This window comes from Aeromonas sp. Lyrl_2 (genome assembly GCF_051948815.1).
In the GTDB taxonomy this organism is placed as follows: Bacteria; Pseudomonadota; Gammaproteobacteria; order Enterobacterales; family Aeromonadaceae; genus Aeromonas; species Aeromonas veronii.
Genome location: NZ_JAYJLJ010000013.1, coordinates 1 through 57,671, shown reverse-complemented (window position 1 = coordinate 57,671; position 57,671 = coordinate 1). Strand labels below are relative to the sequence as shown.

General features: G+C 59.2%; 49 protein-coding genes. 21 read left to right on the top strand and 28 right to left on the bottom strand.

The features are described from left to right. Positions 1-85 precede the first annotated feature (85 nt). From odhB to sdhC, 6 genes are all read right to left on the bottom strand, one after another. The gene (odhB, locus tag VF684_RS12965; RefSeq protein ID WP_033116131.1) at positions 86-1,273 is read right to left on the bottom strand and encodes a 2-oxoglutarate dehydrogenase complex dihydrolipoyllysine-residue succinyltransferase; all 1,188 of its coding nucleotides are present in this window, start codon (positions 1,271-1,273) and stop codon (positions 86-88) included. Positions 1,274-1,306: 33 nt separating this feature from the next. Continuing rightward, the gene (sucA, locus tag VF684_RS12960; protein ID WP_204381238.1) at positions 1,307-4,117 is read right to left on the bottom strand and encodes a 2-oxoglutarate dehydrogenase E1 component; all 2,811 of its coding nucleotides are present in this window, start codon (positions 4,115-4,117) and stop codon (positions 1,307-1,309) included. A 115-nt stretch (positions 4,118-4,232) separates the two neighbouring features. Further along, positions 4,233-4,949 (bottom strand): succinate dehydrogenase iron-sulfur subunit, encoded by a 717-nt coding sequence (locus VF684_RS12955; RefSeq protein ID WP_005333549.1) that lies wholly within the window; start codon positions 4,947-4,949, stop codon positions 4,233-4,235. Between the two features lie 16 nt (positions 4,950-4,965). After that, the gene (sdhA, locus tag VF684_RS12950; protein WP_026035029.1) at positions 4,966-6,732 is read right to left on the bottom strand and encodes a succinate dehydrogenase flavoprotein subunit; all 1,767 of its coding nucleotides are present in this window, start codon (positions 6,730-6,732) and stop codon (positions 4,966-4,968) included. A gap of 1 nt (position 6,733) precedes the next feature. Then, complete coding sequence (gene sdhD, locus VF684_RS12945; protein ID WP_005333558.1) at positions 6,734-7,078, bottom strand: succinate dehydrogenase, hydrophobic membrane anchor protein; 345 nt, start codon at positions 7,076-7,078, stop codon at positions 6,734-6,736. Next, positions 7,072-7,449 carry a succinate dehydrogenase cytochrome b556 subunit gene (gene sdhC, locus VF684_RS12940; protein ID WP_021231296.1) on the bottom strand — a complete coding sequence of 126 codons (378 nt, stop codon included), beginning with the start codon at positions 7,447-7,449 and terminating at the stop codon, positions 7,072-7,074. The genes sdhD and sdhC overlap by 7 nt, the downstream gene beginning before the upstream one ends. A 64-nt stretch (positions 7,450-7,513) precedes the next feature. Between sdhC and VF684_RS12935 the strand changes: the two genes are divergently transcribed. The 3 genes from VF684_RS12935 (at position 7,514) to VF684_RS12925 (ending at position 9,591) form a co-directional block, all read left to right on the top strand. After that, positions 7,514-7,714: a hypothetical protein gene (locus tag VF684_RS12935; protein WP_124929313.1), complete on the top strand. Its 201-nt coding sequence runs from the start codon at positions 7,514-7,516 to the stop codon at positions 7,712-7,714. 177 nt (positions 7,715-7,891) lie between these two features. Beyond that, the gene (locus tag VF684_RS12930) at positions 7,892-9,178 is read left to right on the top strand and encodes a citrate synthase (protein WP_005333572.1); all 1,287 of its coding nucleotides are present in this window, start codon (positions 7,892-7,894) and stop codon (positions 9,176-9,178) included. Positions 9,179-9,270: 92 nt separating this feature from the next. After that, positions 9,271-9,591 carry a DUF4377 domain-containing protein gene (locus VF684_RS12925; protein ID WP_139440592.1) on the top strand — a complete coding sequence of 107 codons (321 nt, stop codon included), beginning with the start codon at positions 9,271-9,273 and terminating at the stop codon, positions 9,589-9,591. 77 nt (positions 9,592-9,668) lie between these two features. On the opposite strand, the gene VF684_RS12920 is transcribed toward VF684_RS12925, so the two are convergent. Together VF684_RS12920 and VF684_RS12915 are read right to left on the bottom strand one after the other, a co-directional pair. Then, entirely contained in the window at positions 9,669-10,109 is a 441-nt protein-coding gene (locus VF684_RS12920) for an acetyltransferase (RefSeq protein ID WP_139440591.1), read from the bottom strand. A 58-nt stretch (positions 10,110-10,167) separates the two neighbouring features. Next, a complete protein-coding gene (locus VF684_RS12915; protein ID WP_076492000.1) occupies positions 10,168-11,013 on the bottom strand; it encodes a DUF5718 family protein in 846 nt (281 codons plus the stop codon). 338 nt (positions 11,014-11,351) lie between these two features. Between VF684_RS12915 and VF684_RS12910 the strand changes: the two genes are divergently transcribed. The 3 genes from VF684_RS12910 (at position 11,352) to VF684_RS12900 (ending at position 13,752) form a co-directional block, all read left to right on the top strand. Beyond that, positions 11,352-11,744 carry an NUDIX hydrolase gene (locus VF684_RS12910; RefSeq protein WP_075115100.1) on the top strand — a complete coding sequence of 131 codons (393 nt, stop codon included), beginning with the start codon at positions 11,352-11,354 and terminating at the stop codon, positions 11,742-11,744. An 85-nt stretch (positions 11,745-11,829) separates the two neighbouring features. After that, a complete protein-coding gene (locus VF684_RS12905; RefSeq protein WP_139440590.1) occupies positions 11,830-12,336 on the top strand; it encodes a GNAT family N-acetyltransferase in 507 nt (168 codons plus the stop codon). Between the two features lie 297 nt (positions 12,337-12,633). Further along, on the top strand, positions 12,634-13,752 hold the full coding sequence (locus tag VF684_RS12900; RefSeq protein ID WP_088868802.1) for a glycerol dehydrogenase: 1,119 nt from the start codon (positions 12,634-12,636) through the stop codon (positions 13,750-13,752). 107 nt (positions 13,753-13,859) lie between these two features. Here VF684_RS12900 and pdxY read toward each other — a convergent pair whose 3' ends face one another. The 3 genes from pdxY to VF684_RS12885 all read right to left on the bottom strand — a co-directional run bounded on the left by pdxY (position 13,860) and on the right by VF684_RS12885 (position 16,320). After that, positions 13,860-14,723, bottom strand: coding sequence for a pyridoxal kinase PdxY (gene pdxY / locus VF684_RS12895; RefSeq protein ID WP_019446110.1), 864 nt, complete (start codon positions 14,721-14,723; stop codon positions 13,860-13,862). 173 nt (positions 14,724-14,896) lie between these two features. Beyond that, positions 14,897-15,673 carry a DUF429 domain-containing protein gene (locus VF684_RS12890; RefSeq protein WP_204381243.1) on the bottom strand — a complete coding sequence of 259 codons (777 nt, stop codon included), beginning with the start codon at positions 15,671-15,673 and terminating at the stop codon, positions 14,897-14,899. An 83-nt stretch (positions 15,674-15,756) separates the two neighbouring features. Beyond that, on the bottom strand, positions 15,757-16,320 hold the full coding sequence (locus VF684_RS12885; protein WP_204381244.1) for a VC2662 family protein: 564 nt from the start codon (positions 16,318-16,320) through the stop codon (positions 15,757-15,759). Positions 16,321-16,580: 260 nt separating this feature from the next. Here VF684_RS12885 and ybcJ point away from each other — a divergent pair, with 260 nt between their 5' ends. Beyond that, entirely contained in the window at positions 16,581-16,814 is a 234-nt protein-coding gene (gene ybcJ, locus VF684_RS12880; protein WP_005361116.1) for a ribosome-associated protein YbcJ, read from the top strand. A 33-nt stretch (positions 16,815-16,847) separates the two neighbouring features. Here the strand turns inward: ybcJ and VF684_RS12875 are convergent, their stop codons facing one another. The 4 genes from VF684_RS12875 to VF684_RS12860 form a co-directional block, all read right to left on the bottom strand. Then, complete coding sequence (locus tag VF684_RS12875) at positions 16,848-17,321, bottom strand: DUF4442 domain-containing protein (protein ID WP_019446113.1); 474 nt, start codon at positions 17,319-17,321, stop codon at positions 16,848-16,850. A 167-nt stretch (positions 17,322-17,488) separates the two neighbouring features. Continuing rightward, the gene (locus tag VF684_RS12870) at positions 17,489-19,240 is read right to left on the bottom strand and encodes an ABC transporter transmembrane domain-containing protein (RefSeq protein WP_204381245.1); all 1,752 of its coding nucleotides are present in this window, start codon (positions 19,238-19,240) and stop codon (positions 17,489-17,491) included. Next, positions 19,237-20,973, bottom strand: coding sequence for an ABC transporter transmembrane domain-containing protein (locus VF684_RS12865; protein WP_204381246.1), 1,737 nt, complete (start codon positions 20,971-20,973; stop codon positions 19,237-19,239). The genes VF684_RS12870 and VF684_RS12865 overlap by 4 nt, the downstream gene beginning before the upstream one ends. Before the next feature lie 166 nt (positions 20,974-21,139). Continuing rightward, entirely contained in the window at positions 21,140-23,944 is a 2,805-nt protein-coding gene (locus tag VF684_RS12860; RefSeq protein ID WP_279459098.1) for a hybrid sensor histidine kinase/response regulator, read from the bottom strand. 187 nt (positions 23,945-24,131) lie between these two features. Here VF684_RS12860 and trxC point away from each other — a divergent pair, with 187 nt between their 5' ends. Together trxC and VF684_RS12850 are read left to right on the top strand one after the other, a co-directional pair. Next, positions 24,132-24,566 carry a thioredoxin TrxC gene (trxC, locus tag VF684_RS12855; RefSeq protein ID WP_201913712.1) on the top strand — a complete coding sequence of 145 codons (435 nt, stop codon included), beginning with the start codon at positions 24,132-24,134 and terminating at the stop codon, positions 24,564-24,566. Positions 24,567-24,727: 161 nt separating this feature from the next. After that, positions 24,728-26,110, top strand: a complete 1,383-nt coding sequence (locus VF684_RS12850; protein WP_005333606.1) for an SLC13 family permease — start codon at positions 24,728-24,730, stop codon at positions 26,108-26,110. 60 nt (positions 26,111-26,170) lie between these two features. On the opposite strand, the gene VF684_RS12845 is transcribed toward VF684_RS12850, so the two are convergent. After that, on the bottom strand, positions 26,171-28,645 hold the full coding sequence (locus tag VF684_RS12845; RefSeq protein ID WP_005361122.1) for a glycogen/starch/alpha-glucan phosphorylase: 2,475 nt from the start codon (positions 28,643-28,645) through the stop codon (positions 26,171-26,173). Positions 28,646-29,020: 375 nt separating this feature from the next. After that, on the bottom strand, positions 29,021-29,218 hold the full coding sequence (locus VF684_RS12840) for a DUF4250 domain-containing protein (RefSeq protein ID WP_005333612.1): 198 nt from the start codon (positions 29,216-29,218) through the stop codon (positions 29,021-29,023). A gap of 230 nt (positions 29,219-29,448) precedes the next feature. Here VF684_RS12840 and VF684_RS12835 point away from each other — a divergent pair, with 230 nt between their 5' ends. Then, positions 29,449-29,934 (top strand): cell division inhibitor, encoded by a 486-nt coding sequence (locus VF684_RS12835; RefSeq protein ID WP_139440581.1) that lies wholly within the window; start codon positions 29,449-29,451, stop codon positions 29,932-29,934. Between the two features lie 412 nt (positions 29,935-30,346). After that, positions 30,347-30,781, top strand: a complete 435-nt coding sequence (locus tag VF684_RS12830) for a YcgN family cysteine cluster protein (RefSeq protein WP_005333616.1) — start codon at positions 30,347-30,349, stop codon at positions 30,779-30,781. A 580-nt stretch (positions 30,782-31,361) separates the two neighbouring features. On the opposite strand, the gene pflB is transcribed toward VF684_RS12830, so the two are convergent. The 4 genes from pflB to VF684_RS12810 all read right to left on the bottom strand — a co-directional run bounded on the left by pflB (position 31,362) and on the right by VF684_RS12810 (position 38,309). Continuing rightward, a complete protein-coding gene (pflB, locus tag VF684_RS12825; RefSeq protein WP_139440580.1) occupies positions 31,362-33,644 on the bottom strand; it encodes a formate C-acetyltransferase in 2,283 nt (760 codons plus the stop codon). A gap of 46 nt (positions 33,645-33,690) precedes the next feature. Next, on the bottom strand, positions 33,691-34,539 hold the full coding sequence (focA, locus tag VF684_RS12820) for a formate transporter FocA (protein WP_005333620.1): 849 nt from the start codon (positions 34,537-34,539) through the stop codon (positions 33,691-33,693). A 381-nt stretch (positions 34,540-34,920) separates the two neighbouring features. Then, positions 34,921-36,681 carry a 30S ribosomal protein S12 methylthiotransferase accessory factor YcaO gene (gene ycaO, locus VF684_RS12815; protein WP_005352574.1) on the bottom strand — a complete coding sequence of 587 codons (1,761 nt, stop codon included), beginning with the start codon at positions 36,679-36,681 and terminating at the stop codon, positions 34,921-34,923. A gap of 194 nt (positions 36,682-36,875) precedes the next feature. Further along, positions 36,876-38,309, bottom strand: a complete 1,434-nt coding sequence (locus tag VF684_RS12810; RefSeq protein WP_120414110.1) for a glycoside hydrolase family 1 protein — start codon at positions 38,307-38,309, stop codon at positions 36,876-36,878. A gap of 166 nt (positions 38,310-38,475) precedes the next feature. Here VF684_RS12810 and VF684_RS12805 point away from each other — a divergent pair, with 166 nt between their 5' ends. Continuing rightward, positions 38,476-39,339, top strand: a complete 864-nt coding sequence (locus tag VF684_RS12805) for a LysR family transcriptional regulator (protein WP_120414109.1) — start codon at positions 38,476-38,478, stop codon at positions 39,337-39,339. A gap of 36 nt (positions 39,340-39,375) precedes the next feature. Here the strand turns inward: VF684_RS12805 and VF684_RS12800 are convergent, their stop codons facing one another. Beyond that, positions 39,376-40,125, bottom strand: a complete 750-nt coding sequence (locus tag VF684_RS12800) for a substrate-binding periplasmic protein (protein ID WP_120414108.1) — start codon at positions 40,123-40,125, stop codon at positions 39,376-39,378. A 175-nt stretch (positions 40,126-40,300) separates the two neighbouring features. Beyond that, a complete protein-coding gene (metE, locus tag VF684_RS12795) occupies positions 40,301-42,565 on the bottom strand; it encodes a 5-methyltetrahydropteroyltriglutamate--homocysteine S-methyltransferase (protein ID WP_204381249.1) in 2,265 nt (754 codons plus the stop codon). A 277-nt stretch (positions 42,566-42,842) separates the two neighbouring features. On the opposite strand from metE, the gene VF684_RS12790 reads away from it, so the two are divergent. Further along, the gene (locus tag VF684_RS12790; protein WP_139731004.1) at positions 42,843-43,751 is read left to right on the top strand and encodes a LysR substrate-binding domain-containing protein; all 909 of its coding nucleotides are present in this window, start codon (positions 42,843-42,845) and stop codon (positions 43,749-43,751) included. A gap of 6 nt (positions 43,752-43,757) precedes the next feature. Here VF684_RS12790 and VF684_RS12785 read toward each other — a convergent pair whose 3' ends face one another. Further along, entirely contained in the window at positions 43,758-44,693 is a 936-nt protein-coding gene (locus tag VF684_RS12785; RefSeq protein WP_279459105.1) for a LysR substrate-binding domain-containing protein, read from the bottom strand. Positions 44,694-44,885: 192 nt separating this feature from the next. Between VF684_RS12785 and VF684_RS12780 the strand changes: the two genes are divergently transcribed. The 4 genes from VF684_RS12780 (at position 44,886) to VF684_RS12765 (ending at position 48,840) form a co-directional block, all read left to right on the top strand. Next, the gene (locus tag VF684_RS12780; RefSeq protein ID WP_017409602.1) at positions 44,886-45,623 is read left to right on the top strand and encodes an isochorismatase family protein; all 738 of its coding nucleotides are present in this window, start codon (positions 44,886-44,888) and stop codon (positions 45,621-45,623) included. A 58-nt stretch (positions 45,624-45,681) separates the two neighbouring features. Beyond that, positions 45,682-46,581, top strand: a complete 900-nt coding sequence (locus tag VF684_RS12775) for a pirin family protein (protein ID WP_279459107.1) — start codon at positions 45,682-45,684, stop codon at positions 46,579-46,581. Continuing rightward, positions 46,578-47,837 (top strand): MFS transporter, encoded by a 1,260-nt coding sequence (locus tag VF684_RS12770; RefSeq protein WP_279459108.1) that lies wholly within the window; start codon positions 46,578-46,580, stop codon positions 47,835-47,837. The genes VF684_RS12775 and VF684_RS12770 overlap by 4 nt, the downstream gene beginning before the upstream one ends. A gap of 100 nt (positions 47,838-47,937) precedes the next feature. Further along, on the top strand, positions 47,938-48,840 hold the full coding sequence (locus VF684_RS12765) for a LysR family transcriptional regulator (protein ID WP_005352600.1): 903 nt from the start codon (positions 47,938-47,940) through the stop codon (positions 48,838-48,840). 124 nt (positions 48,841-48,964) lie between these two features. Here VF684_RS12765 and VF684_RS12760 read toward each other — a convergent pair whose 3' ends face one another. Further along, the gene (locus tag VF684_RS12760) at positions 48,965-49,855 is read right to left on the bottom strand and encodes a LysR family transcriptional regulator (protein WP_139399351.1); all 891 of its coding nucleotides are present in this window, start codon (positions 49,853-49,855) and stop codon (positions 48,965-48,967) included. A 101-nt stretch (positions 49,856-49,956) separates the two neighbouring features. Here VF684_RS12760 and VF684_RS12755 point away from each other — a divergent pair, with 101 nt between their 5' ends. The 3 genes from VF684_RS12755 (at position 49,957) to VF684_RS12745 (ending at position 53,375) form a co-directional block, all read left to right on the top strand. Then, complete coding sequence (locus tag VF684_RS12755) at positions 49,957-50,595, top strand: NAD(P)-dependent oxidoreductase (RefSeq protein WP_139440568.1); 639 nt, start codon at positions 49,957-49,959, stop codon at positions 50,593-50,595. 445 nt (positions 50,596-51,040) lie between these two features. Continuing rightward, a complete protein-coding gene (locus tag VF684_RS12750; protein WP_376900198.1) occupies positions 51,041-52,078 on the top strand; it encodes an isopenicillin N synthase family dioxygenase in 1,038 nt (345 codons plus the stop codon). A 133-nt stretch (positions 52,079-52,211) separates the two neighbouring features. Then, positions 52,212-53,375: a trans-sulfuration enzyme family protein gene (locus tag VF684_RS12745; protein ID WP_440174307.1), complete on the top strand. Its 1,164-nt coding sequence runs from the start codon at positions 52,212-52,214 to the stop codon at positions 53,373-53,375. Between the two features lie 109 nt (positions 53,376-53,484). Here VF684_RS12745 and VF684_RS12740 read toward each other — a convergent pair whose 3' ends face one another. The 3 genes from VF684_RS12740 to VF684_RS12730 all read right to left on the bottom strand — a co-directional run bounded on the left by VF684_RS12740 (position 53,485) and on the right by VF684_RS12730 (position 56,741). After that, a complete protein-coding gene (locus tag VF684_RS12740) occupies positions 53,485-55,149 on the bottom strand; it encodes an AMP-binding protein (protein ID WP_005333638.1) in 1,665 nt (554 codons plus the stop codon). 98 nt (positions 55,150-55,247) lie between these two features. Further along, entirely contained in the window at positions 55,248-55,526 is a 279-nt protein-coding gene (locus VF684_RS12735; RefSeq protein ID WP_005333639.1) for a YfcL family protein, read from the bottom strand. Between the two features lie 99 nt (positions 55,527-55,625). Further along, a complete protein-coding gene (locus VF684_RS12730) occupies positions 55,626-56,741 on the bottom strand; it encodes an ATP-NAD kinase family protein (RefSeq protein ID WP_139440565.1) in 1,116 nt (371 codons plus the stop codon). A 121-nt stretch (positions 56,742-56,862) separates the two neighbouring features. Here VF684_RS12730 and VF684_RS12725 point away from each other — a divergent pair, with 121 nt between their 5' ends. Continuing rightward, positions 56,863-57,600 (top strand): TerC family protein, encoded by a 738-nt coding sequence (locus tag VF684_RS12725; protein ID WP_042083356.1) that lies wholly within the window; start codon positions 56,863-56,865, stop codon positions 57,598-57,600. Positions 57,601-57,671 lie beyond the last annotated feature (71 nt).

The window sequence follows — 57,671 nt, the reverse complement described above, 5'->3', positions numbered from 1 at the left end:
TAGGTATTTCCGTCCGGGGCTCGTGTTTCTCAATCCCCTGTGAGTGGGGGCCTCGGGGGCCCCTCGTTATCTTTCAGTTGGTTGCTCAGACGTCCAGCAGCAGGCGGGTCGGATCTTCCAGCAGCTCCTTGACGGAGACCAGGAAGCCTACCGATTCGCGCCCGTCGATGAGACGGTGATCGTAGGAGAGGGCCAGGTACATCATCGGCAAGATCTCGACCTTGCCATCAACGGCCATCGGGCGATCCTGGATCTTGTGCATGCCCAGAATGGCGCTCTGGGGCGGGTTGATGATCGGGGTGGACATCAGGGAACCGAACACACCACCGTTGGTGATGGTGAAGTTGCCGCCAGTCAGCTCATCCACGGTCAGTTTGCCGTCGCGGCCCTTGCCGGCCAGATCCTTGATGGCCTTCTCGATGTCGGCCAGGCTCATGTTGTCGCAATCGCGCAGTACCGGGGTCACCAGACCACGGGGGGTGGAGACGGCGATGCTGACGTCGAAGTAGTTGTGGTAGACGATGTCGTCACCATCCAGCCCGGCGTTCACTTCCGGATAGCGCTTGAGGGACTCCACTACCGCCTTCACGTAGAAGGACATGAAGCCGAGCTTGATGCCGTGCTTCTTCTCGAAGATCTCGCCGTACTGCTTGCGCAGATCCATGATGGGCTTCATGTTGACCTCGTTGAAGGTGGTCAGCATGGCAGTGGTGTTTTTCGCTTCCAGCAGACGCTCGGCGATGCGCTTGCGCAGACGGGTCATCGGCACCCGCTTCTCGCTGCGACCGGCCAGCGCGGCAACCGGCGCGACCGGGGCAGCAGCCACCGGAGCGGCTGCGGCAGGCTTGCTCAGCGCCTTGATGTAGGCTTCCACATCATCCTTGGTGATGCGACCGCCCTTGCCGGTGCCGGTCAGCTTGGCCACGTCGATGTCGTGCTCGCCAATGAGACGACGCACGGAGGGGCTCAGGCCATCGGCGCCATCATCGGCAACCGCTTCAGCCGGCTTCTCCTTGGTCTCTTCACCGGCCACGGCAGCCGCCTTGATGGTGGCGATCAGCTGGCGGGAGAGGACAGTCGCCCCCTCTGCCTGCAGGATGTCGCCCAGCACGCCAGCTTGCGGTGCCGGCACTTCCAGCACCACCTTGTCGGTTTCGATGTCGACCAGCACTTCATCACGGGCAACCAGATCACCCGGCTTCTTGTGCCAGGTGGCAATGGTGGCATCAGCCACTGATTCCGGCAGGTCCGGTACCTTGATCTCGATAGTCATCTAATCAGTTCCTTGTTACTTCTTGTTCAGGGCTTAGGCCAGAGTAAGGGCATCTTCCACCAAGGCTTTCTGCTGCTTGGCGTGGACGGACATGTAACCAACCGCCGGTGAGGCGGACGCCGGACGACCGGCATAACGCAGGGTGGCTCCGGTCGGCAGCACCTCATCGTAGTTGTGACGGGTGCAGTACCAGGCGCCCTGGTTTTGCGGCTCTTCCTGACACCAGACAAAATCGGTTACGTGGCTGTAATCGGCCAGAATGGCGCGCACTTCCTCTTCCGGGAAGGGGTAGAGCTGTTCGATCCGCACGATCGCCACATCCTTCTGTTCCGCCTTGCGACGAGCTTCGAGCAGGTCGTAATAGACCTTGCCGGAGCAGAAGACCACCCGCTTGACCGCTTTCGGATCCAGCGCGTCAATTTCGCCAATGGCGTTCTGGAACGTGCCTTCCGCCAGATCTTCGAGCTTGCTGACCGCCAGCGGGTGGCGCAGCAGGGATTTGGGCGTCATCACGATGAGCGGACGGCGCATCGGGCGCACTACCTGACGGCGCAGCATGTGGAATACCTGAGCCGGGGTTGAGGGGACGCACACCTGCATGTTGTGCTGGGCGCACATCTGCAGATAACGCTCGAGACGGGCGGAGGAGTGCTCCGGCCCCTGCCCCTCGTAACCGTGCGGCAGCAGCATGGTCAGGCCGCACATCCGGCCCCACTTCTGCTCGCCGGAGGAGAGGAACTGGTCGACCACCACCTGAGCGCAGTTGGCGAAGTCACCGAACTGTGCTTCCCAGATGGTGAGGCCGGCCGGCTCGGCGCTGGCGTAGCCATATTCAAAGGCCAGTACCGCGTTCTCGGTCAGTACCGAGTCGTAAATCTCGAACGGCCCCTGCTCGTCGTGCAGGTTGCACAGCGGGGTGTAGGTGCTGGCATCGGTCTGGTTGTGCAGCACGGCGTGGCGGTGGAAGAAGGTGCCACGACCGGAATCTTCACCGGTAAAGCGGATCCGGGACCCCTTGTCCACCAGAGTGGCGTAGGCCAGGGTTTCGGCAAAGCCCCAATCCACCAGCTTCTCACCGGCAGCCATCAGACGGCGGTCTTCGTAAATTTTCTCGACCTGACGCTGCAGCACGTGGGTCGCCGGATACTGGCTCACCCGCTCGCCGAGGCTCTTGAGGTGATCCATCGGCACGGCACTCTCATAGGCCATGTTCCAGTCGTGGCCCAGATAAGGGGTCCAGTCGACGGAGTGCAGTTCCATCGGCCGCCACTCTTTGCTTACGCGCTCGCCGCGATCCAGCGCTTCACGATACTCGTTGACCAGTTCGGTAGCCCGCTCCTGAGCGAGGCTCCCCTCGGCCACCAGCTGATCGGCGTAGATCTTGCGCGGGGTCGGGTGCTGCTTGATCTTCTGGTACATAAGCGGCTGGGTTGCGCTCGGCTCGTCCGCTTCGTTGTGACCGTGACGACGGTAGCAGACCAGCTCGATCACCACGTCGCGTTTGAAGGTGTTGCGGTAATCCAGTGCAATCTGGGTCACCAGCACCACGGCTTCCGGATCATCCCCGTTGACGTGCAGCACCGGCGCCTGCACCGCCTTGGCGATGTCGGTGCAATATTCGGTAGAACGCAGGTCACGAATATAGGAGGTGGTGAAACCAACCTGGTTGTTGATGACGATGCGCACCGTCCCGCCGACACCATAGGCGCGGGTCTGGGACATGTTGAAGGTCTCGGCCACCACGCCCTGACCGGCCATGGCCGAGTCACCGTGAATGGTGATGGGCAGCACGCTGGAGCCATCCTTGTCACCGCGACGATCCATACGGGCACGGACCGAGCCGATGACCACAGGGTTGACGATCTCGAGGTGGGAGGGGTTGAAGGCGAGCGCCAGATGGACGTTGCCACCCGGGGTGGCGAAGTCGGAGGAGAAGCCCATGTGGTACTTCACATCACCGGTACCCCAGGATTCGCCATGCTTGCCGGCAAACTCGTCGAACAGATCCTGAGCGCGCTTGCCCAGTACGTTGATCAGCACGTTGAGACGACCGCGGTGGGCCATACCGATAACGGCCTCTTTGCAGCCCTGCTCACCGGCGCGACGGATCAGCTCCTTGAGCATGGGGATCATGGCGTCGCCACCTTCCAGCGAGAAGCGCTTGGCTCCCGGGAACTTGGCGCCCAGATATTTCTCCAGCCCTTCGGCGGCGGTCAGGCTCTCGAGGAAACGGGTCTTCTCTTCGAGGGTGTAGCTCCCCTTCCCTTCAATGGATTCGAGACGCTGTTGCAGCCAGCGCTTCTCTTCCGTGGAGGTGAGGTGCATGTAGTCGGCGCCGATGGAGCCGCAGTAGGTCTTCTTCAGCGAGGCGTAGAGGTCGGAGAGCACCATGGTCTCGCGACCGATGGCGTAGGAGCCCACATTGAAGGTGGCCTCCATATCTGCGCCCTGCAGGTTGTGGAACGCAGGATCCAGTTCGGCAACGGTTTCACGCTGCCACAGGCCCAGCGGGTCCAGATTGGCATTCTGGTGACCACGGAAACGGAAGGCGTTGATCAGCTGCAATACCCGCACCTGCTTGGCATCCACTTGCGGATCGGAGACGGGAGCACTGTAGCGAGAGGGATCCTTGGCCAGACGACGGAAATAATCGCGGACCTGGGAGTGGGGTTGTTCAACCGCATGGCCATTGACCTGGGGCAGCTCGCTAAACAGGCTGCGCCACTCGTCGGACACGGAGTCAGGATTTTCCAGGAAGGATTCGTACAAATCCTCTATATAGCTTGCATTCGCACCAGCCAGGTGAGATGACTCCAACCAGGCCTTCATCACGCCGTTATGCATTTCTATCCCTTGTACTTCTTGTTACTGCTGCGCAGCTTGTAGGGGTCAAATAGCCATCCTGCCACGGGTGGGATGGCTATCCAGAGGTCGGGCCAGCACCTGGCCGGCCCTGATACTAAACAGCCCGATTGAGCAACATCGACTTGATCTGGCCAATCGCCTTGGTCGGGTTCAAGCCTTTCGGACAGACGTTCACGCAGTTCATGATGCCATGGCAGCGGAACACGCTGAAGGCGTCGTCCAGATTCCCCAGTCGTTCGGTGGTCGCGGTGTCGCGGCTGTCAGCCAGCCAGCGGTAGGCGGCGAGCAGCCCGGCCGGACCGATGAACTTGTCGGGATTCCACCAGAAGGAGGGGCACGAAGTGGAGCAGCAGGCACAGAGAATGCACTCGTACAGGCCGTCAAGCTTGGCGCGCTCTTCGGGGGATTGCAGGTGCTCACGCACCGGCGGCAACTTGTCATCATTGATGAGGAAGGGTTTGACCTTCTCCCACTGGGTGTAGAACTGGGTCATGTCGATCACCAGATCGCGGATCACCGGCAGGCCAGGCAAGGGGCGGATAACAACGTTATTGCCCTTCTTCAGCAGGTCGGAGAGCGGGGTGATACAGGCAAGACCGTTCTTGCCATTCATGTTGAGACCGTCTGATCCACAGACCCCTTCGCGGCAAGAGCGGCGGAAGGCGAGCGTGGGATCCAGCTCTTTCAACTGGATCAGTGCGTCGAGCACCATCATGTCGGAACCTTCAGGAATATCAAGACGATATTCCTTCATATGGGGGACGTTATCAACATCCGGATTGTATCTGTAGACAGAGAATGTGACGTTCATTGGGCTGGCTCCGCAATCAGTAAGTCCGGACCTTGGGCGGGAACGCCTCACGGGTCTTGGGTGACATGTTGACAGCGCGACGGGTCATGGACTCGGTGTCCGGATGATAGAGGCTGTGGCACAGCCAGTTCTCATCGTCGCGATCCGGGAAGTCGAAGCGGCAGTGAGCACCGCGACTCTCGGTACGGAAGTTGGCGGCAACCGCCGTGGCAAACGCCGTCTCCATCAGGTTGTCCAGCTCCAGGCACTCGATACGCTGGGTGTTGAACTCTTTGGAGGTGTCATCCAGACGGGCTGACTTGAGGCGCTCGCGGATAACTTTGAGCTCGGCCAACCCTTCTGCCATCGCCGCACCTTCGCGGAATACGGAGAAGTTGTTCTGCATGCAGCGCTGCAGGTCTTTGCGGATCTGCACCGGGTCTTCCCCGTCACGGCAATTTTCCCAGCGGTTGAAGCGGGACAATGCGGCATCCAGATCCGACTCGGAAGCATCACGGCCGTGATCCATCTCGCCCAGGGTGTTGACCAGATGCATGCCGGCAGCGCGGCCGAACACCACCAGATCCAGCAGGGAGTTGCCACCCAGACGGTTGGCACCGTGTACGGAGACGCAGGCAATCTCGCCCACCGCAAACAGACCGACTACCGGCACATCGTTGCCGTTCTTGTCCTGAGTCAGACACTGGCCATTCACGTTGGTCGGCACGCCGCCCATCATGTAGTGGCAGGTCGGGATGATCGGGATCGGCTCTTTGACCGGATCCACGTGGGCGAAGGTGCGAGAGAGCTCGCAGATCCCCGGCAGACGGGATTCCAGCACCTCTTTGCCGAGGTGATCCAGCTTGAGCTTGATGTGCGGACCCCAGGGACCATCGCAGCCACGGCCTTCACGGATCTCGATCATGATGGAGCGGGCCACCACGTCGCGACCGGCCAAGTCCTTGGCGTTCGGCGCGTAACGCTCCATGAAGCGCTCGCCATCTTTATTTAGCAGATAGCCGCCTTCACCACGGCAGCCTTCGGTTACCAGCACCCCTGCACCGGCGATGCCGGTCGGGTGGAACTGCCACATCTCCATGTCCTGCACGCCGACGCCGGCACGCAGCGCCATGCCGACACCGTCACCGGTGTTGATGTGGGCATTGGTGGTGGACTGGTAGATACGACCGGCACCGCCAGTCGCCAGCACGGTAGCCTTGGCCTTGAAGTAGACCACTTCACCGCTCTCCATATCGATGGCGGTACAACCCACCACATGGCCATCCTGGTTTTTCACCAGATCCAGCGCATACCACTCGGAGAAGACGGTGGTCTTGTTCTTGACGTTCTGCTGATAGAGGGTGTGCAGCAGGGCGTGACCGGTACGGTCGGCGGCCGCTGCGGTACGGGCAGCCTGCTCGCCACCGAAATTCTTGGACTGACCACCAAACGGACGCTGGTAGACAGACCCGTTGTCGAAACGGGAGAAGGGCAGCCCCATGTTCTCCAGCTCATAGATAGCCTCAGGACCGGTTTTGCACATGTACTCGATGGCTTCCTGATCACCGATGTAATCGGAACCTTTTACCGTGTCATACATATGCCACTGCCAGTTGTCATCGTGGGCATTGCCCAGCGCAACCGTGATCCCGCCCTGGGCGGAAACAGTGTGAGAACGGGTTGGAAAAACCTTGGACAACAGAGCGCAGCTCTTGCCGGACTGGGCAATCTGCAGCGCGGCGCGCATACCGGCCCCACCGGCACCAATCACCACCGCATCAAATTCACGAGTTGGAATAGTCACCTTACACACCCCACAGCACGACGAAACCCGTCATCAGATAGACAAACAGCACCACGACCAGGGCAAATTGCAGCGCCCCGCGCAGCCCTACCGGCTTGATATAGTCAGTCAGCACCTGCCACAGACCAATCCAGGCATGGATCAGTACGCAGAGCAGGGTCAACAGGGTGAATACCTTGGTGAATGTTTTGGCGAAGAAGCCTGCCCACACCTCGTAGGTGATGTCGTTGAACGCGACAAAGCCCACCAGATAGAGGACATAACAGGTCATGATGAGGGCGGTGGCGCGGATCAGGATGTAATCGTGAACGCCGCTGCGCCCGAAGGTTGCAGAATTGGTTACCATACAAGCACTCCCGCCAATACAGCCAGGATCGCGGTGATCACGAAGGCCACGCGGGCGCTCTGATTGCCGGATTCCAGCTCTTCCCAATAGCCCATATCCATGACCAGATGACGCAAGCCGCCCACAATGTGGTATGCCAGCGCAGTCAGGATCCCCCACAGCACGAGTTTGACCAGGAAGTTGTCCATGATGGCAACCACGGTTGCAAACCCTTCGGGAGAGGCGAGTGAAGTACCAAGCATCCACAGCAAGATGCCCAGTGCAACAAAGGTAATGACCCCTGAAACACGGTGCAGGATGGATGCAATGGCAGTGACAGGAAAGCTGATCGTCTGTAGGTCGAGGTTGACCGGTCTCTGTTTGTTTTTCACGCTTGCCCACTCAGCTCCATTGAGCACGTTAGTTATTGTTTTAACTCACACTTGAGGGCACGGAATGGTGATTGTTGGTTTTTTGTTACCAAAACACTCTGAAAAAGCCAAAACGCGAGTTTTCGGTTTCACATCAGGCTTTGCCAAAGCGTTTCAAACACCCGCAGCCATGACCCACGTGGCGCAGTATATCGGCGGCCTTAACCGAAGACAATCAATTAGCTACAAAGAAAACACAAAACCGCAAACTCGATCGCATATTTAATTTAACATTTCATTAATGCCATTAATGGGGTTCCAGCAAAATTGACATTGATAAGGAACTCTGTTTCAAATAAGGCGCTCCAGCCACTTCGGTATGGGTAACAACCTTTGCCAGCGTCATAAAAGTCGTAATAGAGTAGGACTGGAACCAAATTATAAAGAGCAAAGGAGACGTGCTATGGCTGATAAGATAGCCACCCTACACCTGCCCGGAAAAGATCCGGTCGAACTGCCGATCCTCTCCGGCACCATCGGCCCGGATGTCATCGATGTCAGAAAATTGGGATCACAGGGGTATTTCACCTTTGACCCCGGTTTTATGGCGACCGGTTCTTGCAAATCTGCCATTACCTACATTGACGGGGATCAGGGTGTCTTGCTGCACCGTGGTTACCCCATCGCCCAGTTGGCCACCCAGGCCACCTATCTGGAAGTCTGCTATATCCTGCTGTACGGCGAAGCGCCGACCAAGGCGCAATATGCCGAATTCGAACGCCTGGTCACTCGCCACACCATGGTTCACGAGCAGATAGCCTTCTTCTTCCGCGGCTTCCGTCGTGACTCCCACCCCATGGCCATCATGTGCGGTGTAGTCAGCGCCCTCTCCGCCTTCTATCACGATGCCCTCGACATCAACAACGAGCAGCATCGCGAGATCTGTGCCTTCCGTCTGCTCTCCAAGATGCCGACTCTGGCAGCCATGTGTTACAAGTACTCCATCGGCCAGCCGTTCATGCAGCCGCGTAACGCCCTCTCCTATGCCGGTAACTTCCTGCACATGATGTTTGGCGTGCCGACCGAAGAGTACAAGGTCAACCCCATCGTTGAACGCGCCATGGATCGTATCTTTACCCTCCATGCGGATCACGAGCAGAACGCCTCCACCTCCACCGTTCGTCTGGCTGGCTCCTCCGGTGCCAACCCGTTCGCCTGTATCGCCGCGGGGATCGCCTCCCTGTGGGGACCGGCCCACGGTGGTGCCAACGAAGCCTGCCTGCGCATGCTGGAAGAGATCGGCTCGGTGGATCGCATCCCCGAGTACATCGCCAAGGCCAAGGACAAGAATGATCCGTTCCGCCTGATGGGCTTCGGTCACCGCGTCTACAAGAACCACGACCCCCGTGCCACCGTGATGCGCGAAACCTGCCACGAAGTACTGACCGAGCTGCAGATCAAGGATCCGCTGCTGGATGTGGCCATGGAGCTGGAGCGTATTGCGCTCTCCGACCCCTACTTCGTCGAGAAGAAACTCTACCCGAACGTGGACTTCTACTCCGGCATCATCATGAAGGCGATCGGAATCCCGATGAGCATGTTCACCGTGATCTTCGCCATCTCCCGCACCATCGGCTGGATTGCGCACTGGAACGAGTTCCACTCAGACCCGGACAGCAAGATTGGTCGCCCACGCCAGCTCTACGTAGGCCACCCGCTGCGCGAGTTCACTCCACTCGAGCAGCGCTAACCACTGCGCTGATATGGTTTGTTACAAAGGCGGTCATTGACCGCCTTTTTGTTTGCCGCTCTAATGCCCCCTTTCGCGTTAAGGAGTCCATTATGAAACCACTGTTTATCAGCGCAGCCTTGCTGCTGACCGCCTGCCAGAGCGCCCCCGCCTCGTCACAGGGGGAGACCCTCTATATCAACAGCCAGCTGGTCGATTGCGTCGGAGTTGGCCCGATGCAGTGCATGCAGGTTCGCAGTGATGAGCAGCAGCCCTGGACGCTGTTCTACCAGAATATTGAAGGTTTCCAGTTCGAGCCGGGTTACCGCTACCAGCTCACTGTCAGCAAGGAGCAGCTCACCGATGTGCCGGCCGATGCCCCCTCCGTGCGCTATCGGCTGATCAAGGTGGTGAACAAGGTCGCCAGCAAGTAACAAACACGATCAAAAAACGGGGGATGGCTGATGCCATCCCCCGTTGGTTTATGGGTACTGCGCCTCATCAGGCACGATCAGGTCGGCGCCAACGCCATATGCAGCAGAGGATAGGGCTTGCCCTGACCATCCAGCGGCGAGCGACCCGTCACGGTGAATCCCATCTTCAGATAGAAGCCCACCGCCTGTTCGTTCTGCTCGTTGACGTCAACCAGCGTCGCGCCGCCCTGCGTGATGGCATGGGACACCAGCAAACGCCCCACGCCACTACCGCGCGCCCCGGGAGCCACAAACAGCATCTCTATCTTGCCATCGCATAGCCCGCAAAAACCGGCAATGCGCCCCTCCTCCGTCCGGGCACAGTGCAGTGTCACCGCATCGAGGTAGTGCTCCAGAATAAGCGGTTTAAGCGCGAGGATCTCGGCCTCCTGCAGAAAGTGGTGGGTCGCCCGCACCGAGGCCTCCCACAGCTCGATCAGGGCCGGATAATCGGCCCGCGTTACAGTATCAATCTTCATCAATGACTCTTTGTTGCAGCCCGCAGGATGGCTGTGGCCTCCCCGCGGGCCAATCTGATTAGCGCGCCTGCACCGCTTGCAGCAGCACCGACATATCAGCGCCAAAGTTGCGGCTGCGGATCGCCTCGCGGATATCCGCTTCGCTGTAGCGGCTGCCCGGATAGACCACCACACAGGAGGTGTCGCCAGGCTTGAGGAAGTGGGTCTCGCCAAATGGGGTATAACGGGTGGCGCCGATACTGATGAGCGCGTGGGGAGGATGCCCCGCCTGCGCCAGCAGCCCCTGAATGTGCTCCGCCGGCCCCTCATCCTGCTGATGATTGAACTTGTCGATGGCCCAGTCGAGCAGCTTGCCGTGGAAGTAGCTGTAGTCGATGGCGGCGCTATCTACCCCGTAGGCGTGCAGCTCACCGTCCCGCTCCAGATAGCAGGCGATGCGATAGTCATCGAGCTCGCAACCGGCGGTAAAACCGGAAAGCGGCAGCAGGTTGGCCGCCAACCCCTTGCTCTCTTCGCCCCAGTTCTTCTTCTCGCTGATCTTCTTGGCGTTGGGACGGCGGATGGAACAATCGTTATAGGCACCAAAGGCGCGGGGATGGATCGCCACCACCTGCTTGCCGGCATACTCCAGCTCGCACCAGAGGGCTACTTCCGGCTCGATCTGCACCTTCTCGTCACCACTGACCGCCGCTTCCGGCAGGAAGATCGCCTTGTCGCTCAACGGGAATACCCCAAGCTGACCCGGATGGCCCGGCACGAAGAAGGGGAACAGCGCCTTGGGCGCCGTGGTATCGCGCACCACGACCGCTACGAAGTCCGACGCTTCACCCGCCTGCTCCAGATGACCGGCGAAATTGCCCGCGACCCCGAGTCCGATAAACTTGCTCTCTGCTGCTATCTGCATCTTGCTCACCTGCATCTTGCCAACGCAAGGTAGCAGGCTCGTCGCCTACTACCGCTAAAGTGGCAAGATTAAACCACAAGGACCCCGCCTTCGCCCAGCCCGGCCCTGTAGTGATGTGCGCCAGTGCGCTTTTTTAGGGACGAGAAGGCTGTGGTGAACCAGCCATTGCGCACTCATTCAGCTACGCGGTCACCGCGTTGGAAACAGTGCGTTTCCGGCATCTCCCCTCTTTCTCCTTGGGACTCAACTTCATCTTTGTTAGGCTGCCGGCATGCAAAACAACTGTGCGCTTGAATGCGCCACTGCTCATCACGGCAACCCCATTGGAGAGAAAACGGATGATCGACAAACTCGCCTGGCTCACCTTTAAAGATCAGCAACTGCTCTGCGCCCGCTCCCACGGCAAGGGCATCTATTACATCCCGGGCGGCAAGCGGGAACCGGGCGAGAGCGACGAGGCGGCGCTGATCCGCGAGATTGAGGAGGAGCTGGCTGTCACCCTGCAACCCGACACCCTGCGCTTTGCCTGCGAATTCAACGCTCAGGCCGATGGCAAACCGGCAGGTGTCGAGGTGAGACTGCGCTGCTACACCGGCGAAGCGAGCGGCACCCCGATCGCATCGGCCGAAATTGCCGAGCTGCGCTGGCTCGACAGCTCTCACCTCGATGAGCTCTCCCCCGTCTCCCGCCTGCTGTTTGTCTGGCTGGTTGAGCAGGGGCTGATCCGCTGACAAGCCGTACTCGCGGCGAGCATACGTCCCACCTCATATGAACCCACGGTGGCAATCAGCCACATAGCAACGACAAGGATGTCAGATGGACATTGTGGAAGTTAATAGCGCAGCGACCTACCAAAGTGCGCTCATCACCCTGCTGCAAGATTGTGTCGATAGCGGCGCCTCGGTCGGTTTTTTACCACCGCTGACCACGGAGGAATCTACCCGCTACTGGCAAGGAGTTGAAGCGGATCTAGCGGCAGGTCACCGAAAGCTGTGGCTTGCCCTTGAGCAACAACAGCTTGTGGGAGCGGTTCAGCTCGCGCTCTGTGGCAAGGCCAACGGGCACCACCGGGCCGAAGTGGAAAAATTGATGGTACTGCAAACGGCGAGAGGCAAAGGTGTCGGTCGTGCGCTGATGCAGGCAATGGAACAAGGCGCCCATGCCGCGGACCGTTCGCTGCTGGTGCTGGATACTCGCGCCGGAGATGTGGCCTCCCACCTCTATCGTCAACTCGGCTATCTGGACGCGGGCCAGATCCCGAGCTTTGCACGCAACGCCGATGGCTCTCTTGCTGCGACCATCATCTTCTACAAGCCGCTCTGACCATCCCCTATCCCTTATCCACATACAGCAGGGCCGCACCAAGCGGCCCTGCTTGTTGCCAGCGTGACTGTTTGTTGCAGCAATATGGCTTGCGACGGATTGCCACGATACGGCCATTGCGCCTGTATGCCTCAACACCGCCAATCGCCGCCCCAAAATACAGCCAAACAAATAGAAAGATTAATTAATGATTAAAACGCCCCCCTTTTCTTCTTCATCTATTGCCTCATCAGGCGTATCGTAAGAGACCCATTTGATAATCAATTTTATGTTATTCACTGCCTTGAGGAATAATGGATGCCCACTTTGCCCCGTACAGTTACCTCCCCCAAAAAGTTCATCATCGGTCAACACCTTCTCCCGCAACTCCATGAGCACGTTAAAGATTTTGGTGACTATGCGTTGCTCATCAGCGATGAGTTCATTCTGGAGCGGGTACGGGAAGAAGCTTTGGCGGGGCTCCTGCAGGCAGGCCTCAGGGGAGTGGTCGACAAGTTTCGCTATGAATGCACCGAACAGGAGATCCACCGCCTGACCCACCTTGCAGAGCAATATGGTGCGAACGTGATTGTCGGGATCGGCGGCGGCAAGACGCTGGATGTCGCCAAGGCCGTGGCCTTCTATCTGCGCCGTCCGGTTGTGCTGTTCCCAACGATTGCCTCCACGGATGCCCCCTGTACGGCGCTGGCGGTGATCTATAACCAGGCGGGTGAATTTGAACGCTATCTCTTCCTGCCGCAAAATCCGGACGTGGTGCTGGCTGACACTGCCATCATTGCCGCCGCCCCTCCCCGCTTCTTTTCCGCAGGCGTCGGCGATGCCCTGGCCACCTATTTCGAGGCGCGCGCCTGCTATCGGGCGGACGGGCTCAATCTGGTCGGCAAGCGCCCTTCACGCACTGGCCTTGGTCTGGCAAAGCTCTGTTACGAGCTGCTTGGTGAGAACATCGAGCTGGCCATGGATGCGATACGCCACCATGTCTCGACCCCGGCGCTTGAGCAGGTTATCGAGGCCACCATCTACCTCAGCGGGGTCGGCGCAGAAGCCGGTGGACTGGCCGCCGCTCATGCCGTCAACAACGGCATGTCACTGATCGCGGAGCTCCATCGTGCCCAGCATGGCGAGAAGGTGGTCTTCGGCCTGCTGACCCAACTCGTGCTTGAGCGCGCCCCGCAACATGAGCTTGATGAGGTGTTTCGCATCATCGACTGTGCAGGTCTGCCCATGACGCTGCAAGAGCTGGGGCTCACCCACTTTGATGAAAGCGAGTGGCGCAAGGTAGCGCAGCTGGCCTGCGACCCCCTCGATACCATGGGCAACATGCCGATGACAGTGAGTGAACAGGATGTCTACGCCGCCATGGTAGCGGCCAATGCCATGGCTGAGCGTTATCGCCTCCGCCATCCCCGCATCTGATTGCTTGCCGCACTAAATAGGCAAACAGTAAAAAGGCTTGCCCATTGGCAAGCCTTTTTCATCTGCATCCCACCCCCTTGTCGGGATAGACGAGAGTTCGCGTTGACTCAGGGCAGTTTCACCGCTCGCACTGCAACCTCTGGCAGGGCGAAGGCATCTTGCGCGGCGATGAGTTGCAGCTCGTAAGCCTGCTGGCGCCATGTCTCCTGCAGCACCGCATCCACCGAGGCGTTGGTGCGCTCGAACGCGCTGACCGCATCGTGACCGGCCAGCAAATTGGCCAGCATCAGGGCGCTGATAAGATCGCCAACCCCCACCGGCTGGCGGGCAAAGTCATAAAGCGGACGGGCAATCAAGTAATCCCCTTGCGGGGTGGCCAGCAGCATCTCGAAGCGGCTGGAGTCCTGCGCCGCACGACCGAGATGCTTGACCAGCACCAGCTTGACGCCGCGGGCCAGCAGCTGATGGGCAGCCGCGCGGGTCTGATCCAGATCTGCCAGATGGGTATCACAGAGGGTCTCCAGCTCCAGCAGGTTGGGGGCCATCATGTCGGCCACCGGCAACGCCTGCTCGGTCAGGAAACGGGTAACGCCGGGAGCGACGATACACCCCTTCTCCGGATGACCCATCACAGGGTCGCAGAAGTAGATGGCATCGGGGTTGGCCGCCTTGACGGCGTTGACCACGGTCAGGATCTCGTCCCCCTGCTCGGCAGAGCCAAGGTAACCGCTCAGCACGGCGTCACACTGGCTCAACACCTCGATATTGCCCAATCCTTTCACCAGCGCACTGATATGACCCGCCGGCATCGCCATTCCCTGCCACCCCTGGGCATATTGGGTGTGGTTGGAAAACTGCACCGTGTTGATGGGCCATACATCCATGCCGAGGCGACGCATGGGGAAGACGGCCGCGCTGTTGCCGGCACAACCAAAGACCACGTGGGACTGAATAGAGAGAACGGATTTCATCGGGAATACCACAGCAAAGGATCAGCAAGGTGGGCAATATATCGGATGAAGATAACGATGCGCCACCTTGGCGCGGTATGAACAGGCAATTTCCTGACTAAAGACAGGTTTTTTGCGCCATTTGGCCCGCGTCCACAGGATGAGCGGCGCCATGATGCGCCGCGTCCCCGTCATCACATGCCGTTGTGCTCAACGCCATGACGGGCAAAGTGATAGACCCATCCCTCATCACACGGCATGTCACTGGGTGGCGAAATCAGCTCTGGCAATACCGTCACCTTGCCACCAGCGGCATATTGCAGCGCCATCAGGGCGCAGAGCGCCGCATCATAGCGATCGGTGCCGACCAGCACATCCGCAGGCAGCAGCGCCGCCAGCTCGGGCCGTGCCGGGGCGGCCTTACCGCCCACTTTGGCCAATGCCGGATAGACCTCCAGCACGGCACGACTGGCCTTCGGGGCAACGGTCGGCACCAGTTGCAGATCAGAGAGCTGCGGCAGCATGGAGAGCGCCAGGGTAGCGTTGTTGCCGAGCCGGTCGAAGGTAGCCGAGAGCGGCTTCTTGCCGTATTGCTGATACAGCCAGCGCTCGCAGTCGCGGTAGGCGTAGGGGTTGTCTATCTCCCGCTCGGGCACTGCGCAGCTGTGTGGCTGGCCATTTAGCAGATCCCGCAAGGCGCGGGGAAAGGCGAGCGGAGCATCGATACCGAGCGCCAGTTGCGGGCAGGCTTCTACCTGCATCAGGGTCAGCTCGTTTTGCAGGGCCGGACGCAACAGGGCGGCCAGATCCGGCGCCACCCGCGAGCTCAAGCGAAACAGCGGCGACACCCCGAGCCAGTGCAGGCTGTTGGAGTCGGCCTGCCAACCCACCACGGCCACCGCCTGGGCACTGCCCTGCCAGCCACGCACATCCCAGCCGATCCCGATTGCACTCATCTGCCCTGCCGTCATCAATCACCTCTGTTCGCCTGTCACAAGTTACAAGAGGCACAGGGTAATCAGCAGAGGCCCTTAACGCAAAGCGAACTGCCTTGTCAGAACGATTTCTGGAAGTTCACCAGCGGCAGAATGGGGAACACGCCGTTGGCGGCATAGTTGGCCAGCCCGACCTGCAAGCCATCAAGGTGCTTGGTCGCATTGATAAAGCCAATCTGGAAAGTGGTACGCTCGGCATAGTTGACGAAGCCGACGTTGGCCAGCGCATTGCCCTTGGCGATATTGACCGCCCCCCAGTTGAGCCCCTGTACATTGTTGGTCAGGTTGACCAGCCCCAGATTGACGCCGGTATCCTGCCCTTCGTGCCAGTTGATGGCGTTGATGGCGACCCCGCCAAACTGGTGACGTACCCGACCAGCACCGAGAAAGATCCCGAGCTGCAGGCCGCTGAACTGATCCACATCGGAGAGGGCGAAGATCGGCAGATCGATCCCCTTCACCTGACCAGTGCGGCCATAGAGCAGCGAGGCGCGCGCCCCTTCCACCTGATGGGACGCGGGCAAATTGACCCCGGGCAGCGAAACCTGCACCGGAGTACTGGCCTGCGCGACACCGCACAGAGTCAGGGCGCTGCATGCCAGCAGCAGGCGGGAGAGTGTCATGGAAAGTTCCTTGGGCCATTGAGAGTGGCCCGATCCTAACAGTCAGGGGAGAGTGTGGGCACACTAGCAGGGACGAGGTGCGTCACGATACGTCACGGGTGGCCCTCTCACCTCTCCATCAGGTCTTGCGAAAGCGCCACCTCAAGGACAATCGGCCACTTTTTCGCAGCGAGTGGCCCCTCTTCCTTTCTTTGCCTGAGCGAACTGCCTAAAATAGTTGCCCTGCTGTATCCGGCATTCATCCATCTAGAGGATTTCCCATGGAGACGTTTCTGCTCGAAGGTCACCCCTTCGTTGCCTTGTGTGACCTTATCAAACATCAGGGGTGGGCCGATTGTGGCGGCGCCGCCAAAGCCCTCGTTGCCGAAGGGCTGGTCGAGGTGGACGGTCAGGTGGAGACCCGCAAGCGCTGCAAGATCGTGGCCGAACAGGTGGTCAACTTCAACGGCATGAAGGTCGTGGTGAAAGAGGGCGTCAGCCCGGAGATTGGCTAAACCCGTTTCGGGGAGCCACTCTCCGGCAACCCGCTAGCTGGCCTTGATCGACAGGGTCAGCACAAAACGCGCCATCGCCTCATCCCCGTTCAATGACGGACAAGTGGCCACCACCTGGATGGGGCGATTGATGCGCTGACCGCTTGCCAGCGATTCGTCGATCATGGCGTCAATCTCCTCTCCCGCTGCGCAGTCGAACTGCACATCCCCCTCCGGGCGTTTCAAAAACTCCCCCTGCACATCCTTGAAGGCGAAGTGCACCTTCTTGCGCCGCTGCCGCCCCTTCTCCATCACCAGCAGACCGCCTACCAGATCGGCGCCGGTCGCCAGCGCGCCAAAATACATGCTGCCCAGATGGTTGCGGGTACGCCATCCAAGGGGAATGCGAATGCGCAGCGCCTTGGCGTTCATCTCTTCGATGATCGGGGCACAAAACCCGATGACGGGAATGTAGCGCCAGGCAAACAGCCGAAGCGCCAGATTGGCTTTGAAGCGTTGCAAATCCATATGCGAACTGATCCGATGAGTTAATGTAAACAACATGTTGCCTGCATCTGCGCCATTCGACAAGCACAGGGATCACGGTTACGACCTTTTGCCCAACCCCAAAAAACAGAGGGAACCGCACCGGTTCCCTCTTTTCGCTCATGTCGCTGTTACAGCAAATGTGCCGATCAGGCGCGCTTCTCTTCCAGCCAGGCCCCCTGACTCTGCATCTCGAACAGCTGGGCATAGTGACCGCCGAGGGCCATCAGCTCGCTGTGGCTGCCCCGCTCGCTCACCTGACCGCGGGAGAGCAGCAGGATCTCGTCCGCATCGACGATGGTCGAGAGGCGGTGGGCGATGGCGATGGTGGTGCGGCCACGACGGGCGGCAGAGATCGCCTGCGACAGCGCCAGCTCGGTCTGGGAGTCCACGCTGGCCGTCGCTTCATCCAGAATGAGGATGCGCGGATCCCCCACCAGCGCGCGGGCAAAGGAGAGCAGTTGCCGCTGGCCGGCGGAGAGGTTCTTGCCCCCCTCCTCCATCAAGGTGTTGATCCCCTGTGGCAAGCTGCGCACAAACTCGGCCAGCTGCACCTCGCTCAACGCCTGCCAGAGCCGCGCTTCGTCTATTCCGGCGCGGCCGAGACGCAGGTTCTCCGCCAGGGTACCGACGAAGATAAAAGGATCTTGCTGCACCAGCCCGATGCTGCGGCGCACCGCCGCCAGCGACAGGGTATCCAGTGCGTGATCATCGAAGCGGATCTGCCCCTGATCCAGCGGATAGAAGCCCATCAGCAAGCTGATAATGGTGGACTTGCCGCTGCCGGTATGGCCTACCAGCGCCAGCATCTGGCCCGGTTTTGCGGCAAAACTGACCTCCCGCAGCACCTGCTGCTCACCATCGTAGGAGAAGCTCACCCGCTCGAAACTGACCCGCCCTTCCAGCGGGATCATCTCGCCATCGGTGCTTTCGCGGGTTTCATCGAGCAGGGCAAAGACCCGCTCCCCCGCCACCATCGCCTGCTGCAACTGGTTAAGCTGGTTGGTCATCTCGATGAGCGGCTCGATCATCCGCCCCAGATAGCTGATAAAGGCGTAGAGCACCCCCACCTGAATGGCACCGGCGTGGCTCCCCCCCTCGTGGGCGAACAGCGCCAACAGACCGATCAGCACCATCATGTAGAAGAGATCGATGAGCGGACGCAGCAAAATGCCGTTGATCTTGAGGCTCTTGATCCGTGCCGACCAGTGCTGCTGGTTCACCTCGGCAAAGGCGTTGGCAAAGTGGCGCTCCTGCACCATCGCCTGGATCACCGGCATCCCCTGCAGCGACTCGTTGAGGCGGCTGTTGATGTCGGAGAGCAGACTGCGGGTCGCTCGCACCACCGGCACGCTCAGTTTCTGGTAGAGCCACATCACCCCGCCCACTGCGGGCAGCAACAGGGAGCAGACCAGCATCAGCCGCAGATCCAGCAGCGCCATGGAGATGAGGATGCCGCACAACAGCACCACTTTTTGCACCAGCAAGCCGATCACCTGCACATAGAGGTTCATGATCGCTTCGGTGTCGTTGGTGATGCGGGAAATCAGCGAGCCGGAGCGATGCTTGTCAAAGTAGCGGGCCGGCAACCGGATCGCGGTGGCAAATACCTGCTCGCGCAAGGTTTGCACCACCGCCTGGGCGATACGGTTAAAGCGCAGGGATTGCAAATAGAAGCCCGCCGCCGACAGCACCTGCAAGCCCAGATAGCCCGCTGCAATCAGGGCTATGGTGGGCAGCACGATATTGCGAGGCGCCAGATAGTCATCGATAAAGAGCTTGATCAGCAGCGGCCCGGCCACTTCGGCGCCGGTGGCGAGCAGCAGGCAAATCCCCGCCTGGATCAGCCAGCGAGGATACTGGGCGCAGTAGGCGAGCAGTCGTTTAATGGTCGGATTCACAGGCTCTTCTCCACCGCTTCTTCGAGACGCTGATAACGCACCATATCTGCGTACCAGCCATTGTGCGCCATCAGGGCACCGTGATGACCCCGCTCGCTGACGGCCCCCTGCTCCAGCACCAGGATCTCGTCGGCCTGCTCCACCGCCGTCATGCGATGGCTGACCAGGATCAGGGTGCGACGATGGGCTTTGAGGGCATGCAGAATTTGCTGCTCGGTGTGGGCATCCACCGCCGAGAGCGCATCATCGAGCACCAGAATGGGCGCATCCAGCAGCAGGGCGCGGGCAATGGCCAGCCGCTGTTTCTGACCGCCGGAGAGGGTCACCCCTTTCTCCCCCACCTCGGTCTCATAGCCCTTGGGGAAACGCACAATATCATCGTGGACACAGGCAATGCGCGCCACCCGTTCGACCTCCTCGCGGCTCGCATCGGGTTTGCCCAGGGCAATATTGGCGGCGATGGTGGTGGAAAACAGGAATGGCTCCTGCGGCACATAGGCAAACTGGCTGCGCAGTGTGGCGAGCGGCAGCTGGTCAATCGGAACGCCACCCATGACAATCGAACCGTGAGTCGGATTGGCAAGGCGCATCAACAGCTTGAGCAGGGAGCTCTTGCCTGCCCCGGTGCGCCCCACCACCCCGAGCATCCCCCCTTGCTTGAGGGTAACGTCGATATCTGCAAGCAGGGTGCGCTGCTCAAGTTGATAGCTCACCCCTTTGATCTGCAAAGGAAAGGCAGAGATAAACGCGGCCGGCTGGGTGGGCTCTTCGATATCGCTGCGTTCCCCCAGCAGGCTTTCGATACGGGAGTAGGCGGCGCTGCCCCGCTCGATGATGTTGAACAGCCAGGCGATGGCAAACATCGGCCAGATCAGCTGGCCGAGGTACATGGTGAAGCTGGTGAGCTCACCCAGGGTCAACTCACCCTGAAGCACCAACACACTACCCCCCGCCACCGCGAGGAAGTAGGAGCAACCGATGCAGAGGTAGATGACCGGATCGAACTTGGCATCGATGCGGGCCACCGCCATATTGCGCTCCCCCGCCTGTTTGGTCAGCTCGGCAAAGCCCTCATCTTCCAGCGATTCAACCGCATAGGATTTCAGCACCCGCACGCCGGAAAGGGCCTCCTGGGTCTTGTTGTTGAGCTTGGAGAAGGCCCCTTGCGCCGCCTTGAACTGGGTGTAGATCTGAGTGCCGAAGCGATTCATGAAATAGGCCATCACCGGCAGCGGCAGCAAGGAGACCAGCGTCAACTGCCAGGAGTACTGGCTGCACATGATGGAGAGCACCAATACCCCGACCATGATGGAGTCCACCAGAGTCAGCACCCCTTCGCCAGCGGTCATCTCCACAGCCTGAATGTCATTGGTGGCATGGGCCATCAAATCGCCAGTACGGTGGCGCTGATAAAAATCGGGGCTCATCCGGGTGAAATGACTGAACAGGCGATTGCGCAACACATAGGCCAGACGGTAAGAGGCACCGAACAGCATCACCCGCCAGACGTAGCGCAGCAGATAAATCAGCACCCCCAGACCAAACAGCCCCGCCAGATAGCGCATCAGGGTGCCATTGTCGAGACCACCCTTGGTGATGCCATCCACCACCCAGCCCACCACTTTGGGCGGAATAACGGTCAACAGGGCCACCATCAGCAGCAGGGAGATGGCAGCCAGATAACGTGGCCACTGCTCCTTGAAAAACCAGCTCAATCGTAGAAATACGCTCACACCACCAACCTTTAGCGCTCTCTGCCCATGACCGCTCCAAGGAGCGGCCATCAGAGAAGCCACGCAGAAATAGAAGAATGAAAACAATAGCCTCCGGCTGGAGGCGATTCGAATGAAAGCTCATCATATCCCGAACCGGGATGGTTGAGAATAATTACTATTTAATTCACTGTGACATGCGATCATCCCCTGATGAATAGGGATTATACGAATTTTCATGCTGCTCACCGGTCAACAGGAAGTGTGACACCTCTTCCCGGGTCTGGCTGAACACCTGTTGCAACTGCTCCAGATCCGTCTCGCTTAGCACCTCGTTTTGCCGCAGGCGCCACTCCAGCTCGCCAGCCACCAATTGCAGACGGGCCGCCGAGATATTGGCCGACACCCCCTTGAGGGTGTGCAGCAGCTTGCTGGCCACCTCGGGCTGCTGACGGCGCAGAGCGGAGCGGATCTCCCACAGATCGTCCTTGTGCTCCGACATGAACAGCTTGAACAGGATCTGCAACGCCTCCTTGTCCTGCTCCAGCCGCTTGAGGGCATCCTGCAGATCGAGGATCCCGATCATATCCGGCGGTTTCACCTCCATGATCCCCGCCTGCTCCACCCCTTGCGGCTTTACCCACTGCAGCAGGTTGTTGTAGAGATCCAGCTTGCTCACCGGCTTGGTGACATAGCCATTCATCCCCACCCCCAGGCAACGCTCCTTGTCACCGGGCATGGCACTGGCGGTGAGGGCAATGATGGGCACATCGTGTTTGTCGACCATCTTACGGATCTGGCGGGTGGCATCGAGTCCGTCCAGCACCGGCATCTGCAAATCCATCAGGATCACGTCAAAAGGCTGCTCGGCGACCCGCTCCACCGCCTCCCGACCATTGCTGACCACACACACTACCGCATCGACGCGCCGCAGATATTCGATGATGAGCTGCTGATTGACCCGGTTGTCTTCCGCTAACAGCACTCGGGTACCCTGCAACAGAGATTTGAAGTGTTGCTGATCCCCCTGTGCCTCGGCCTTGCGCAGGTTGAGCTCGTAGGAGCTGCCGTTGAGCAGTTCGTCCACCTTGGCCAGCAGGGCATTTTCGGTCATCGGTTTGGGCAGAAAATGGGTCAGCCCCATGCTGTCCATCCGGGCGTGTAGCCCCTCTCTGGCCCAGGCACTGATCATCAGGATGGGGATCCGCCGCCACTGGCTGTGCTGATACATCTCCAGCGCCAGATCGAGCCCGTCCTCCTGACCCATGCGCCAGTCGAGGATCGCCAACCGCAGATTCGGTCCCTCTTCACGGAGCAGCTGACGGGCGCGGGAAAGGGAGTTAACCGGCAGCACTCGCACTCCCGCCCGAGTCAGAATGTCCCGGGCCAGATCCAGCACCAGTTCGTTGTCATCCATCACCATCACCAGCGGCTGGTTTTCGAAGAAGACTTTCCGTCCAGCCACGCCGTAGACCGCCTGCGCCATCGGAATATCAAACTTGAACAGAGAGCCGACGCCAGGCTTGCTCTCTACGCTGATCCTCCCCCCCATCAGCTCCACCAGCCGCTGGGAGATGTTGAGCCCAAGACCCGAGCCGCCATATTTTCGGGTATTACCCGCCTCCAGCTGGGTAAACGCCTGAAACAGTTGGGTCTGCTTCTCTTCGGCAATGCCGATGCCGGTATCGCGCACACTGAAGCGGATCCGCATTGGGTGAGGATTGGCCAGCTCGATGCAGACTTCGACTTCACCGCGTTCGGTAAACTTGATGGCGTTGTTCACCAGATTGACCAGCACTTGTCCCAATCGCAAGGGATCCCCACGCAAGAAGACCGGCACCTCCGGTGACTTGCGAATAACCACCTCCACGTGCTTGCGCTCCGCCAGATCGGCAAACATGCCCGCCAGCGAATCGAGCTGCTCGCTGAGATCGAAGTCGATCTCCTCCAACGTCAGCTTGCCTGACTCCACCTTGGTCAAATCAAGGATGTCGTTGATCAGCAGCAGCAGGGTATCGGATGAGGATTTGATCTTGCCCAGATAGTCCCGCTGTTGCTGATCCAGTTCGGTCTGCAGTGCCAGCGAGCTAAAACCTATGATGGCATTCATGGGGGTGCGGATCTCGTGGCTCATGTTGGCCAGAAAATCGCTTTTCGCCTGGGCCAGCAAGCCGGTCTGGCGCGACAACTCGCTCAGCTTCTGGTTGCGGCGCCACAGGGTGAAGGCCACCAGCGCAAAGCAGATCAAAGCCCCGCACAGCACCATCAGATAGAAGCGGTTCATCAAAGAGGAGGCGCGCTCCAGCTTGTCGAGTTTCCAGCGCACCAGACTCTCGATCACATGCATGTCGATGAGCTGGTAACGCAAGGTGTGATAAGCAATCACCTGCTGGCTCATCTCCTTGCTCAGGCGGATCAGGGTGGCGATCTCCGGCAAGTTGCCATAACGGGATTGCAACTGCTGTTGCAGCTGGTCCAGCGTAGTCTGTTCACGTTTGTCCCAACTGCGCTGCAGATAGTTGCTCAGTTGCGCCAACTCCTCCAGGTCGCGATGAAGCGCACTGTCTGACGGGCTTATCCCCCGCACCTTTTGAATCTGGGCCTGCAGGGGCGCATTGAGATACTCGATAGCCATCTCAATGGCATGAAGCCTGGCCAGCGCCATCAGATAGGTGTCCATGTCATCAAGCAGAGCCTGGGAAAGGTCGTCTTGCACCAGCTCGGGATCGCTTCTGACTTCCCGTACAAAACCGTCAAGGGTGATGGATAACTGGTTCAGTCGCTGCTGGACATTGCTGTCATTGGCCTGCTCCCGCCCAAGCAGATAGACGGTATCGGCGTTGATCCGGTTCAGCACCACCTCGGCCGCGTCGTTCAGGTCATGGGCCTGTTGCTGCTGACTGAGCGACTGCCAGCAGTAGCCCGAAAAGGCGAGCAGCAAGGCAACGATCAGCCCTGGCACAGCACGGTTTTTCCGTGATCCTTTATTCATCCCGTCTCGACTCTCATCTGGTGGTCGCTGAATTATCCGGTTAGGCAATGAACCCTGGGGGAATTATCCACTCCCGCTGGGCACTGTGTTACCGTTATTGCTCTGATATTTCGCTATTGTTTCGCGATTGCTTCATTCTGGCTTCTCATCATATCCCCGGCCAGAGCTGATTTAGAAGGAACCAATTATGTCATTTATCACTACTTATTGTAGCCACTGCTTTACCAGGAACCGCCTGCCCGTTACCCATATCGATACATCTGCCAAATGCGGGCGCTGCAAAGCCCTCCTGTTCAGCCAGACCCCTTGCCTCGGGAAGGCGGATAACTTCGATACCCTGATCAACTCAGATATCCCGGTCGTGGTCGATTTCTGGGCCAGCTGGTGCGGCCCCTGCCAGCAGTTTGCTCCGGTATTTCATGAGGTTGCCCATGAACTCGAACCACGGATGCGCTTTGCCAAAGTCGATACCGAGCAACAGAGCACCATTGCCGCCCGTTACGCCATTCGCAGCATCCCCACCCTGATGGTCTTCAAACAGGGCAAACTGGTGAACCAGATAAATGGCTCCTTGCCCAAGAGCATGTTCAAGCAATGGCTGGAACAGTTCATGGATATTTGATTTATATTTCGCACATGTTTTATTTATGTGTTCATTTCCTCATTTTTATCAATGAGTATGTGAGTAGAGGCTGATTTTCAACATGTGAGTCTGTTTCAAACAAGTGAATGAATGTAATCTCGGCAACACAAAAACAACCATAAATTAACCGAGAGAACATTATGCACACATCAGCTGTACCCTCTGCTCCATCTCGCTGGCTGGACATCAAATCAGGGATCGTCATCCTGGATGTTTTGCTACTTTGTGCCATGCTCGCCTGGCTCCCGTTTGACCCCATGGTCAACAAGGGGCTGGGCATTCTGGTCTTTATCGCCATCCTCTGGCTGACCGAAGCACTGCACGTCACCATCACCGCGCTGCTGGTACCCCTGCTGGCTACCGTGCTCGGGGTGTTTGACATGAGCAAATCCCTCACCGATTTTGCCAACCCGATCCTGTTCCTCTTTTTTGGCGGTTTCGCCCTCGCGGCAGCCCTCTCCAAACAGGGACTGGATACCCTGATGGCAGGCAAGGTGATGCACCTGGCCAATGGTCATCTGGGTTGGGGCGTGATCCTGCTCTTTACCATCACAGCCGCCATGTCGATGTGGATCAGCAACACCGCTACCACCGCCATGATGCTGCCACTGGCGATCGGTATGCTGGCACGCCTCGATAGCAAAAAAGAGCGCGCCACCTTCGTCTTCGTATTGCTGGGGATCGCCTACAGCGCCAGTATCGGCGGCATCGGTACCCTGGTGGGTAGCCCACCCAACGCCATCGCAGCCGCCCAGATGGGGATTGGCTTCACTGACTGGATGAAATTCGGTGTTCCAGTAGTGCTGATCCTGATGCCCTGCGGCATTGCCCTGCTCTATCTGGTAACCCGCCCGCGTCTCAGCCACCGCGTCGAGATCCAGGATGTCACCATCAACTGGACCCGCGAGAGGAAAGTGACGCTGGCAATCTTCCTGACCACCGTTGTGCTCTGGATCGGCTCACAACCCATCTCCAACGCCTTTGGCGGTATTCCGCAACTCGACACCCTGATTGCCATGGGCGCCATCGTAGCCATCGTGGTCAGCCGTGTCGCCAGCTGGGATGACGTCAACCAGAACACCGACTGGGGCGTACTGATGCTGTTTGGCGGCGGTCTGACCCTGAGCGCCATTCTCAAAGCCACTGGTACCAGCGCCTTCCTGGCCAGCCATCTGTCGGCCGTGCTCTCCAACGCCAACATTTTTGTCGTATTGCTTATGCTGGCCGCCTTCGTGGTGTTCCTGACCGAGCTGGTCTCCAACACCGCCACCGCCGCGCTGTTGGTTCCCCTGTTTGCCGGCGTCGCCGAGGCGCTGGGGGTATCACCTGTGGTGATGTCGGTGTTGATCGCTATCGGTGCCTCCTGTGCCTTTATGCTGCCGGTCGCCACGCCGCCCAATGCCATCGTCTTTGCCAGTGGCCACATCCGCCAGAGGGAGATGATGAAAGCCGGTATGGCTCTGAACGTGGTCTTTACCGTGTTGCTCGCCCTGCTGGCCTACTTCGTTGGCGATATCCTCTGATACACCCCCCAGTAAACAAAAACCCCCGCATTGCGGGGGTTTTCTCATTTATGAATCTGATTAGCCGATGTTGCAGGCCTTCAGATCCCAGATCCGATCCACATAGTCCTGAATAGAGCGGTCGGAGTTGAACTTGCCCATAGTGGCCGAGTTGATGATGGCCTTCTTCGCCCACAGTGCTGGATCCCGATACCAGGTATCGATCAGCTTGTGTGCATCCGAGTAGGACTGGAAGTCCGCCAGGGTCAGGTAAGGGTCTCCCCCTTCCAGCAAGGAGCGCTTGATGGAGGCCAGCTCACCCGGACGACCAGGCGTGAAGTAGTCGGTATCAAACCAGTCCAGCACGGCTTTGAGCTCGGAGTTGGCATAGTAGAAGTCGTACGGGTTGTAACCACGCGCCTTCAGCGACTTCACTTCGTCCACGTTCAGACCGAAGATGGCACAGTTTTCGGCACCCGCCTCTTCCGCGATCTCGATGTTGGCTCCATCCAGCGTCCCGATGGTGATTGCACCGTTGAGTGCCATCTTCATGTTGCCGGTACCGGATGCTTCATAACCTGCAGTAGAGATCTGTTCGGAGACATCTGCCGCCGGGATCAGCTTCTCGGCCAGACTCACGCGGTAATTCGGCATGAACACCACTTTCAGCTTGCCCTGGATACGAGCATCGTTATTGACCCGATCCGCCAGCTTGTTGATGGCATAGATAATGTCTTTGGCCAGCTTGTAACCGGGCGCAGCTTTGGAGCCGAAGATAAACACGCGTGGGTGCATGTCATAGTCCGGGTTGGCCAGCAGGCGACGATAGAGCGCCATGATGTGAATAAGGTTCAGCTGCTGGCGCTTGTACTCGTGCAGACGCTTGATCTGAACGTCAAAGATCGCCTCGGCACTGACATCGATACCGGTTTCGTCTTTGATGACCTTGACCAGCTTCTCTTTGTTGTGACGCTTGATGGTCATGAACTGCTGCTGGAACGCCTTGTCGTCGGCAAACTTCACCACGCCACGCAGTTTGTCCAGTTGCAGCGGCCACTCCTTGCCCACTACTTCGTTGTAGAGGCCAGCCAGTTCCGGGTTGCACGCCAGCAGCCAGCGACGCGGGGTCACCCCGTTGGTCACGTTGCACATTTTTTCCGGCCACAGCTCGGCATACTCGGGGAAGAGATCTTCCTTCACCAGTTTGGAGTGGATCTCGGCCACACCGTTCACTTTGGACGAACCGATCACGCACAGGTTGCCCATGCGAACCTTACGTACATCACCCTCTTCGATGATGGAGAGCTTGGCCTTGATGGCATCGTTGCCCGGCCACTTGGGCTCCACCAACTCGTTCAGGAAGCGGGCGTTGATCTCGTAAATCACCTCCAGATGGCGAGGCAGTACTTTCTCGAACAGGCTGACCGACCACTTCTCCAGCGCTTCCGGCAGCAGAGTGTGGTTGGTATAAGAGAAGACCTGATAGCAAATAGCCCAAGCGGCATCCCAGTTCAGATCTTCCTCGTCAACCAGCACCCGCATCAGTTCCGGGATGGCGACAGTCGGGTGAGTATCGTTAAGCTGAATGGCAATTTGCGCGGCAAAGTTGCTGAAGTCACTGCCATGGACCCGCTTGTAGCGGCGCATGATGTCCTTGATGGAGCAAGCACAGAAGAAGTACTGCTGGATCAGACGCAGCTCTTTACCTGCATCGGTCTCATCGTTCGGATACAGCACCTTGGAGATGGTCTCGGCTTGGGCTTTCTCAGCCTGGGAGTCGATGTAACCACCGGCGTTGAACACGTCCCAGTCGAAAAACTCGGAGGCGCGGGATTCCCACAGACGCAAGATGTTGACGGTGTGACCGCCAAAACCGACCACCGGAATATCCCAAGGCACCCCTTTAATCTTGCGACCGGCGTGCCATACCTTCTTCAGGCCGCCATTGTCACCAAACACGGTCTCGACGTAGCCATAGAGCGGCACTTCTTGCACCGACTCGGGACGGCAGATCTCCCAGGGGTTGCCATATTCACGCCAGGAGTCTGGGCGCTCAATCTGGCGACCATCCTGAATTTCCTGACGGAACAGACCGTGTTCGTAGTGGATACCGTAACCAACCGCCGGATAGTTCAGAGTGGCCAGCGAGTCGATAAAGCAGGCAGCCAGACGACCCAGGCCGCCGTTGCCAAGTGCCATGTCCGGCTCTTGTTCGCACAGGTCGGTCAGTTCCAGACCGAGTTCGCCCAGCGCCTCTTCGCAAGTCTTGTAGAGGGAGAGGTTGTGCAGGTTGTTGGAAGTCAATCGTCCCATCAGGAATTCAGCAGAGAGATAGTGAATCGCACGAGTATCTTTCTTGAAATGAGTCTGCTGAGTGCGGGTCAGGCGCTCGTACACCTGTTCATTGACAGCCGCAGCAGTGGCTTTCCACCACGCTTCGGGAGAGGCTTTCTGTTCGCTTGTTCCCAAGGTAGAACGCAGGTGACGCACGATACTCGCCTTGAGCTGATCTTTATCCAGTTGGAGATCCTGGTCTGTCTTCTTCTTGGTAGCCATAAACCATATTCCTTCGTTACAAATAAAATTGTTATCCCGCTTGCGGGACCGGCGCTGTTGTTATCTCAAAATATGTACCGGCGTGAGAATACTAACTAAAGCGGCAGAATTAAAAGTTAACGCAAGTCACACTTTAACCGATAAAAACAGCCTGAAAAGCTTGAAAACCCTTTCCTTTAATTGATCGCACCAAAACAAACATTCCCTTTATTATCATAAGCTTAATGAAACAATAAAAATATTCTGGCATGAATAGGTTTTCAGAGATTGCCAAGCCTTGAAAATCCCTGAAAATAGGCAGTAAGACGGCACATTGAAACCGGTTTCAATGTGCCTGAAAAATTACCGTATAAATATGAAGCAATCATTGCACCCTTAAAGATGTGCCTTGAACTGATTACTCAATGGATCGTAATGGTACCCAATCTGATCCAGACGTCCTGCCAACTGCTCTTCACTCATATCGTAATAGGCCAGCAGCTCCTCCAACCCGTCACACTCAAGCCTTAGCTTCTCATTGATGATGCCCAGCAAGATGTTGGCATCAAGACGTTGCAAGGTACTGATATCCATGGCGGCACCTCCTGTAAATGACCTGTATAACCATGGGCGGTTACGCAAGATTTGTCCATAGTACGAAAAACACCCAACCGGCTTTATATTAAATAGTGTTTAAAAACATAACCTTACTAACGACACATGCCAACACCATCACATTTTTCAGCAAAAACACCTTGTCACTGCCACAGGATAGAACTACTGTATGCGCATACAGCTTGGATATTCATACAGGAACCCCATATATGAACCAGCCCCTGCACTCACTGCCCTTTGCGATGAATCGTGTCATGAGCAAGCCCTGGCCAACCAGAGCCGCCTGCAAAGCGGAGTTGGCTCATTATGGTGTGACTATCCAGTCTGATGATCAGTTTCTGAGCGAGCTGACCAAGCTTGGGGAGGCTCATACCGGCTGGATCTTGTTGATCGCCCCGCCGGGACGCCCCACAGTCAGCCGTCTGGAAGAGCGAGGTATCGATCCCAAGAGAGTGCTGGTGGTACATAGCCCCAAAATCAAGAACTGGCAGCAAACCCTGGAGCGCAGTCTGGGCAATGGTCACTGCGCCGCCGTATTTACCTGGCTACCCGAGCAGATCGAGCTGGATCACGTCAAGCTGCAGCGACTGGGACAGCAATCTGGTGTACTCACCCGCTTCTTTGGCGCGAAACGGACTAACCTCGGCACACCTCTGCTGGCCTATGCAGAGCAAGATATCTATCTCAACCATTAAGACAAAAAACGAACGCCTACGCAGGCTCTCCCGCGGGTCGCAGTGACAGAAGGGCGCAAACAATATGTGACCAGCGGCTTTATTTGAAAGACAAGCGTGCAACAGCCTGACGGTAGGCATCGGAGATCATTTGACCCTGCTTGCTGCAAGCAGACAAACATCAAAAGATGTAACGGATAAAGAAGCAGAAAATAAAACCTGAACTGGACAATCATGCAGCCCAAGTATTCAAACCTGCGGGACTTCCTGCCCACCAGCGAACCCGTTTGAGCAATATGATGAGGCTGAAAGTCATTGCATTCATTTGAGCTGATCACGACAATTTGCCCACCGGAGTGACCCTCTCCTTGAAATACCGGGTAACAAGGGGTATAACCACGCGTTTTATCAGGTGTAATAAGTGAGCGGTATGATGCAAGCCCCCTTTTGGCAGACCAAGAGTCTGCAGCAGATGACTGAGTCCGAATGGGAATCCCTCTGCGATGGTTGCGGAAAATGCTGCCTCAACAAGCTGATCGATGAAGATACCGACGAACTGGTTTTCACCAATGTCGCCTGCAATTTGCTTAACACCAAGACCTGTCAGTGCTCTGATTACGCCAATCGTTTCAAAAAAGAGCCTGACTGTCTGCAGATCACCCATGACAAGATCGCCGAATATGACTGGCTCCCCTCAACTTGCGCATATCGCCTGCTGTCTGAAGGTAACGCTCTTCCAGAGTGGCATCCTCTGCTGACCGGCAGTCGTTCCGCGATGCATCAGGCTGGTCAATCCGTCCGTGGCAAAGTCATTCACGAGGATCAGGCGGGTGAATGGATCGATCACATCATCACCTGGGCCAGCTGACACGCTCAACCCGCTATTCTCTAGAGGCAAGGGCTGCACAATGTGCAGCCCTTGTTGTTTCTGCAAGCAGGGTTTGTAGCTTCACACATATCTGGCTGGCTAAACCAGACCCCCTCCCAGCTGCGCATTGAGAGAGATAGAGGCAGAGGCAGAGGCAGAGGCAGAGGCAGAGGCAGAGGCAGAGGCAGAGGCAGAGGCAGAGGCAGAGGCAGAGGCAGAGGCAGAGGCAGAGAATGATTCCATAGTCACAGGCTATGGGTATTGCTTGATACCCGCGATGGCGCCTCTGTTCACCCCTTAAACCTGATCAGCTGTTCCACGAGCCATAGCAACACTGATGTAATGGCAGGCAAAGCAACCGCCTATCCCCTTAGAGCGCGAATAAAGCATAATCGCATTACAGACGGGGCCTAGGTCAATCCTGGTGAGCCCCTCCCCTTAATCCTCTTCAAATACCCAGTAACAACTGTTGTGGTTGCGATGGAACTGGGGGCGATTCACAGGGGATGATTACTCCCCCTGAATCGCACGCATAAAAAAACCGGCGCCTTGGCGCCGGTTTTTGCTCACTATCTCTCTATTACAGAGAAGCAGTGAAGGTACGGGTGATGACGTCTTGCTGTTGCTCTTTGGTCAAAGAGTTGAAGCGAACGGCATAACCGGATACGCGGATGGTCAACTGCGGATATTTCTCCGGGTTTTCCATGGCGTCCAGCAGCATTTCACGGTTCATCACGTTAACGTTCAGGTGCTGACCACCCTCTACGTTGGATTCGTGGTGGAAGTAACCGTCCATCAGGCCAGCCAAGTTGGCTTTCTGGGCTTCCATATCTTTACCCAGTGCGTTCGGTACGATGGAGAAGGTATAGGAGATACCATCTTTAGCGTAAGCGAACGGCAGCTTGGCAACGGAAGTCAGGGATGCAACAGCACCTTTCTGGTCACGACCGTGCATCGGGTTGGCACCCGGGCCGAACGGAGCGCCGGCGCGACGGCCATCCGGGGTGTTACCGGTCTTCTTGCCATACACCACGTTGGAGGTGATGGTCAGAACAGACTGGGTAGCAACAGCACCACGGTAGGTGTTCAGCTTCTGAATCTTCTTCATGAAGCGCTCAACCAGGTCACAGGCGATGTCATCGACGCGAGCGTCGTTGTTACCGAACTGCGGGTATTCGCCGTCGATTTCGAAGTCGATAGCAACGCCATCTTCGTCACGAACCGGCTTGACCTTGGCGTACTTGATAGCAGACAGGGAGTCAGCAGCTACGGACAGACCCGCGATACCACACGCCATGGTGCGATATACGTCACGGTCGTGCAGCGCCATCAGAGAGGCTTCGTAGCTGTACTTGTCGTGCATGTAGTGGATGATGTTCAGAGCAGCAACGTACTGCTTGGCCAGCCAATCCATGAAGTGATCCAGACGATCCATCACGTCGTTGTAGTCGAGGTACTCAGACTTGACCATCTCGGTTTTCGGACCGACCTGGATCTTGAGCTTCTCGTCCATACCGCCGTTGATTGCATACAGCATGGTCTTGGCCAGGTTGGCACGAGCACCGAAGAACTGCATCTGCTTACCAACGATCATCGGGGATACACAGCAAGCGATGGCGTAGTCATCGTTGTTGAAATCCGGACGCATCAGATCGTCGTTCTCGTACTGAACGGAAGAGGTCTCGATAGATACCTTGGCACAGTACTTCTTGAAACCGACCGGCAGCTTCTCGGACCACAGGATGGTCAGGTTCGGCTCAGGGGACGGACCCATGGTGTACAGGGTGTTCAGCATACGGAAGCTGTTCTTGGTGACCAGGGTACGGCCGTCAACGCCCATACCAGCCAGGGTCTCGGTAGCCCACATCGGGTCGCCGGAGAACAGTGAATCGTATTCCGGGGTACGCAGGAAGCGAACCATACGCAGCTTCATGACCATGTGGTCCATCAGCTCCTGGGCTTCTTGCTCGGTGATCAGGCCTTTCTGCAGGTCACGCTCGATGTAGATGTCCAGGAAGCTGGAGGTACGACCGAAGGACATGGCAGCGCCGTTCTGGGACTTGACTGCCGCCAAGTAGGCGAAGTAGGTCCACTGTACGGCTTCTTTGGCGTTCTTGGCCGGTACGGAGATATCGCAACCGTACTTGGCAGCCATCACCTTCATCTGTGCCAAGGCACGGTGCTGCTCGGAGATCTCTTCGCGCAGACGGATGGTAGCTTCCAGGTTGACGCCGTTTTCCAGGTCAGCTTGCAGGGACTTGAACTGGGCCAGTTTGTCGGCCATCAGGAAGTCGATACCGTACAGAGCGACACGACGGTAGTCACCGATGATACGGCCACGGCCGTAAGCATCCGGCAGACCGGTGATAACACCAGACTTACGGCAGTTCAGGATGTCTTTGGTGTAAACGTCAAACACGCCCTGGTTGTGAGTCTTGCGGTATTCGGTGAAGATCTTCTCAACCATCGGGTCCAGTTGACGACCGTACACTTCGCAAGAAGTTTTAACCATCTTGATACCGCCGTTGGCGATGATGGCGCGCTTCAGCGGCTTGTCAGTCTGCAGACCAACGATCTGCTCCAGGCTCTGATCGATATAACCGGCATCGTGTGCGGTAATGGTGGAGGGCAGGTCAGTATCAAAATCAACCGGCGCATGAGTGCGGTTCTCGATTTTGATCCCTTCCATGACCTTGTCCCACAGCTTGGTGGTCGCTTCGGTCGCGCCAGCCAGGAAGGACTCGTCACCTTCATACGGGGTGTAGTTCTTCTGGATGAAGTCACGGGTGTTGACAGAGGTCTGCCATTCACCGGCCGCGAAGCCTTCCCATGCTTTTTGGAACTGTTCGTTAAGTTCTGCCATTTTTCATTACCTCACACGGTATTGATGTAGTATCCCGCAATCATCCTTAATGATGACGACGGAAGATAAACCAGTAAGTCAGACCAACCATCACGCCACCACCGATGATATTGCCGATGGTCACGGGGATGAGGTTGTGTAGGACGAAGTTGGATACGGTCAGGTCAGCAAAGGTTGCCGGATCCTGGCCGATGGCCTGCCAAAATTCCGGACTAGCCACGCTGTGGATAGCGATACCAACCGGAATCATAAACATGTTTGCGATGCTGTGCTCGAAACCTGATGCAACGAACATGGCAACCGGCAGCAGCATAACCACTACCTTGTCAGTCGCGCTGCGGGCACCAAACGCCATCCAGGCAGCAAGACATACCATCAGGTTACAGAGGATACCCAGCGCCACCGCTTCAAAGAAGGTGTGGTGAATTTTGTGTTGGGCCACTTTGAGGGCATTGAGACCCCACTGACCGTCTGCTGCCGTGTACTCTGCAGAAACGATGATCAGCGCCACCATCAACAGACCACCAATCAGGTTGCCGAAGTAAACCAGACCCCAGTTCTTGAGCAGCTGAGCCCAGCTGATGCGATTGGCAGCCTTGGCCACCAGCGTCAGGGTGGTGGAGGTGAACAACTCGGCACCGAGCAGCACACAGAGAATAAGTCCGAGAGAGAAGCAGAGACCGCCCACCAACTTGGCCATACCCCAAGGCATGGAGCCGGTTCCGGTCGTCACTGTGATGTAGAAGATAAATGCGATGGCGATGAAAGCGCCTGCGGTAATGGCCAGTGGAATGACCTTGTATGCCGGCTTGGTAGCCTTGGCATAGGTGATGTCTTCAGCCAGTGCAGCGATGGCTTCGGGCTTGAGACAATCGAATGGAGATTCAGCTTTCAATTATTTTCTACCTGAATGTTTTGCCTGTTGAAATCATAACAAAGGGCCAAATAGCCAAAATTGACATTGATCAAGTTTATCAGAGTGCGAATGTAATTTTACTACAAATATTTTAGTGCGATGGCTACGCCACTTTACACCAGGTATCAGCTGAAACAGAAATATCACATTTTTAATGCAATGATTTTAAAGAATTTATTTTCGATCATGGAAATATGGTATTGGCAAGATATCTTTGCAGATCGCCAGCACATCCCCTGCCCTGCCATCAACCCCCTTAGGGGTATTTTTTGTTTTTTATTTCATCTTTGAATAACTATCCCGTGCCTTGCCGCACGATAAACAGAAGGGGCCACTCGGCCCCTTCCTTTACAGCAACAATCACGCCCAGTGATGGGCTCGCTTGGCCTTTTGCAGCTTCTCGTAAGCCGCCAGCAGCTTCTGGTGCAGCGGGAACTGGGAGAGCGACAGGTCGGCCGCCTCCAGCCCGTGGAAGCGTGCTTCGCCAGTGGCGTTGGCCCATGCCTGTGCCAGCGTCTCTTCGCCATACATGCGAGTGAAGACGGCGCGATACTGCTCCGGGTCCCGCTCCTCGTCGAGGAACAACTCGACACAGGCACGCAGGGCGCGGTAGTAGCTGGCACGCTCGGCAGTGAACACTGACTGGTTGAACTCCATGGTCCAGTCGATGAGATCGAGAGCAGTCTCCAACTCACCGGCGGCCAGCGCCAGCATGGCTTTCAGCTCGCCAACGCGCAGAGTGTGCAGCGCGGTCCCCTTGGCAGCGGCGATGCCCAGCAGCTCGCGTACACGGGTACGCTCGTCGTGCCCCTCTTCATCCAGTTGATCAAACAACGCCATGTACTGCTCGGCATCCCAATCAAGTGATGGCAGCGCCAGGATCACTTCGCGCAGGTTGGCGCCCATATTGTTGTTGGCCAGCAGCAGATCTTCGGCCGGATAGATGTCGGACATGCCCGGCACCAGAATGCGGCAGGCGTAGACACCCAGATGCTCGTAGTCGGCGATATAGACCGGCTGCTCCAGCTCATGGAAGATGCCGATCAGGTGATCGAACTCCTCCTGCGAGGTGCCACGGAAGTCCCAGTCGGCAAACTCGAAGTCCGCATCCTGCTTGAACAGATCCCAGCTGATGAGGCCCGAGGAGTCGATGAAGTGAGTCTCGAGGTTGTGGTGATCAGCTACCTGCTCGTTATCAAATGACGGCGGCACGAACACGTCGAGATCCTTGAGACCGCGGCCCTGCAGCAGCTCGGTGACGGTCCGCTCGAAGGCCACTTCGAAGCGCGGGTGGGCGCCGAAGGAGGCAAAGCAGGTACCGTTGCTCGGGTTGAGCAGCACCACACAAATGACCGGATAGCGGCCACCCAGGGAAGCATCGAAGCTGTAAATGGGGAAGCCTTCCGCTTCGAGGGCGGCGATGGAGGCGGCAATCCCCGGATAACGGGCAATCACCTCGTCCGGGATCAGCGGCAAGCTGATGGCCTCGGCGATGATCTTGTTCTTCACGTGGCGCTCGAACACCTCGGAGAGCGCTTGAGTGCGCGCTTCGGTCTTGGTGTTGCCGGCGCTCATGCCGTTGGAGACATAGAGGTTGCCGATGATGTTCATCGGGATGTAGACGGTCTCGTGATCGGACTGACGCTCGAACGGCAGCGCGACGATACCGCGCTCTTCGTTGTTTGACTGCAGATCCACCAGCATGTCGGCGGTCACTTCACCATCCGGGTTGTAAAACTTGCGGGTGAAGCTGTCGAGCAGACCGGCCGGGAACTGGTCACCCTCGATGGGGAACCACTTCTCGTTCGGGTAGTGAACGAAATCGCCGTTGGCGACCTGCTCGCCCAGATAGAAGTCGGCGAAGAAGTAGTTGGTGGAGAGACGCTCGAAATATTCGCCAAGGGCAGACGCGAGGGCCGCCTTCTTGCTGGCACCCTTGCCGTTGGTAAAGCAGAGGGCGCACTCTTTGTCGCGAATATGCACCGACCAGACGTTCGGCACGGGGTTGAGCCAGGAGGCCTCTTCAATATCAAAGCCCAAGGCTTGCAGCTTGGTCTGGAAGCGTTCGATGGAGTCTTCCAGCGCCGCGTCCTTGCCGGGAATAAAAGTGTGGTCAGTCATCACGATATCCTGATTTTTATTGGCTCATGTTCGGCCGCAGATAATAGCAGGGGTCGGCGGCTTTGGCAGGACAAAAATCAGTAAACAGGGATGAGTCGCACGGTGAGAAACCGGCTTGCCCCCTCTTCCCCCGCCACAAACAGCGTGGGCCCGGGGATTGCCTGGGCCCGCTGGTTACGCGACGCGATAAACCGTCAGAGCTGCTTGCCCTGGCTCGCAATCACCTGGCTATACCAGTGGAAGCTCGCCTTCTTGATCCGGCGAAGGGAGCCCCCCTGCTCGTCACGCTCCACATAGACGAAGCCGTAACGCTTCTGGTAGCCATTGAGCCAGCTCAGGATGTCGGTGAACGACCAGGCGCAGTAGCCGAGCAATTCGACCCCATCCTGCATCGCCTCCTGGCACGCCTTGACGTGGCTGCGCAGGTAATCGATGCGGTACACATCGTTCACCTTGTCGCCCGCCTCCAGCTTGTCGAACTCGCCAAGGCCGTTCTCGGTGATCATCAGCGGCAGACCATAGCGGGAAGAGAGGCGACGCAGGGCGATACGCATACCGGTCGGATCGATGGCCCAGTCCCAGTTACTGGTCTCAAGGTGCGGATTGGGCGCCGTCTTGTAGAGGCCGGGGATGCCGCTGGACGGCGTAGTTCCCTTCTTGCCGGTGGTGTTGATCCGCTGCAGGGTCTGACCGCCCAAGGGGTTATCTGTGTAGGTCAGGGTGTAGTAGTAGTTGACGCCGATGTAGTCGGGCGTCCCCTCGCGCAGCAGCTCCATATCGCCCGGCAGGATCTCCGGGGCCTCGCCGTTTTCTCGCAAGTAAGCGAGCGCCGCCTGCGGATAGCGGCCAAAGCAGTAAGCATCCAGCCACCAGAGGTTGTTGAACTCCTCGGCGTTCTCATAGGCCAGCATATCTTTCGGGTCGCACGACGCCGGATAGGCAGGGGAGTAGGCAAAGCTCGGGCCGATGAGGCCATTTGGCACATGCTGGCGAAACGCCTTGATCACCCGGGCGTTGGCCAGAAACGCGATATGGTTGGCGGCAAAGAAGCGCTTGCGATCCTGCACAGCGGGCGGATGGGTGCCGAGCTGATAGGCGTTGGTCAGGTTGTAGTTCTGCTCGTTAAGCGACACCCAGTACTTCACCTTGCCGGCAAAACGCTGATAGAGGGTCACGCAGTAGCGCTCGAAATCCTCGATAATGCGTCGGTCTTCCCAGCCGCCGTACTCATCTTGCAGCGCCTGCGGCAGATCCCAGTGATAAAGGGTCAGCACCGGTTCGATCTGGTGGGCCAAGAGGGTGTCGATCAGCTTCTCGTAGAAGGCCAGCCCCGCCTCGTTCACCTCCCCCCGACCGGTGGGATAGATGCGCGGCCAGCTCACCGAGAAGCGGTAAGCCTTGAGCCCCATCTCGGCCATCAGCGCCACGTCCCCTTCCATGCGGTGGTAGTGATCCACCGCCACATCGCCGTTGCTCCCCTCAAAGGTCTTGCCCGGCAGCTTGGTGAAGAGATCCCACACCGAGGGCCCCTTGCCATCGGCATTCCAGCCTCCCTCCACCTGATAGGCGGCGGAGGCTGCGCCCCACAGAAAATCGCTCGGGAAGTCGTTGAACTTGTGGTGATGCATCTGGTGTTGCTCCTTCTGCGCTGATGGTGTCAGCCATCTCTGATAACTCGGCGCCCCCTGTCTGGGCACCCGAAATGAATTGGCATAAGCATCCATCACTTCTAAAATTCCGTCCAATGACAAATTTGACCACTCAACATTCCCAACAGGAATGAAAGGAGCCCTGATGGAGCTACGGGATCTGAAAGCCTTCGTCACTCTGGGGGAGGTGCTGCACTTCGGCCAAGCGGCGGTACGTCAGCACGTTACCCAGTCGGCCCTGAGCAAACAGATAAAGCGGCTGGAGGATGAGCTTGGCGGTGAGCTGTTCGAGCGCAACGCCAGCACCACTCGCCTCACCGGACTGGGCAGGGCGCTGTATGAGGATGCCCGCGCTGTGGTCATCCAGAGCGAGCAGCTCTCGCGCACCGCCCGCGACGTGCTGGCGGGCAATGTCGGCACCCTGCGCATCGGCTTTGGCGTGGCCACCAAAATCCTGGTGCCCGCCGCCATTGCCCGTTTTCGCGCCGAGCGGCCGCAGGTGACTATCGAGCTCAACGATCTCTCCACCCACCACCAGCTGCTGGCGCTCAGTGAAGGCAAGCTGGATCTCGGTTTTTGTCGCCTGCCCGCCCCCAAGGGGTGGCACGCCCTGCCAGTGGTCGAAGCCCACTTTGTCGCCGTGCTGCCCGCCAGCTACCGCGATGTGAGGGAGTTGGCGGATCTGGTGGACAAGCCGCTGGCGATCCTGCGTCGGGACAAGGCCCCGTCGTTTTACGATCACCTGATGAACTATCTGGCCCAGAGCGGGCTGCGTTTTCGCGATATCCAGTACGTCAACGACTTCGCCGCTGGCGTCGCCACCGCGGCAGCCGAGATCGCCTGGACCCTGGTCCCCTCCTCCACCACCATAGAGCACCCGGATGTGCTCACCCTCCCCTTGAGAGACGGGGAAGCCTGCTGGACCATTGGCCTGATCCGTCCGCCCCACAGCAAGGGGCCCTTGATCGATGCCTTCTGGGCAACCATCGCCGATATGACGCCAAGATAGACACGCCCTTGGCAAACCGCAGATGGCGGCAACGCATCAACGATAGCGTTCGACGATACGCGCCAACTCGCCGCTTTGTCGCAGCTGTTGCAGGGCACGGTTGAACTCGGTTATCCGGGTATTGAAGCGGGAGTGCTTGCCGATGCAGAGATTGAACGGGGTAGAGGCAAGCTGCAGCGGCACCTCGACCACCTGCCCGGACAATCCCAGCTGGTTGAGTTTGAAGCGTGCCACCAGTGGGTCGGTCACCATCAGGTCCCCCCGACCCGCCGCCAGCATTTTGAAAACATTATCGACATTGATGGTGTGATGAACGGTGAAGCCCGCCAGGTTCTCCTTGCCCCAGCCGTTACCGAAATAGTCGAGAAAGGTAAGTGATTTGAAGTCGCTCAAGCGGCTGGCACGCTGAAAATCGCTCATCCGGGGGTGGCCAAGCCGGGTAAATACCGTCAAAACCGTCGTGGTAACGGGCTCCTCCACCACCAATGTGTAAGAGCGGCGCTCCCGGGTGGCGATGGTGACAAAGCCATCGGCCTGCGCCATCCGCACCAGTTTTTGCGCCCGTTGCCACGGATAACCTTCATGGCGCACCCGCAGCCCCATCTGCGCTGCCACCCGATCCATCACGTCTATCATCAGCCCGCGCATCCTGCCCTGTTCGTCACGCCACGAATATGGGGCAAAGTCGTCAAAGTAGACCATCTTCAACTCGGCCGCTGGCGCCGCCCATGCACTCTGCCACATCAGCAATCCCCACAGGATTGCGCTCCCCAGACTGACTCTCATGGCCGCGACTCCATCCACTTCTGCCAACTCTGAGCCTAGTGCAAAGCGGGCTGCGGCAAGGTTCAGGATCCAGTGGAAAAGTGGCCAACGAAAAAAGAGAGAGGAAGCAATGGCTTCCCCTCTCTCGTTCGTTTGTCAGCACGCCACCTTACCGATGGCGGTCACGGCTAGCCGGTTACGCCAGCTCGGCCCGCAGCGCCCTGGTGGCATCGACCATCACCTTGAGGGCGGCCTCAGTCTCTTCCCAGCCCCGGGTCTTGAGGCCGCAATCCGGGTTGACCCAGAGCCGCTCGGCCGGGATCTGCTTGGCCGCCTTGCGCAGCAACCCCTCAATCCAGCTCTGGCTCGGCACGTTCGGCGAGTGGATGTCGTAGACGCCCGGGCCAATCTCGTTGGGGTAGTTGAAGCGTTCGAACGCTTCGAGCAGCTGCATCTGGCTACGGCTGGTCTCTATGGTGATCACATCCGCATCCAGCGCCGCCACCGCCTCGATGATGAGGTTGAAATCGCTGTAACACATGTGGGTGTGGATCTGGGTGCGGTCCGCCACCGGGCTTGCGCTCAGACGGAAGGCCCGCACTGCCCAGTCGAGATAAGCCTGATGATCCTGCTTGCGCAGGGGCAAGCCTTCGCGGATCGCCGGTTCGTCGATCTGGATGATCTTGATGCCAGCGGCTTCCAGATCTGCCACCTCGTCACGAATGGCCAGCCCGATTTGCAGGGCAGATTGCTCGCGGCTCACGTCTTCGCGCGGGAAGGACCAGCAGAGGATGGTCACAGGGCCAGTCAGCATCCCCTTCACCGGCTTGTCGGTCAGGCTCTGGGCAAATCGGGTCCATTCGAGCGTCATGGGGGCCGGGCGGTCGATGTCGCGGGTGATCACCGGCGGCTTGACGCAGCGGGAGCCATAGCTCTGTACCCAACCGAAGCGGGTGATGGCAAAGCCATCCAGCAGCTCACCGAAATACTCCACCATGTCATTGCGCTCGGCCTCGCCATGTACCAGCACGTCCAGCCCGATGGCCTCCTGACGCGCGATGGCATCGCGGATCTCGGCCTTTATGCCCGCCTCGTAGGCGCTGTCATCGATGCGACCAGCGCGCCAATCCTGCCGCAACACCCGGATCTGCGAGGTCTGCGGGAAGGAGCCGATGGTGGTGGTGGGCAGCAGCGGCAGCTTGAGATCCGAGCGCTGCAGCTCGGCCCTGACCGGATAGGGGCTGTGGCGATCAAAATCGCTGTTGGTGAGGCTGGCGAGCCGTGACTGCACCGCTTTTTTGTGCACCCGGCTGTCGGACTCCCGATCCACGATGGGCTGGCTGTAGGCGGTGATTTTGTCGAGCTCGCCCCCATCCAGATACTCTCTGAGCAGTCCCAGCTCGAAACATTTTTGCAAGGCGAAGGCGAACCAGCTGCGGGTCTGGGGATCCAGCTCCTGCTCCAGGGTCAAATCCACCGGGCTGTGCAGCAATGAGCAGGAGGAGGCCACCCAGAGCCGCTCGCCGAGTCTGGCTTTCAGTGCCTTCAGAGTCGGCGCCAGCTTGGCCAGATTGGCACGCCAGACGTTACGGCCGTTGATCACCCCGGCTGAGATGACCCACTGGGCGGGCAGATGCGGCACCAGGGTCTCCAGCTGCTCGGGGGCGGCAACCAGATCCAGATGCAAGCCATCCACTTTCAGGCTGGTGATGATGTCGCGCTGATGGGCCACCGAGCCGAAATAGGTGGTGAGCAGCAGCTTGCAAGGGCCCGCAAGGCGCTCGTAGGCGTTGAGATAGGCCAGCCGCCACTCGTCCGGCAGGTCCAGCGTCAGCGCAGGTTCATCGATCTGTACCCACTCCACCCCTTGCGCAGCCAGTTTGGCCAGGATCTCCTGATAGACGATGAGCAGGCGATCGAGCAGTTCAAGGCGGGAGAAGCCGCTCTCTTTCTCCTTGCCGAGCCACAGATAAGAGACCGGTCCCAGCAGCACCGCCTTGACCGGCAGCCCCAGCGCTTTGGCCTCTTCCACCTCGTCAAACAGCTGGCTCCAGCCCAGCTTGAAGCGCTGATCACGGCTGAACTCCGGCACCAGATAGTGATAGTTGGTGTTGAACCATTTGGTCATCTCGGCGGCGGCCGCCGCCGGGCCGGTCGGCGCACGGCCGCGGGCGACCCGGAACAGGGTGTCGAGATCGGTCTCGCCATGGCGGTGACGGGCAGGCACCGCATCCACCAGCAGACTGGTACCGAGCACCTGATCGTACCAGGCAAAGTCGCCCACCGGCAGCAGATTGACCCCGGCGCCGTGCTGGGCCTGCCAGTGGCGCTCACGCAGCGTCTTGCCCACGGCAACGAGTTCGGCCTGAGTGGTCTCACCACGCCAGTAGGATTCGAGGGCAAATTTCAGCTCGCGCTTGGCGCCGATACGGGGGAAGCCCAAGGTGTGTGCTCGTGTCATAGGTTCATTTCCTTATGCTCATTCATCTGATGGGAAACTGGATGATTTAGCCATCCAGATGTTTACACATCCAAAATGACAAGATAAGGTGACGCTGGCTATTGAATCCTCTTCAAGTGGCTCTCAAATAATCCTCAACTGACCGCCAATCAGGTTCACCGCGAGGATACAGAGGCCGATGTTTACAGGTGCAAGAGGTGCCGGAGTCAAGAAGCGCAGCAGGGTAACCGCCGGCCGCAACCTCAGCGCCATACGCAATCTCACAAGGAGCCATCTTATGGCAGTGCCAAGCAATGCAGGGATAGAGATCAAACACTTGAAAACATTGACCGCGCTGGCCGAGCAGGGCTCGCTGGCCGGTGCGGCGCTGACCCTCAACCTCACCCAGTCCGCCCTCTCCCACCAGCTCAAAGAGCTGGAGACCCGCCTCAATCTGGAGCTTTACCTGCGCAAAAGCCGCCCGCTGGTGCTGACCGCAGCAGGCAGCCAGCTGCTCGCCCTCGCCCGTCAGGTGTTGCCCGCTCTGGCCCAGACCGAGAAACAGTTGCAGGCCCTGCAGAGCGGCGATGCGGGCAGGCTGCATCTGGCGCTCGATTGCCACAGTTGCATCCAGTGGCTGTTGCCGCTATTGCCAGATTTTCGCCGCCAGTGGCCTGGGGTGGATCTGGAGGTGGAGTCAGTGCCGGGCTTTGATGCCATCAATGCCCTGCTAGGCGGCCAGCTCGATCTGCTGCTCACCTCCGATGTGCAGGCCCGCGGCGATCTCCACTTCGAGCCGCTGTTTGCCTTCGATCTCACACTGGTGATGGCGCCGGATCATCCCCTCTGCCACCAGAGCCGCATCGAGCCGGGCGATCTGGTGCCGGAGGTGCTGCTGGTCTACCCGGTGGAGCGCAGCCGCATGGATATCTTCAGCCGCTTTTTGCAACCCGCCGGGGTGGAGCCCGCCCGCTGCAAGCCGGTGGACAACACCTCTGTGATGCTGCAGATGGCCGCCGCAGGACTCGGCGTCGCCGCCCTGCCGCGCTGGGCCAGCGAGGAGTTTGTCAGACAGGGGATGCTCTGCGCCCGCCCCCTCGGCAGCGGTATCCGTCGCCATATGTACGGCGCGGTGCGGGCCGCCGATCGGGATCAAGCCTGCCTGCAGAGCCTGTTCGAGCGCATTCGCCGCAAGATGGAGGGATAGCCCTCCTCAGCGTGGCTGACCGACCTCTGCCAGCAGTGCAGGCAACTGCGCCTTGATAAAGTCGATGAGGGCCCTGACCGCCGGTGACAGACCGCGCCGCGCGGGATAGAGCATCACCAGCTTGCCATCTTTGGGACGCCACTCGGGCAGCAGTTGTTGCAGCCGCCCATCCGCCAGCTCATTCACGCAGGCGTAAAGTGGCAAGCCCACCATTCCTAGCCCCGCCAGCGCCGCCTGTTTGAGGGTTTGCACATTGTCGCTGCGCAGCAGCACATTGACCGCCACCTCCACACTCTCCCCACTGTCGTGCCGCAGCCGCAACAGATCGGCCTGACGCTCCAGCGAGCTGAAAAGCAGGGCATCCTCTCCTTCCAGCTGGCGTGGATGCGCCAGCGCATTGTGGCGCGAGAGCCACGCCGGGGTCGCCAGCACGCCCCACTGCACCGTACAGAGCGGTACCTGCACCAGACTGGAGGGGGGCTGCTCGAAGGCCACCCCGCGGATCACCACATCCAGCCCCTCCTCAAGCAGATCCACCTGCCGGTTGCTGGCTTGCACGGCGAGCCTCACCTTGGGGTATTGCGCCATAAAAACGGGCAACAAGCGGGCAAGCAGCGCATCGGCAATGGTAATGGGCACGCTGATGCGCACCAGACCGCTCGGCTCCTGCTGCCGTTGCCGCACTGCCGCCTCTCCGGCCTGCGCCTCGGCCAGCATCGCCTGACAGTGGCGATAGAGCACCTCACCGGCATCGGTCAGGCTGAGCTGACGCGAGGTACGCTGCAGCAGACGGGTATCCAGCCGCTCCTCCAGCAGCCGGATCCGGCGCGAGACCCGCGACTTGGGCACGCCAAGCGCCCGCGCGGCGGCGGTGAATCCCTGCCGCTGCACCACATGGGTGAAGAGATAGAGATCATTCAAATCAAGTTCCAGTGGTGTCATCGGGCAGCCTTGGTCAGGGTGAGGTGCATTCACATCGTTCCATTGATGGAACGATAAGAACCTATTTCACCAGATTGTCGCTATTTTTGCAGCCATCATAATGGCCCTGTCCCCATCAGACGGTTGCTGCGCGGGCAATCCGCCCCACCAGCCAGGGCCGTTTGACTGTTCCGATATCACAAGGAGTTCACCATGAAACTGCGACAAATCTGCTCTGCCACCCTGCTCGGTCTGGCGACCCTGACCGCCACGCTGGCCACCACAGCGACACCGGCCATGGCTGCCGAGGCAACCAGCCATCCGACCGTATCACCCAACCGCTATCTGGAGATGCTCTCCCGAGACAATGCGGTACTGCTGCTGGTCGACCATCAGGTCGGCTTGCTGAGCGGCGTGCGCGACACCACGGTGGGCGAGCTCAAGCACAACGTGGTGGCGCTGGCCAACGCCGCCCGCGCCCTCGGCGTGCCGGTGATCGTGACCGCGACCATGCCCGATGGCATGTGGGGCCCCACCATGCCCGAACTGACCAGTGCCCTGCCGGATGTGAAGGTGATCAACCGCACCGTCATCAACGCCTGGGACGATCCCGCCGTGCGCGCCGCCATTGAGAAGACCGGCCGCAAACAGCTGATCATCGCCGGGGTATCCCTCGAGATCTGCGCCAGCTTCCCGGCCCTCTCTGCCAAGGCTGCCGGCTATGATGCCCGGGTGGTGCTCGATGCCTCCGGCACCTTCAACGAAGCCAAGCGCACCACGGGTCTGCAACGCTTGCTGGGGGCCGGTATCCCGGTCACCGACTACGCCTCTGCCGCGGTCGAGATGCTACGCAGCAACGTCGACCCCAAGGCGCACGATGTCTACAGCGCCCTCGACATGCCTTTCGCCACCCTAGTGTGGCAGATGCAAGAGGGTGCCAAGAAGTCGTAACTCACCCGCCTTCGGTCATCTGACCGAAGGCATCTTTTGTCTTCAAGAGGTTATATCGATGACCAGACGCCTTACTCTCTCCGCCCCCGTCAAGGGCCAACCGCTGCGCATTGGCAGCGGCTTTGAAGCCAGCCATTTTGGCGAACACTTTTTCAACGGTCTGATAGACCCCGTGGCGATGGTGGATCACTTCCAGATGACCGCCCCCACCTTCGAGCCCCATCCCCACGCCGGGATCTCTGCCGTCACCTATCTGTTCGAGGATTCGACGAGCCCCCACGTCAACTACGACTCCCTCGGCAATCAGGGCCCCATCGAACCGGGTGCGCTCCACTGGCTGGCGGCCGGGCGCGGGGCCGTACATACCGAGCAGCCGGAAGGGGCATCGCCCTATGTCCACGCCCTGCAGATCTTCGTCAACTTGCCTGCCCGTCAGAAGATGGCGTCGCCTTTTGCCGTCCACGCAGCCGCAGCCACCATCCCCGAGTTTCATGGCGAAGGGGTGCGAGTACGGGTGGTCGCAGGCCACAGCAACGGGATAACGGCACCACACTCGGTAGCACTGCCCCAACCCTTTACCCTGCTCGATGGCCATTGCACGCCCGGCAGCCGCTTCACCCATCTGCTAGCGGCAGGCTGGAATGCCATGATCTATCCCCTGACCGGGTCACTGACTTTGCAGTCTGAGGGAGAGCGGCACCTGATCCCGGCAGGTCACGGGATGGCAGTCAGCCTCCTTGCCGATGGCGCCGAGGCGGTGGCACTGCAACTTGAGGCCACCGAGCCCTGCCACTTCGTGCTGCTCTCAGGCCAGGCGCTCAATGAACCCCTGGTCAAACATGGCCCCTTCGTCATGAACAGCCACGACGCCATTGCAGATCGGCGGCATGCCTATCAGCGCGGCGAATTTGGTCAGCTCAACGATGAGTGGCTGCGCAACGGCCAATATCGGCCATGAGCACGCTCGCTGGCCACCAGCCACAAAGCACGCGCTGGCCTCTGGTCTTCCTCGCCATTTTTGCCGGTGCCAGCGGCGCTCTCTGCCTTGGCAAAGTGCCCGCCGTGCTCGGCATACTGCGCAGCGAGCTGGGGCTGACACTGGTCGAAGCCAGCTATCTCGCCTCAGCTTTCAATACGCTGGCGATCCTCTTCAGCCTCTTTCTCGGCCTGTTGCTGACCCGCTGGAGTGGGCGGCAAACCGGGGTTGTCGGGCTTTTGGTTATCGTCACAGGCGGTGCGTTGGCGCTGCCCGCTACCGGGCTGGCCATGATGCTGCTGTCGCGCATTGTCGAGGGGATTGGCTTTTTGCTGGTCTCGGTGGCCATGCCCGCCTTTATCGTGGCGGTGACCCGGGAGGAGGATAAACGGCTGGCCATAAGCCTGTGGGCAGTCAACCTGCCCCTCGGGGCGGCGGCGGGTATGCTGCTCACCCCCTGGCTCACGGCGCAAGGTGGCTGGCGACTGGCCTGGCTGATCCTGATGGCTCTGCAACTCTCTGCCCTGCTGCTTCTGCTCGCCAGTCGCTCAGCAGATAAACTGCGGGTCTGGGCATCCCAAAACTCGATCAACTCGGGCCACCCGCTACGCCAACTGACGGTGCTCCGGCAGAAGGCACTCTGGCGCTACGGGTTGGCGTTCACGCTCTACAGCCTGATGCTCTGGGCGCTCTTTGTCTGGCTGCCAACCATGTTGCAAGGCAGCCCCAGGATTGGCCAAAGCCAGATCGCCCTGCTTTCGGCGCTGGCGGTGGTCGCCAATATTCCCGGCAACCTGATGGGGGCATGGCTGCTGCGCCGGGGCGTGGCACGAGATCGGCTCATCAGCTGGGCACTGGGCCTGATGGCACTGTGCGGCATGCTCGCCTTCTGGCCCGGCCTGTCGCCGTGGTGGGCCTATGGACTCTGCCTCGCCCTCTCCCTTTCGGGTGGCATGGCGCCGCCGGCGATCCTCTCGTCTGCGCAGGGAGTGAGTCAGGGGCCGGTGCAACTGGCCATCGTGCAGGGCTTTTTTGTCCAGCTCGCCAACTTCGGTCAGCTGCTGGGCCCCCTGTTGCTGGCGGCCCTGATGACGGACAGCGGCCATTGGGGAAGCGCTCGCTGGCTCTTTCTGGGCGGCTTGCTGCTGGTCGCGCTACTCTATGCCGCGGGCCACCTGCCGGGCTTAAGCATGGCTGTAAAACAGGCTCGATCGCATTCTCGGCAAGATGGAAGATGACGAATAGAGAGGGAAACATCACAGTTATCGCAGGGAATGCTGGCCAGACAAGAGGCTGTTCAGTATGTTAACTGTTTAATCATGCTTAACGGTAGCCACCATGTCTCAAGTCGATCTCAATCTCTTTCGCGTCCTCGATGCGGTGATCCGCTATGGTGGTGTCACCACGGCCGCCGAGATGATGGAGATGACCCCCTCGGCCATCAGTCAGGCCATCAGCCGCCTGACCACCCTGGTGGGTGAGCCGCTGTTTGTCCGCCAGGGACGCGGCATCACCCCCACGGCGCGAGCGCTCAGTCTGCACCACGAGATCATGGTGCCGCTGCACGACATGGAGCGCAGCCTGCAACGCACCGATCTCTTTGATCCCCAGACCAGTCGGCGCACCTTTCGAATCGCGGGGGTGCCCGATATCGATATCTTCTTCCTGCCGGAGCTCAACAACCTGTTGCAGACCCAAGCCCCCAACTGTCAGCTGGAGTGGAACACCCAGGTGCAGGACGAAGCCCTGCGCCAGAACAGCCTCTATCTGCACAGCGTTGATCTGGTGCTGGCCACCAAGCCGATGGCAGAGCAGGGGATCGAAAACGAGCAGATCATGTCCCAGGCCCTGCGCATCGCCTGCCGCAAGGATCACCCCAGGATCCGCCAAGCCCCCGACATGGCCACCTTCTTCAACGAAAAGCATGTGGTATTGCAAACCAGGCGGCTCGACAGCTTGCTGCTAAACACCCTGACCAAGGCGCCGCTGCCGCCGCGCCAGATTGCCTACGAGAGCGACTCCCTGCTCACCGCCCTTCATCTGGTGAGTCGTACCGACTGGCTCTGCGTCGCCAGCCAGTGGCATATGGAGAAGCTGGGGCAAGCGCTGGATCTGGCCAGCTATCCCCTCCCCTGGCTCTCGGAGGATTGCCCCGTCTACATGAGTTGGCACAAGAGCTCCGGTCAGGATACCGGGCTTAATTGGCTCAAAGATCAGGTGCGGGCCGTCAGTTCGTTTTAAGTATACTTAACAGTCAAGCATGCCCATCTCCTCATCCGGGCTATCGCTCTTCTCGACAAACCGCCTTATGGATAATCCCCCTTCAGGATAATCGGGCGCCTTTTCTCAACCATTAAGGCGCAGCTCATGACGACATCGTCGTGCCGAAATAGCTGCGAAGCGCCTCCACCACCCGCCGCACCTTCTCCGGGATCTCCCGCTGCGGCGTGATGGCGTGGATCTCCATCGGCTGCACCCGAAAACCGGGCAGCAGTTCGAGCAGACGCCCCTGTGCCAGATCCTCGCCAATCTCTCCCTCCGGTTGCAGCGAGATCCCCTGCCCCGCCAGCGCAAACTGGCGCAAGGGCAACACGTTATTGCAGAGCACCTTGGCCTTGAACCTCACCCTGTGTTCGCCACCCTTTTCATCCTGCAGCAGCAAACCGTTGCCCAGCATGTCGCCGCAGAGCCAGTCGTGGGTGGCCAGATCGGCGGGCATGCGCGGCGTCCCCTTGCGCGCCAGATAGGCGGGAGCGGCGCAGAGCAGCATCCGGGTCTGCCCCAGTTTGCGGGCCACCAGGGTCGAGTCAGGCAAGGTGCCGACCCGCAGCGCCACGTCGATCCGCTCGGCAATCAGATCCCGCTTCTCGTCGTCGGCGATGATCTGGATGGTGAGGCCGGGATGGGCCTGCAACAGCGGCGAGAGGGCCAGAGCCAGCGGCTGGCCCGCCATCCCCACCGGGGCGGTGATCCGCACTTCCCCGAGCAGGGCGTCGCGCACCTCCGAGAGGCGCAGCTCGGTCTCGCTCAGAGTCTGCTGCAACGCCCGACACCCTTGCCACACCACCTCTCCCGCCTCGGTCAGACTGAGACGACGGGTGGAGCGATGGAGCAGGGGCAGTCCGAGCAGGCTTTCGAGCTGGCTGATATGCTGACTGACGGCGGAGGGGGTCATGCCAAGGGATTTGGCCGCCCCTGTCATGCTGCCCGCTTCCACCACAGCGGCGAAGATGGCGTAACGTCTGAGCTGTTCCATTATTAAATCCAGCTTATAAGTGCATGCATTTTTGAGGTGATTATTAAATCATAAATGGCGGCGTAGGATAGCCCCATTCCAACAGTGAAGGAGAGTTCCCCATGAAGATTGCCCTGATCGGTGCCAGTGGTTTTGTCGGTTCAGCCATCCTGAACGAGGCCATCAGCCGCGGCCATCACGTCACCGCCATCGTCCGCGATGTCAGCAAGGTGGCCGCCCATCCGCAGGTCACCGCCGTGGCGGTAGATGCCCAAAACCCGCAGGCATTGGCCGAGGTGCTCAAGGGGCACGATCGGGTGATCAGCGCCTACAACCCGGGCTGGACCACACCGGATATCTACGACCAGTACCTCAAGGGCGCCAACGCGATCGTCGCAGCAGCCAAATCGGCCAACAGCTGGCTGCTGGTAGTAGGTGGCGCCGGCAGTCTGGAGGTTGCCCCCGGCGTGCAACTGGTGGATACCCCGGAGTTTCCGGCTGAGTGGAAACAGGGGGCGCTGGCGGCCCGCGACGGTCTCACCGCCCTGCGTCATGAAACCACCCTCGACTGGCGCTTTGTCTCTCCCCCGGTGTTCCTCGAACCGGGCGAGAAGCGCGGCGGCTATCGGATTGGTGGCGATCAGGTGCTCTTTAGCGGCGAACAGCCTGCCGGGATCACCGCCGGTGATCTGGCTGATGGTGTGCTGAACGAGGTGGAAAAACCGGCTCACCTGCGCCAGCGCTTTACCCTGGGTTACTGAGAGCCAGCAGGCGGTTAAGGCCAGAATACGCGGTCATTCGCCTGTGCTTTCGGTCAGGTGAAAAACCGCTCAACCAGAAGGGAGGCATCCGCCTCCCTGCTGTTTTGGCCATTTTCTGTTTTGGTCATTTTTGCCACTGGCAACTTGCCTCTGGTTATCACTCTCCCCCTCATCATTTCACCTTTACCCCGCAATGACTGCGCAAAAAACCGTCAACCCATCAAGCGCCGAATTCCATTTCGAATTTTGTATATAACTAAGAATAATTTGTTGTTTCCGTCTTATAACACCGAACAGTAGCATCCCCTTCATTCCAGATGGCGCCACACCGCTGCGCATACCGCCACACTGTCGCGCCATCCCGTTTGCCGCTCATCAGACCTGCCCGCACCAGAGGCAGCAGAAGAGATGGCGCCAGAGATAACGAAAGAGTGAGGAGGTGCACATGGAACATTCACCACTGCCGATCATCGATCTGGCTGCCCTCAACGGGGCGCCCGAGGTACGTCGCCCTATGCTGGCCAGGCTGGCCGCGGCCGCCCGCGATGTGGGCTTTTTCTATCTGGTCGGCCACGGCTTGAGCAAGATTGAGATGCTAGAGACTCTGGCGCTGGCAGAGCGCTTCTTTGCCCTGCCGGAGCAGGAGAAGCTGACGGTGCAGATGGTCAACAGCCCCCACTTTCGCGGCTACAACCGGGTCGGTGCCGAGCTGACCCGCCAGCGGCCGGATCTGCGAGAGCAGTTCGATATCATGAATGAGGCGCAAGCCCTGCCTGCGGCCCTGACCCGTGCACCCTGGCAGCGGCTGATCGGCCCCAACCAGTGGCCGACCGCCCTGCCCGAGATGAAAGGCCATCTGCTGGCGTGGCAGGATCGGCTGAGCGATATCACCCTCACCCTGCTCGCCGCTTTTGCCGAGGTGTTGGAGCAACCGGCCAACGTGTTTGACGACAGTATTCGCGGCGCCCCCTACCAACACATGAAGCTGATTCACTACCCGGGGCAAGAGGCGGGCGGCAGCAGTCAGGGGGTCGGCGCCCACAAGGATCCTGGCTACCTGACGCTGGTGATGCAGGACAATCACTCGGGGCTTGAGGTCGAGACGGCCGACGGCTGGATCTCCGCCCCCCCCCTGCCGGGAGCGCTGGTGGTCAATATCGGCGAGCTGCTGGAGCTAGCCTCAAACGGCTATCTCAAGGCGACCCTGCATCGGGTGGTGAGCCCGCCGCCCGGCGTATCGCGCCTCTCCTGCGCCTTCTTTATGGCGGCGCGGCTCGATGCCACCGTGCCACTGCTCAGCCTCTCCCCCGAGCTGGCAGCACAGGCGCAAGGGCCGGAGAGTGACCCGACCAATCCGCTCTTCTATCAGGTGGGGGAGAACGTGCTGAAAGGGCGGCTGCGCTCCCACCCGGATGTGGCGGCCCGCCACTATGGGGAACCCGCTCGCTTCCCGCGCACTGAAAGCGAAGCGATAACGGCCTAAGCAGCGTAAAGATCCCTAGGCGGGTATATGCATAAGCCACAAGCCGCATGCACATACCCGCGCTGACAAAAACAACAAGCAACGAACAACAAAACAAGTCATGGCCAGAGCCTGGTCATCACGGAGCAACACGATGAAATTCAAGACCATGAGCGTACACAGCGGCCAGCGGATCGACCCACAGACCGGTGCCCTCACCACCCCGCTCTACCAGAGCAGCACCTTCAGCTACTTCAACGCCCAGGCGGGCAAGGAGCGCTTTGCAGGTCAGGCCCCCGGCTTTATCTACAGCCGCTTTGGCAACCCCACCACCGCCGAGCTGGAGCAAAAACTGGCGGCGCTTGAAGGTGCCGATGAAGCGCTGGTGGTGGCGAGCGGCATGGCAGCGGTGAGCGCCATCATGTATGCCCTGGCCGACAGCGGCGATGAAGTGGCCTATATCGGCCCGCTCTACGGCGGCACCGATGCGTTTCTCAAGCAGACCTTCAGCCGCGCCGGCATCAAGGTCACCGCCTATGAGAGCGATCAGGATCTGCTGGCCAACATCCGCCCCGCCACCAAGGTGGTACTGTTCGAAACCCTGACCAACCCCACCCTCAAGGTGGTGGACCCGCGGGTGGTAGTGGAAGCGGCCCGCAAGGTGGGCGCCATTACGGTGTGTGACAACACCTTCCTCACCCCCTACCTGCTGCGCCCGCTGGAGCTTGGCATCGACATCGTCATGCACAGTGGCACCAAGTACCTGGGCGGCCACGGCGACATCATCGCCGGGGTGGTGGCGGGCTCTCACGCGCTGATGAAGTCGATTCGCACCGTGGCCCTCAAGCATATCGGTTCCCCCATCGGTCCGCAGGAGGCCCACCTGCTGCAGCGCGGGGTCAAGACCCTGCCCCTGCGCATGGATGCCCACCTGCACAACGCCCAGAAGGTGGCTGACTTCCTGGCCGCCCATCCGGCGGTGAAGAAGGTGATCTACCCGGGCCTTGCCAACCATCCGGGCCACGATGCCCTCGGCGCCTTCGCCAGCGGCTTTGGCGGCATGGTGAGCATCGAGCTGGAAGGCGGGTTTGAGCGCTGTGCCACCCTGCTCGACAACCTGCAGCTGTTCGTGCAGGCGGTGAGTCTGGGCGATCTCGAGAGTCTCGCCTGCCATCCGGCCAGTACCACTCACGCCGCCATGGACGAGGCGAGCCGCCTCGCCGCCGGGGTCAATGACGACCTCATCCGCTTCAGCATCGGGGTGGAAGATGCGGACGATCTGATCGCCGATCTGGCCGCCGCGCTGGCGCAGATCTAACCGGGCGCGCTTTTACTCGCCGACAAAACAGCGGCGAGTGATATGCCTCAAACACAACAACGGCCCATCAAGGGCCGTTGTTGTTTGTTGCGCTATGGAAAGACGGAATTTACTCCTCCCACACCACCACTTGGGATGAGGGCCAGCGATCCCCGACCTGGGCGTACTTTTGCTCCAGCAGGTGACGCTTGATCTTCATGGTGGGAGTCAGCACACCGTTCTCGATATTCCAGGGGGTTTTCACCACCAGAATGCCGCGAATTTTGGCATGGGATTCCAGCTGATCGTTGACCCGCACCCGGGCAGCTTCCAGTCTGGCGTTGACCTCCTCCCGATTGCCCTTCATGGCGCTCTCGGCCAGCTGCACCAGCGCAATGGGCTGGGGCATGCCGTAACCAATCACGCAGAGCTGTTCGATAATGGGCTCCTGCCCCAGCAGCCCCTCGATGGGTACCGGCGCCACATACTTGCCCTTGGCGGTCTTGAACACATCCTTCATCCGGCCGGTGATGGTGAGATAACCCTCCTTGTCCAGCTTGCCCATGTCGCCGGTGTGGAGCCACCCCTCGGCATCGATGGCCTCGGCGCTGTGCTCGGGATCCTTGTAGTAACCCAGCATCATCCCTTCGCAGCGGCAGAGGATCTCCCCCTCGTCGGAGATCTTGATGGTCACCCCGATCCCCGCCTTGCCGACGGTGCCGATCTTGTCGGCGCGGAACGGGTAGTTGATGGTGGAGTAGGCGTGGTTCTCGGTCATGCCCCAGGCTTCAGTCACCTTGAGGCCGATGCTCAGATACCACTCAAGCAGCGCTGGGGAGACAGGCGCGGAGCCGCAGCCGAGTACCCGGGCCTGATCCAGTCCCAACCCCTTTTGCAGCTTGCGTTTGATAAGGCCGGAGATAAGCGGGATCTTGAGCAGCAACGCCAGTTTGTTCTGGGGCAGCTTCTCGTGGATCTTGATGCGGAACATGGCCCACAGTCGTGGCACCGAGATAAAGACGGTGGGACGGCAGCGTTTGACATCTTCAATAAAGGTGTCGAGGGATTCAGGGAAGGCGATGGTAGCACCGCCATAGAGGCTGCCGCCGTAGATGTAGACACGCTCGGTAATATGGGCCAGCGGCAGGTAGGAGAAGCCCCGATCGGCCTGACTCAGGCTCACCGTCTCCACCAGCTTCTCGCACGACCAGGCGTAACGCTCGACGCTCAGCATGGCCCCTTTCGGCTTGCCGGTACTGCCGGAGGTGTAGACCAGACTCAGCAGGGAGTCAGGGGCCTGCACCGGGCTGTCAGGGATCGGCTCATGCGCCTCCAGCAGATCGTCCCACTGGTGGCTGGCCGGCATGGTGTCATAGGGGAAGGCGATGCGCAGCAGATCGGCGGGTACGCCCGCCTCCTGACTCTTCCAGTCATCCAGCTTGCCGACGAAGATCGCCTTGGCCTCGCTGTGGCGCAGCACATATTCGATGGTGTCGACGTTGGCAGTCGGGTAGATGGGCACGCTCACGTATTGCCCCATCTGCATCGCCAGATCGGCGATAAACCACTGGGCGCAATTCTTGGAGAGCAGCGCCACCTTGTCACCCGCTACCAGACCGAGGTGACGCAAGGCCGTCACCATCCGCCGCGCTTCATCGGCCACTTCACCCCAGGTGAAATCGACATATTCGCGATTGATGGTTTGACGCAGGTAGGTTCGATCAGGACACTGCCGCTCCCAGTGATAGAGCATCTCGAGCGGCAGTTTATTGGCAATGCGTGATGAGGAGGCCATAGTTTAATCCCTGAAACAAAAGGCGAAACTTATTATTAACCTTTCACTAACTTCAGGGGAAGAATAAACTCAAACTTCAGTTTGAATTGTGTATCCGATCAAGCTTCTGCGTCTTGTTGCAAACGACTCCACATCGCCTGCACCAGTTTTTCATCCTCTTCAGATAGCTCACCTTGCAAGATCGCCTCGTTGAGGCTGCGCAGCACATAGCTCTTGACGTCCCGCACCAGAGTCTTGCCTTCCAGCTCGGCCCGGGCAACGGCCAATGAGATATGACCTCGCAGGTAACCCCCCGCAAACAGCTCATCATCGGTCGCGGTAGCAACCATGCTGTCGATCAGTCCCAACAACTTGTGCTCAAAATCGTGAATCGTCATGTAACGCAGCCTCATTTGCGGCAAAAAATTCGGGGGTATGGAACCGCAATCCGGTTGATTGCAGCTCTCTGGCGCCAGGCCAGCAGCGTCCTTGGCGTCCTATTCCGGGTTGGCCACCGGGTAGATGACCTGATCCTTGTATCCCGTGGTTATTCGCAGATAACCACGCAACGCCCGGTTTAATTCGGGATCATCGGTGTCCACCAGCAGCGGCCTGCCCGCAAGGGCGGCAAGCTTGGCTTTGGTTGCCAGCACCTGGATATTCTCCAGCCCGACACACCGAATCACCTCAGGACTCAATTGCTGATTTCCGCGCCCGAACAGATGTCCCTGTCCGCCTATCAGGGTAATGATCAGTCGGCAGCGACGGCCGCGGATCCGGGTCAGGATCTCGGCGGCGCTGAGATCCTGCCCGATAAGTCGGCCATTTTCCACCAGATCCACACCGAGCAAAGTATTTTCCAGACCGAGCTCTGCCATACAGGCTGCCACCGTGCTGCCGGAGCCCATCAGATAGAGGGTATCGGGCTCCATCTGCTCCACCACACCGGCGGCGAGATCCGCCAACACCAGCTCTTCGGACTCCTTGCCCCCCTGTTTTACCGCCTGTACGTAACGCAGATCGCCGGGCACCTTCAGCTGGCCGTAGTGGCGGGCCCGCACCTTGCCCGCGCGAAACGCCTCCTCGTCGATGTCGCGCACCTCAGCATCGATCAGGCTGAGCAGTTCCCCTGCGATCATCCGCGCCACCACCCGCCCGCTGGCGGCGGGGGTCACCCCGTAGACGCCGGAGTGGATCTTGCACCCCGCGGGAATGCCGAGCACATGGCAAGACTCCCCCACCGCGGCGCAGATATCCCGCGCCGTGCCATCGCCACCGGCAAACAGCAGCAGATCGACCCCGGCTTCGCGCATCAACCCGGCGGCGTGGCGGGTATCGTCAGCAGAGGTGCTCTCCCCGGCCGGTTGATAGATGACCCGACAGGGCAACCCCAGCTCGCGGGCCACCGCCTCCCCCATCTCTCCCGCCACCGTCAGCAGTTCGAACGGGACATTCAGCTCGCACAGTGGCAACAAGGCTTGCCGCGCCCGATCCTGCGCCTTGGGCACAGCGCCTCGGGCCAGCGCCTCGGCAACCACACCGTCACTGCCCTTGAGCCCCACTGCGCCGCCAATCCCGGCGACCGGATTAATAATGAACCCTAATCGAAACATGCCAGCCTCCCTTGCGATGGCCACCATTTTTATCTTTTCCCCCCTCTGGGACAAGCAGTGGCGCCCCTGCTAGAATGCGCTGCTTCAATTTTCCAACCAAATTTTCAACCAAGGTTCAATCATGCTGGAATGGGTTCTTGATCCCTCTGCCTGGGTCGCACTCGCCACCCTTACCCTGCTCGAAATCGTGCTGGGCATCGACAACATCATCTTTATCTCCATCCTGGTAGGTCGCCTGCCGGAGGCGCAGCGTCAAAAAGCGCGCATTCTGGGTCTGGGGCTCGCCATGGGTACCCGGATCCTGCTGCTGCTCTCGCTGGCCTGGGTGATGCGCCTCACCGATCCGCTCTTCACCGTGCTGGGTGAAGCCATCTCCGGCCGCGACCTGATCCTGCTGCTGGGGGGCCTGTTCCTCATCGGCAAGAGTGCCCACGAGATCCACGTCACCCTGGAAGGGGCGGCCGAGCCGGAAAGCGTCAGCAAAGCGGCCTCGGGCTTCATCAGCACCCTGATCCAGATCGCCATCCTCGATATCGTGTTCAGCCTCGACTCGGTGATCACCGCGGTCGGCATGGCCGATCACGTGCCGGTGATGGTGCTGGCCATCATGATCGCCGTCTTCATCATGATGTTTGCCGCCAAATCCATCGGTGATTTCGTCGACAACCACCCCACCATCAAGATGCTAGCCCTCTCCTTCCTCACCCTGGTGGGCTTCGCCCTGATGGCCGAGGGGATGGATCTGCATATTCCGAAGGGCTACATCTACTTCGCCATGGCCTTCTCGCTGGTGGTGGAGATGATCAACATCCGCCTGCGCAGCCATCACGACAATAACGGGCAAAATAGCGCGCAGTAACCCTGCCCGCACATGCCCTCGCGACCCCAGCTGTCGCGATCAAAAAGAGCGCCGGTCGGGCGCTCTTTTTT

Bases quoted from the DNA above. Each gene is read 5' to 3' on its own strand.
- odhB (WP_033116131.1), bottom strand. From the start codon at position 1,273: ATGACTATCGAGATCAAGGTACCGGACCTGCCGGAATCAGTGGCTGAT.
- sucA (WP_204381238.1), bottom strand. From the start codon at position 4,117: ATGCATAACGGCGTGATGAAGGCCTGGTTGGAGTCATCTCACCTGGCT.
- VF684_RS12955 (WP_005333549.1), bottom strand. From the start codon at position 4,949: ATGAACGTCACATTCTCTGTCTACAGATACAATCCGGATGTTGATAAC.
- sdhD (WP_005333558.1), bottom strand. From the start codon at position 7,078: ATGGTAACCAATTCTGCAACCTTCGGGCGCAGCGGCGTTCACGATTAC.
- VF684_RS12935 (WP_124929313.1), top strand. From the start codon at position 7,514: ATGGTGATTGTTGGTTTTTTGTTACCAAAACACTCTGAAAAAGCCAAA.
- VF684_RS12930 (WP_005333572.1), top strand. From the start codon at position 7,892: ATGGCTGATAAGATAGCCACCCTACACCTGCCCGGAAAAGATCCGGTC.
- VF684_RS12925 (WP_139440592.1), top strand. From the start codon at position 9,271: ATGAAACCACTGTTTATCAGCGCAGCCTTGCTGCTGACCGCCTGCCAG.
- VF684_RS12920 (WP_139440591.1), bottom strand. From the start codon at position 10,109: ATGAAGATTGATACTGTAACGCGGGCCGATTATCCGGCCCTGATCGAG.
- VF684_RS12915 (WP_076492000.1), bottom strand. From the start codon at position 11,013: ATGCAGATAGCAGCAGAGAGCAAGTTTATCGGACTCGGGGTCGCGGGC.
- VF684_RS12910 (WP_075115100.1), top strand. From the start codon at position 11,352: ATGATCGACAAACTCGCCTGGCTCACCTTTAAAGATCAGCAACTGCTC.
- VF684_RS12905 (WP_139440590.1), top strand. From the start codon at position 11,830: ATGGACATTGTGGAAGTTAATAGCGCAGCGACCTACCAAAGTGCGCTC.
- VF684_RS12900 (WP_088868802.1), top strand. From the start codon at position 12,634: ATGCCCACTTTGCCCCGTACAGTTACCTCCCCCAAAAAGTTCATCATC.
- pdxY (WP_019446110.1), bottom strand. From the start codon at position 14,723: ATGAAATCCGTTCTCTCTATTCAGTCCCACGTGGTCTTTGGTTGTGCC.
- VF684_RS12890 (WP_204381243.1), bottom strand. From the start codon at position 15,673: ATGACGGCAGGGCAGATGAGTGCAATCGGGATCGGCTGGGATGTGCGT.
- VF684_RS12885 (WP_204381244.1), bottom strand. From the start codon at position 16,320: ATGACACTCTCCCGCCTGCTGCTGGCATGCAGCGCCCTGACTCTGTGC.
- ybcJ (WP_005361116.1), top strand. From the start codon at position 16,581: ATGGAGACGTTTCTGCTCGAAGGTCACCCCTTCGTTGCCTTGTGTGAC.
- VF684_RS12875 (WP_019446113.1), bottom strand. From the start codon at position 17,321: ATGGATTTGCAACGCTTCAAAGCCAATCTGGCGCTTCGGCTGTTTGCC.
- VF684_RS12860 (WP_279459098.1), bottom strand. From the start codon at position 23,944: ATGAATAAAGGATCACGGAAAAACCGTGCTGTGCCAGGGCTGATCGTT.
- trxC (WP_201913712.1), top strand. From the start codon at position 24,132: ATGTCATTTATCACTACTTATTGTAGCCACTGCTTTACCAGGAACCGC.
- VF684_RS12850 (WP_005333606.1), top strand. From the start codon at position 24,728: ATGCACACATCAGCTGTACCCTCTGCTCCATCTCGCTGGCTGGACATC.
- VF684_RS12845 (WP_005361122.1), bottom strand. From the start codon at position 28,645: ATGGCTACCAAGAAGAAGACAGACCAGGATCTCCAACTGGATAAAGAT.
- VF684_RS12840 (WP_005333612.1), bottom strand. From the start codon at position 29,218: ATGGATATCAGTACCTTGCAACGTCTTGATGCCAACATCTTGCTGGGC.
- VF684_RS12835 (WP_139440581.1), top strand. From the start codon at position 29,449: ATGAACCAGCCCCTGCACTCACTGCCCTTTGCGATGAATCGTGTCATG.
- VF684_RS12830 (WP_005333616.1), top strand. From the start codon at position 30,347: ATGCAAGCCCCCTTTTGGCAGACCAAGAGTCTGCAGCAGATGACTGAG.
- pflB (WP_139440580.1), bottom strand. From the start codon at position 33,644: ATGGCAGAACTTAACGAACAGTTCCAAAAAGCATGGGAAGGCTTCGCG.
- ycaO (WP_005352574.1), bottom strand. From the start codon at position 36,681: ATGACTGACCACACTTTTATTCCCGGCAAGGACGCGGCGCTGGAAGAC.
- VF684_RS12810 (WP_120414110.1), bottom strand. From the start codon at position 38,309: ATGCATCACCACAAGTTCAACGACTTCCCGAGCGATTTTCTGTGGGGC.
- VF684_RS12805 (WP_120414109.1), top strand. From the start codon at position 38,476: ATGGAGCTACGGGATCTGAAAGCCTTCGTCACTCTGGGGGAGGTGCTG.
- VF684_RS12800 (WP_120414108.1), bottom strand. From the start codon at position 40,125: ATGAGAGTCAGTCTGGGGAGCGCAATCCTGTGGGGATTGCTGATGTGG.
- metE (WP_204381249.1), bottom strand. From the start codon at position 42,565: ATGACACGAGCACACACCTTGGGCTTCCCCCGTATCGGCGCCAAGCGC.
- VF684_RS12790 (WP_139731004.1), top strand. From the start codon at position 42,843: ATGGCAGTGCCAAGCAATGCAGGGATAGAGATCAAACACTTGAAAACA.
- VF684_RS12785 (WP_279459105.1), bottom strand. From the start codon at position 44,693: ATGACACCACTGGAACTTGATTTGAATGATCTCTATCTCTTCACCCAT.
- VF684_RS12780 (WP_017409602.1), top strand. From the start codon at position 44,886: ATGAAACTGCGACAAATCTGCTCTGCCACCCTGCTCGGTCTGGCGACC.
- VF684_RS12775 (WP_279459107.1), top strand. From the start codon at position 45,682: ATGACCAGACGCCTTACTCTCTCCGCCCCCGTCAAGGGCCAACCGCTG.
- VF684_RS12770 (WP_279459108.1), top strand. From the start codon at position 46,578: ATGAGCACGCTCGCTGGCCACCAGCCACAAAGCACGCGCTGGCCTCTG.
- VF684_RS12765 (WP_005352600.1), top strand. From the start codon at position 47,938: ATGTCTCAAGTCGATCTCAATCTCTTTCGCGTCCTCGATGCGGTGATC.
- VF684_RS12760 (WP_139399351.1), bottom strand. From the start codon at position 49,855: ATGGAACAGCTCAGACGTTACGCCATCTTCGCCGCTGTGGTGGAAGCG.
- VF684_RS12755 (WP_139440568.1), top strand. From the start codon at position 49,957: ATGAAGATTGCCCTGATCGGTGCCAGTGGTTTTGTCGGTTCAGCCATC.
- VF684_RS12750 (WP_376900198.1), top strand. From the start codon at position 51,041: ATGGAACATTCACCACTGCCGATCATCGATCTGGCTGCCCTCAACGGG.
- VF684_RS12745 (WP_440174307.1), top strand. From the start codon at position 52,212: ATGAAATTCAAGACCATGAGCGTACACAGCGGCCAGCGGATCGACCCA.
- VF684_RS12740 (WP_005333638.1), bottom strand. From the start codon at position 55,149: ATGGCCTCCTCATCACGCATTGCCAATAAACTGCCGCTCGAGATGCTC.
- VF684_RS12735 (WP_005333639.1), bottom strand. From the start codon at position 55,526: ATGACGATTCACGATTTTGAGCACAAGTTGTTGGGACTGATCGACAGC.
- VF684_RS12730 (WP_139440565.1), bottom strand. From the start codon at position 56,741: ATGTTTCGATTAGGGTTCATTATTAATCCGGTCGCCGGGATTGGCGGC.
- VF684_RS12725 (WP_042083356.1), top strand. From the start codon at position 56,863: ATGCTGGAATGGGTTCTTGATCCCTCTGCCTGGGTCGCACTCGCCACC.